Here is a 57,671-nt window from a genome sequence, read left to right as displayed (position 1 = left end):
CCAGAAACGTTGAAGACATCACCCAAGGGCGGCAGACGAACCGCCCCGCCTGAGAGGAAACCCACCCCGTGACCACCGAACCCGGCGCCTTCGAATTCCGCGACTATCAGTGCTTCACCTTCGAACGCCGCAACCGCGTGCTGACCGCAACCATCAATCGCCCCGAGGCGATGAATGCGGTCAACGCCCGGCTGCACGAGGAATTCTCGCGTCTGTTCACCGACCTCGCCATGGATCCCGACAGCGATGTGGTGGTGCTGACCGGCGCCGGCCGCGCCTTCTGCGCCGGTGGCGACATCAACTGGATGCAGGAACATATCGATGTGCCCGGCGAGTTCGAGCGCACCGGGCTTGAGGCCAAACGCATCGTGTTCAGCCAGCTGGACCTTGAAAAGCCGCTGATCTGCCGGCTGAACGGCCATGCCACCGGGCTGGGTGCGACCATCGCACTGATGTGCGACATCATCATCGCCTCGGACAAGGCGAAGATCGGCGACCCGCATGTGTCGGTGGGGCTGGTCGCGGGCGATGGCGGCGCGGTGATCTGGCCGCAGCTGATCGGCTTTGCCCGCGCCAAGGAATTCCTGCTGACCGGCGACCTGCTGACCGCCCCCGAAGCGGCACGGATCGGGCTGATCAACCGCGCGGTCGCCCCCGAGCGGCTCGACGACGAGGTCTATGCCCTGGCCGACCGGCTGGCCGGGGGCGCCACCAAGGCGATCCGCTGGACCAAGACCGCGACCAATATCGCGCTGAAGCAGCTGGCCCATTCGATGATGGATGCCTGCATCGGGTACGAGAGCATGTCGAACCTGACCGAGGACCATCGCGAGGCGGTCGCGGCCTTCCGCGAGAAGCGCAAGCCGGCCTTCACCGGGCGATAAGCTCACGGGTCGATAAGCTCACCAGAGGGAACCGCCATGGCCGCCCCCACGCCCCAGGGACCGCTTGAAGCCGATCTCGCCCGCAGGATTGCGGAGACGGGCACGCTCGGCCGTCTTCTGCGGGCGCGGGCGGCGGAACATGGCGCGGCGCCCATGCTGATCGCCCCCTCGCGACTGTACCCGGCAGAGGCGGACGGGCTGGCCGTCACCAGCTTCGCCGCCATGGCGGCGGGGGCGGAGCGGCTGGCCCGGGCGCTGGTGGCGGCGGGGGTCGGGCCGGGTGACGGCGTCGGCGTGCTGGCCGGCAACACCGCCGTCACCGAGGCCCATCTGGTGCAGTATGCCGCGGCCCTGGCCGGCGCGGTTCTGGTGCCGATCAACCCGCGCTATGGCGACGAGGATCTGGACCACGCCATCGCCCTTGGCCGGCTGAAGATCGCCTTTGCCGAACCGGGGCTGATGGCGCGGCTTGCCGCCGCGATCACACGGGCGGGCGGTGCTGCCCGCTGCATCGACCTGGGCGCGGGGCTCGCCGCGCTGACGGCCACGGGCGCTGCCGGCACGCCGCTGCCCGAAGTGGCGCCCGAGGCGGTCGCCGATCTGATCTTCACCTCGGGCACCACCGGCCGGCCCAAGGCGGTGGAGCACAGCCACCGCTCTGCCGTGGCCACGGGGGCGATCTTCGGCACGGCGCTGGGGCTGACGCCGGATGACCGGCATCATCATGCGGTGCCGTTCTTCACCAGTTCGGGCGTGCATTTCAACCCGCTCGCCGCGCTCTGGGCGGGCGCTGCGATGATCGTGGAGCCCGCCTTCGACGCGGCGCGCATCCTGGAGCGGATCGCGACCCGGCGCAGCACGGTGCTGCTCTCGGTGCCATCGGGCTTTCTCTATCTGCTGGATGCGCTGGCGCGGGCGGGCGGCGACGCCCCCGATCTGTCGAGCATCCGCCTCTGGAATTACGGCGGGGCCGCCATGCCGCAGGAGGCGGTGGCGGCACTGGCCCGGCGGTTCCCGGCGGTCGAGCAGCGCCAGAATTATGGCATGACCGAGACGGGCCCAACCGGCACCATGCTGCTGCCCGACGAGGTGATGGCCAGGCCCGGCTCGGTCGGTCGGCCCATGCCGCTCTGCCGGGTGCGGATCACCGATGCCGACGGCCGCGCGCTGCCGGCTGGGGAAGCCGGCGAGATCGAAATCCTGAGCCCGGCCAACATGACCGGCTATCGCGACGCGCCCGAGGCGACGGCGGAGACGATCAGGGATGGCTGGGTCCGCACCGGCGATTGGGGGCGGATCGATGCCGACGGCCATCTCCATCACCTGGACCGGCTGAAGGATGTGATCGTCCGCGGCGGGCTGAAGATCGCCGCCCGGCGGGTGGAAGACGTGCTGCACCGCATCCCCGGCGTGTTCGAGGCGGCGGTGATCGCCCTGCCCCATCCACGGCTTGGCGAGGATGTCGCGGCGGTGGTGGTGCGCACGGCGCCTGACACAACCGAAGACCCTGGCACAACCGAAGACATCGAAACTGATGAAGACTTCATCGCTCGGCTGCAAGCGGCCGCCGCGGCGGTGCTGGCCGATTACGAGATCCCGAGACGGGTCTTCCTCACCGATGCGCTGCCCCGCAACCCGCTGGGCAAGGTGCTGAAGACCGACCTGCGCCGGCAGCTTGCCGGGGCACCCGAACACGACCGACACGATCTGCACCCATCGCATGGATGAGGCATGAAGGCGCGGCCCGTGCCCCACGGGACACCAACCAGAACCGCGCCATGCCCAGGGAGGAGACAGAGATGACCCAGAGCTTCAAGGGCCCGAAATTCAGCCGGCGCCCCCTGCTGAAGACGACAGCCGCCGCGGCCGCGATCGCGCCGATGAGCCGGCTGTGGATCCCCGGCGCCCGTGCCGCCGACAACCCCATCACGCTGGGCCTGGTGACGCCGCTGTCGGGCGCACAGGAAATGATCGGCAGCTTCGTGCGCCATGGCGCCGAAATCGCGGTCGAGAAGATCAATGCCGATGGCGGCGTGAACGGCCGGCCGCTGGCACTGGAAATCCGCGACAGCAAGGCCAACCCGGCCGCCGCGACGGTGGCGGCGCGCGAACTGCTGGGCCAGGGCGTCAACCTGCAGCTCGGCACCATCTCCTCGGCGGTGGCGCTGGCCATGGGCCCGCTGATGCAGGCGGCCGGCGGCACGGTGCTGACCTGCGGCGCCGGCACCGAAAAGCTGAACCACGAGAATTACAGCCCCAATGTCTTCCGGGTGGGCGACAGCCCCTATTCGCGCCAGTACGGCCTGATCCGGCTGATCGCCGAGCGCTACCCCAACGTCACCAGCTGGGGCGGCATCATCCCCGACCATGAATATGGCCGCACCACCTGGGCGATCTTCGTGGATGCGATGCTGAACGTCTTCCCCCAGGTCACCGGCAAACAGCCCGACATCCAGCGGCCGATCCTGGTGCCCTATGGCGCGGGCGATTATAAGAACTTCATCGCCGCCGCGGTGCGCCAGCCCTTCGAGGGGCTGTATACCTCGGCCTATGGCGGCGATGCGGTGACCCTGTTCCAGCAGGCGAAGCCCTTCGGCCTGTTCGAAAAGACCAAGGTGCTGGTCGATTCGGCCAATGAATTCCTGGTGCCGCTGGCGATGAAGGACCAGACCCCGGATACCTGGACCGGCACCCACTGGTACTTCAACGGCAACACCGACAACCCGATGTCGAAGCATCTCTACGATGCCTATGTTCAGCGCACCGGCAACAAGTATCCGATGGGCTGGGCGGCGGAAGCCCATGCGGCGGTCTATGCCTACAAGGCGGCACTTGAGAAGACCGGCGGCGAGACCAAGGCCGATGCGATCATCGCCGCGCTGAAGGGCCTGACCTTCGACAGCGCCACCGGCAAGCGCACGCTGCGCGCCGAGGACAACCAGGCGATCAAGAGCGTCGAGATCATCCGCATCAGCCCCAAGGCCGACAACCCCGACGGCTTCGCGGTCACCGACTTCGTCTCGGTGCCGGGTGACAGCGTGGTGGAACCGGCACGGCCGGGACAGAAGCTTGAACTGAAGTCTCTCTGACCGTCTCTCGACTTGCAGCCACCGGGGCGCGGCCACGACGATCGCGCCTCCCCGGTGACCGGCCGCACCCCCTCCCCGGTGGCTGCACTTTTTTTTCGAGAGACCAGGGCGGCGGTTTTCGCGGCAGAGAAGAAGGTGGATCCCCGCCTGCGCGGGGATGACGGCATTTTCTTTCTGATCAGCGATCCGCCGTCGGATCCGCGGCAGGCCGGCCGACGAGCGGCGGCAACGAAAACCGATCCCGTCATCCCCGCGCAGGCGGGGATCCACCTTTCCACCCGCCACCCCGACCACCCCGACCTTCCGCACCCCGATGCGGTCTTACGGAGGCGATGATGACGTTCGCCGATCTGGCGCTGATCCTGTTCAACGGCATGGCCTGGGCGGCCGCGACCTTTCTGGTGGCGGCGGGGCTGACGCTGATCTTCGGCATCCTGCACATCCTGAACTTCGCCCATGGCGGGTTCTTCATGATCGGCGCCTATATCGCCTTCACCCTGCTGCAGCTGGCAGGCGTTGGCGGCGTGCCGCTCTGGCTGTATCTCGTGGTGGCGCTGGCATCGGGCATGGCGGTGGCCGTGCTGGGGGTGCTGGCCGATCTCGCCATTTTCCGGCGGCTGCGCGGGGTTGAGGACGCCTATGTGCTGATCGCCACCTACGCCCTGCTGCTGGTCTGCGACGGCGCGGTCAAGCTGATCTGGGGGCTGAACTTCATGTCGGTGCCGACGCCCGACGAGCTGGGCGGTGCCGTGTTCCTGGGCGATGCGATCATGCCCGAATTCGCGCTGTTCGTGGTGGCCTGCGGCCTGCTCGCCTTCATCGGGCTCGACCTGCTGATGGAGCGGACGACCTTCGGCAAGCTGATCTGGGCGGTCGCCATGGACAGCTGGATGGCGAAGCTGCTGGGCATCCGCGTCGGCCGGGTGCTGATGATCACGGTGGTGATCGCCTTCGGCCTGGCGGGCCTTGCCGGCGGGCTGCTCGCCGCCAATCAGAGCCTGTCGCCCAGCCTGGCCGGCGTGTTCCTGCTCCAGGCCTTCGGGGTGATCATCGTCGGCGGCATGGGCAGCATTCGGGGTGCTGCGATCGCCGCCGTGATGCTGGGGCTGATCGAAAGCTTCGGCACCGTCTTCCTGCCGGATTATCCCGGCATCCTCTTCTTCGTCGCCCTGGCCGCCGTGCTGCTGATCCGGCCGCAGGGGCTGATGGGACGCGCACAGGTGGCATGATGACGCTTGCGACCCGGACCTCTCCCCTTCTGGCGCTCTGGCCGCTGGCGGTGGGCCTGATCCTCTTCGCCCTGGCGCCCGCGCTGCTCAATCAGGGGCTGGTGTTCCTGGCGGGGCTGACGCTGGTCAACATCGTGTTCGCCCAGGCCTGGAACCTGCTGTTCAGCACCATCGGCCTGCTGTCCTTCGGCCAGGCGATGTTCTTCGCCATCGGCGCCTATGCCATGGCGGCAGGGCCGCAGCAGGCCGGGGGCGGGCCGTTCCTGATGTGGCTCGGCCTGTCCACCGGGCTGGGGGCGCTGGCGGCGATCGTCTTCGGCATCGTGGCGCTGCGCCGCTCGGGCGGGATCTACTTCGCCGTCCTGACGCTCGCCTTCGCCGAACTGGTCCATGTGCTGATCACCAAGACCGACTGGCTGGGCCGCAATGACGGGCTGACCGGCATCTATCGCCCCAAGATCGAGCTTGGCATCGCCACCATCGATCTGACGCAGGGCGATGCCTATTACTGGTTCATGCTGGTCGCCTGCGGCCTGGCCTCGGCCCTGCTCTGGTGGGCGGGGCATGGCGTGCTGGGCCGCAGCTTCCGGGCGATCCGGCAGGACCCCGTGCGGGCGGCCTTCCTCGGCCTTGATGTCGACCGCCACCGCCTGGCCGCCTTTGCCATTTCGGGCGCCGCCAGCGCCTTCGCCGGCGCGGTGAGTGCGCCCTGGATGCAGATCGTCACCCCCGAACTCGCCCATTGGAGCATGTCCACCAAACCGGTGCTCTATGCCCTGCTGGGCGGTGCCGCCAGCTTCTGGGGGCCCGCCATCGGCGCGATCCTGTTCGGCGCGGTCGAATACGCCACCCGCACCATGCATGGCATCGCCGACATCACCACCGGGCTGATGCTGCTGGCGGTGGTGCTGGCCATCCCCGGCGGCGTGATGGGGCTGGTGATGAAGCTGCGCGCGCGGCCTGCCGCAGCCACACCCGCCAGACCCGTCGCATCGACCACCCGCCCGCAGGAGCAGACGCCATGAGCCTGTCCGCCCCCTCACCCTCGGCATCGTCCGCGCCGCTGCTTGCGGCCCGCGGCCTGGTGAAGTTCTACGGCAAGACCCAGGTGCTGTACGATGTCTCGATCGATGTGGCGCCGGGCGAGGCCCATGTGGTGATCGGCCCCAACGGCGCCGGCAAGACCACGCTGTTCAAGGCGGTCTCGGGCGAGTTTCCGGTCGATGGCGGCGAGATCCGCTTCGACGACGGCAACGTCACCAGGCTTGCCGGCTGGCAGCGGGGGCGCCGCGGCGTCGGCCGGTCCTTCCAGGTGGCGCGGATCTTCGGCGAGATGACCACGGCCGAGAACCTGATCGTGGCGGTGGAGGCGCGCGAGCGCCGCGCCCGGGGCGGCATCGCGCTCACCTTCCGGATCAGCCCCCGCCAGGGCACGCTGGCCGAGGTCCGCCGGCTGCTCGACGGGCTGGGGCTGGGGCCGCGCGCCGACGATCCGGCGAAGCTGCTCTCCCATGGCGACAAGAAGCGGCTGGAACTGGCGATGAGCCTGGCGCTGCGGCCCAAGCTGATCATGCTCGACGAGCCGACCGCCGGCATGTCGCCGGGCGACCGCACGGCGGCGGCCGAGCTGATCGACGAAACCCGGCGTGCCCACGGCCTCGCCTTCCTGCTCACCGAACATGACATGGGCGTGGTCTTCGGCCTTGCCCAAAGGCTGACCGTGCTGCATCACGGCCGGGTCATCGCCAGCGGCGAACCGGCCGCGGTGCGCGACGACCCGACCGTCAAGGAGGTCTATCTGGGCCATGGCTGACCCGCTTCTGCGCATCGAGGCGCTTCATTCCGGCTATGGCGATGCCGCGGTGCTGCACGGCATCGACCTCGCCATCACCGAGGGCTCGGCCGTCGCCCTGCTCGGCCGCAACGGCGCCGGCAAATCCACCCTGCTCAAGACCATCCTGAATGCCGGGCCGCGGGTCACCGCCGGGCGGATCCTGCTCGGCGGCCGGGATATCGCCCCCCTCGCGCCCGATGCCCGCGCCCGGGCCGGGCTGATGCTGGTGCCCGAAGACCGCCGGATCTTCCCGCATATCACGGTGGCCGAGAACATCGCGCTGGGGGCGCATGCCGCCCGCCCGGGCGTGAAGCCGATGACCATGGACGAGATCTGGGCGCTGTTCCCGGCGCTGGTGCCCTTCGCGGCCCGCGCCGGCTATGCGCTCTCAGGGGGGCAGCAGCAGATGGTGGCGGTGGCCCGCGGCGTGATCGCCCGGCCGCGCCTGCTGCTGCTGGACGAGCCGGTGGAGGGGCTGGCCCCGGTGATCGTGGACCAGATGGCGGCCGAAATCCGCCGCCTGCACCGCGATCACGGGCTGACGGTGCTGGTGACCGAACAGAACCTCTCCTTCGCCCGCGCGGTGACCGACCAGGTGCATCTGATCGACAGCGGCCAGCTGGTGTATTCGGGCAGCTGGGCGGAATTCGATGCCGATCCCAGCCTTAAAACCCGCTACCTCGCCGTTTGAGTTTGCCCCCGCTTCCGCCTTCGAGGACCCCGCACCCCATGTCCAGCATCCTTGTCGACGACCCGAGCGGCTTTCGCCTGCGCTACACCCCGGACGAGACCCGGCTGCGCCGGGCGGCGGGGGAATGGAGCGGGCGCACCCTGGCCGATGATGCCCGCGACCGCGCCCGCCAGACGCCCGACCGGATCGCGGTGCGCACCGAAACCGGCAGCCTGACCTGTGGCCAGGCCCTGACCCGGGCGGTGAAGCTGGCGCGGCGGATGCGCCAGGCGGGGCTGAAGCCCGGCGATGTGGTCAGTTTCCAGCTGCCCAACTGGGAAGAGGCGGTGGTGCTGAACCTCGCCTGCACGCTGGGTGCCTGGGTGATCAACCCGATCGTGCCGATCTATCGCGATCGCGAGGTGGGCTTCATCCTGGGTGATGCCCGGTCGCGGCTGCTGTTTCTGCCGGCGGAGTGGCGACGCTTCGATTATGCCGCCATGGCGCAGGGGCTGAAGCCCGGCCTGGCGCATCTGCGCACCGTCATCACCGTGCGCGGCCGGGCGGCCGGCTGCGATAGCTGGGAGGATTGGGGCGGAGCCGAAGACGACGGCGCCGTGGATTTCGGCGACGATTTCACCCCGCCCGATGCCTCGGCGCTGAAGATGGTGATGTACACCTCGGGCACCACCGGCCGGCCCAAGGGCGTGCTCTATGCCCACGAGACCTCGCAGCGGGCGCTGCTGAATTCCATGGCCGCCTGGGATGTCCGGGCGGGCCAGGTGATCCTGATGCCCTCGCCCGTGACCCACGTCACCGGCTATTCCTACGGGATGGAGCTGCCCTTCTATCACGGCACCACCACGGTGTTCATGGAGCGCTGGGACGGCAGTAGGGCGCTGGATCTGATTGAAGACCATGGCGTGTCGGTGATGATCGGCGCGACCCCCTTCCTGCAGGAGCTGACCCAGGCCGCGGAAAGCGCCCGCGCCGCCGGGCGGCCGCCGGTGGCCGCCAGCCTGAAGATCTTCGCCTGCGGCGGTGCGGCGGTGCCGCCCGAAGTGGTGCGCCGCGCCCGCGCCGCCCTGCCCGGGCTTGCCGCCTTCCGGGTCTATGGGTCGAGCGAATGCCCGATGATCACCCAGGGCTATCCCGGCACCGACCCGGCCTCGGCCGAAGCCGCCGCGGTCACCGATGGCGCGGTGACGGGCTGGGAGGTGAAGGTGGTCGACGATGCCGGCCGCACCCTGCCGCCGGGGGCGGAGGGCGAGATCCTGGCCCGCGGCCCGGCGCTGTTCCGCGGCTATACCGACCCGGACGCCACGGCCGAGGCCTTCGATGCCGAGGGCTATTTCAAAACCGGCGACCTCGGCACGGTCTCGGCCGCGGGCCAGGTGGTGATCACCGGCCGCAAGAAGGATCTGATCATCCGCGGCGGCGAGAACCTGTCTGCCAAGGAGATCGAGGACGCGCTGCACGAACACCCGCTGGTGCGCGAAGCTGCGGTGGTCGCCATGCCCCATGCCCGGCTGGGCGAGGGTGTCTGCGCCTGGCTGATCCCGACCGATGCGGCCCGCAATGCGGAACATGACGGCACCGCCCTGCCGGATCGCGAGGCGATCGCCGATTTTGTTGCATCGCGGGGGCTGGCGCGGCAAAAACTTCCTGAACGGATCGAATGGGTCGAGGATTTCCCGCGCACCGCGTCGGGCAAGATCCAGAAACATCTGATCCGCAGGATGGTGGCGGACGCAGTCCAGGACAAGACCTGACCGGCCGTCCACGACCGCACAGTCAACCGAAGGACGGAATTCATGGCGGGGCGCAGACGCAACGAGCGCGCGGAACAGGTGCGCGAGGCGATCATCCAGGCGGCCGCCCGGACCATCGGCGAGAAAGGTTACGACAAGACCTCGATCGCCCGGGTGGCCGAAGAGGCCGGCATCGCCCATGGCTCGGTCTATCTGCATTTCGAAAACCGTCAGGCCCTGTTCGACAGCCTGCTGCCGACGCTGGGCCGGCGGATGCTGGACTTCATCCGCCGGCGCACCCGCCACACCCGCACGGTGCTGGAACGCGAACGCGTGGGCCTGGAGGCCAATTTCGCCTATCTCTCCACCCACCCGCATCTGCACCGCCTGACCAACGAGGCCGAATTCTTCGCCCCCGAAGCCCACCGCGAATTCTATGACCACCTGGCCGAAGGCTATGTCCGCGCCCTGCGCCGCGCCCATGCCGCGGGCGAACTGCCCGGCTATACCGACGCCGATCTGGAACCCATGGCCTATATGCTGATGGGCGCCCGCGAATTCCTGCTCTCCCGCTACTGCGTCACCGGCACGGAAGTCCGCCCGCTGCCGCAGGAGGTGGAACGCATCTACATGACCGTCGTCGCCCGCGCCCTTTCCGCTACCACCCCCTTGCCCGACGAGGCGGCACCGTCACCGGAGCATGCGGCGGATGCGCTGCGGGAGGCGGCGGAGACGGATTTTGGGAAGGGGGTGGGAGAGAATTAACCCGCCTACGGTCCTTATTCACGTTTCTATGTGGCGATGGCATTCCGGGGTCACGGTCATACGGTCACGGGCATGATCTCTCACGCCCGACTGAACGGATTACAAATATTCAAGCCTGGGGCTACTTCAAATCCGTCCTGCATGTCTTCCGACCACACGACAGTACATTGAGATATCACAGCAGTCGCAAGAATCATGGAATCATAGATGGAGAACCCATACCGTCGGCTGATCATCAGCCCTTTGGCGTGGACCTCCACTGTCAGGGGCACCACATCAAGCGTCTCACGCAGATTGGCCAGAAACATATCAACCGCCGGCCACTTCATTTTCAGCTTACGTCGCATCACGTTCGTAAGCTCATTCAGAACCTGGACGCTTATGGTGCCGCCGCCTTTCAGAAGTTCCTCGACACGACTGACTTTCGCGACATCACTGGAAAGCAGGTAAATCAGCGTGTTCGTATCGAAGAAGCTACCGGGCATTCGCCTCCTCCCGATCAAAGACGAATCCGTCAGGCAACAGCCCGCGAAATGCCCGCAACCGCTCGATTGCCTTCTCCCGGTTTGCCCGCCGCGTGAGTTCGACGGCACCAGAGGCAGTTACACGTGCTTCGAGAGTATCGCCCTCCTTGAGACCGAGCTGCGCCACCACGTCGTCAGACAGAGTGACGGCCAGACCATCGGGTTGTTTTCGGATCTGCATGTCAGCCTCCACACGTGTCAATCTCCATCTCAGGATATAAGTCGATCGACAGACTGCGCAATGAGCCGCGGTGGGTGTGCGGCGCCATGAAGTTTTGTCGTCGACCAGCTGCTATCCCCACAGTCCTATTATCTTTTTAAGTCATCCTTCCCAATGCGGAAGTGAATAAAAGCAGAAGATCGCCCTGAGGCCGGATATCGCTCTTCAATCCTAAGCAATCCCTTGTCACTCAGCCATTGACGTGCCTTGCTCCAATCTCGATGCTCAATAATGTTTCTGCCGACGGGCTCGACCGTTTCGAGATCCTCCCTGAGCCAAAAGGGACGATATCTCAAAATTCGGTCCAGAAGATCCCGGTCGAATGGGAAATCGACCTTGTCAGATTCCTCTGAATTTTCTGTACCGAATAAGAAAGACTGGATTTCAGGCTTGCTTTTAAAGGTCTTTCCTTCAAATTCAAGCCATGACGGAAGCAGAAATTTCGGCGGCAACCGGGTCAACGGGTCCATCCTTAGCGTAACGATGCTATTCTCTCCGGAAAAATTCACCGCACCCAGATCTGCCTTATATGCATTTAATATACTGATGCTAACATTCTCGAAATCAACTGGAGGTACGGTTCCAAATAAATAAATTTCATCCATCGATATGTATTTTATGGAAATTTTTTCATTCGGTGGATAGTAGCACCCACATATTAGAACTAGGGAGGATATATTTCCGGCACTCCGATCCAAAGCGTTCATCTGAGGCAATTTTCCCAAAGCATTATCCCGGAAGTTTCGCACAACACTTCCAGGCAAGCTCAGTATCGCCTTTGGGAAAGTCTCCAGAAATTCAGAGCCCAGAATATTTCTCCGCAAATATTTAGGAAACTCATCGCCGGCAATACACTTTATGGCATTTAGGCCTAAGAAGAAGACAAGGAACTGACGATGAGCGAACTTAACGGTATTTCGGTCTCTATCTGGGCTAAGGAACGGCAAATTTTGCGCTCGATGAATCAAGACCCGAGCTACCTCTGTATCAGTCCCTTCCGGAATGCAGACCCCTGCAGCCCACTCCAAGGTTTGGCCCGGAAGCGATTCCGATTGATTATCGGCCATATCACGAGCAATTTCTTCGCAGAGAGCCTGTATGTACTTAACCAGTTCATCAGAAGATATACTCCTTCGGATATCTTCACCAAATTTATCCTTTTCCCTATCGATAAGGGCATTTACAAGAAATGAGAGAATATCTGCGGACGGATCGGATTGTAGATCCTCTATAACATTCCCTTTTACCATACTGCTTAGAAAAAAAGGACGAAGAGCATAAGATCCGGATGAGAAAATCCCATTCATCTCTTCTTTATCAAAGGCTGGATATTCCAGTCCTTGTTCTAGCAGCCAATTGCGTGCATGGCGAGGCTCCACTTCATGCAATCGATACTGGCAAATATTTATATTAATATTATCTAATATAGGAAGAGCATTCTTCATTCTTCCTATGGATACGAATGTCTCTCTCCCCGCTAGAATTACTTGGCCTGCCCCCTCTACATCTTTAAGCAAGTCACGAAGTTGCCCCCACGCCAGTTCATAGCCATTAGGATCAGCAAGCTCATCAAATCCATCTATTGCGAGGGTAACAAGCCCGTGCCGGACAAGAACACGCAACTGGTCAAAGGTCGGCTTTGCACGGATTTTCTGTAAACTACCTGCGATTAAGTCATCAAGATTCTGAAGAACACGCCCTGTGCTTTCAACATGAAGCAACAAACGATTCTGTTGAGTTCGGAAATTTCTCGCTCTTTTCAGCGAAATTTGATGTATTTGAGTTGTCTTTCCTATCCCGGCCGGACCATCCAGTATGATTACATCAAGCTGCGCATTCCTATCTGTTAACAAATAGGTGTCGAACTCCTCGATACCCATCCGACTAACATTTCCTTTAAGCTCATCCATTTCCCCCATAATTGGTATGGGGTGGGCCGGTACAACATCGCGAAGGATTGCCGACTGATTAGACGCCCACAAATTTAAATGACCAAAATATTTCGATGCCAATAACGCACGGATATTCGGATATGTAATCTCTTCGCCAGCTATCGAAAGGCGCACTACGTCGCTATTCTCATGTAGAGATACTACAGTATTCTGTGCAGACATTAAAAAATGATAGTGAACATTTTCAGAATCTTTATGAACTTCATGAAAATCGGTACCGAGATCCGCAAAAACTCTGAGATCCGCTTCGCTAATTTTCATAATTGGATATCCTCCTTAGTTGAATTTATAAATGTCAGCGCAATTGAGATAATTATCTTTCCGACTGCGTAAATATGCAATTTTCCTCCGCGAACTCCTTAAAAAACCTTCAGCTGTATAAACACCTGGCATTAAATCTATATCTTCACCAACAACAGTTAACCAAGAATCGTCCTCGCCATTTACGGAACAATATATGAGATCGCTAACCAATGCTGTATCGACCATTTTCTCGCCCAATTTACCCTGCCCATAGTCGCGACAAGTTGCAGGAAAATGCGAATTAGTACTCATGACTTTTCTTCTCTCCAAAGCACCTAAGGCCGTATCCCCGTACTCAAGTCCACGAATGACGATATTCGGATGTACATAGATTCCATATAAAAAATCATCTGTCACTCTTGCCAATTCTCTTCGTTGAGGCATCGGTTCGAATCCTTTGTGCCAACCACCATAGAGACGCAAATGAACCTCAAACCGAAAATCTGAAATAAAATTGGCAAGACTATTTTTTATTGACCTCAGTACGTGCTCCAATATCCTTTGGACAGTTGGCTCTTCAGATCTTGATCTCTTCGCCGCAAAGACCTGAGAATTCCAATCGACAAACGCAACTATTTTAATAGGTCGCCGCCGTAATCGCTCCTGAGATTGCATTCTGCACAGACCTTCCCCGCTGACATCCTATTTTAACCGCCTTATACTTTTCCGTCACTTTGAAGGAGGAACACGGCACCAATGGGCGGTTCCTGGACTACCAAGCCACAATAGATCATCGATTGAACGGCATCGGCTAATCAATAGCCTTTTCGCGATCAGACCCTCCGGTTGTCTTCTGATCTGCATACCGGCCTCCCCATGGCTCGCGCTCTGGTTTCAGTGTAGCCCGCCCCCCGCCCCAGGCAAAGCCACCGGAAAAAGCCCCACCCCCACAAACTATCCGGGAACCCGCAGCGCCTTCGCCGATTGACTGGCTGAGAACAGTCAGATCCATCGGAGAGCGACCATGCCATCTGCCCCGCCCGTGACCACACCTCCCGCCCCGCCTGCCGCCGGTCTTGAGCCGGGGCGGTTAATGGCCCCCAGAGCACAGGTGAGCGCCGTACAGGTGAGCGCCGGCCGGCGCGGCCGGGAGGTCGACGGGGAGCGGCGGATCGATCGGCCGTCGCTGAAGGTTCTGGTGCTGGAGGATGATTTTTATCTGGCCGAGACGCTGTCGGACGATATCCGCAGCTGCGGCGATACGGTCGTGGGGCCGTTTGCGGATATGGACGAGGCGATCCGGCATGTCGCGGCCGCGCAGGTCGCGATTCTGGATGTGAGGATCCGGGATCTGGCCTCGTTCCCGGTGGCGGATTCGCTGGTCCTGGGGCGCGTGCCCTTCGTGTTCCTGACCGGCTATGACAACGACGTCTTCCCCGACCGCTTTGCCGGCCAGCCGGTCTATCAGAAGCCGCATCACGCCCGCACGCTGCTGGACGATCTGCACCGGCAGTATGAGGACGGGCGGGACGCGCCGGAGCCCGACCGCGACGGCGGCACAAACGACGCTTCGCACGGCCGCATGGATGATGCGCAGAGCCTGGAAGCGGTGGTATCCGGCCTGCTGCAACGGGCGCGCACCCTGCTGCCCGACCCGGGCGCGGCCGAACGGCTGGTGGAGGCGACGCTGCGCCGGGCGATCACCGAAGCCCGGAGCGGCCGGGCCGGAAGCCCGGAGCCGGCCGCCTGGCTGCACGCGGCGCTGGACGACGAATTCCGCCGGCGCGGACGGCTTTATCTGCACTGAAGCGAGGCCCCCGGAGGGATCTGGGTACGGGGTGGCGGGTATCAGGATGGCCACCGCCAGGTGGTCCAGGAGGGTTTATGGTCGATCAGAAAAATGGCGGTCCGGCACGGGGCGACGAGGACCGGGCGCGATGGCCGCGCAATGGCGGGCTCGACGGCAATGCCGGTCCCCTGCGGGGATCGCGGCCGCCCGGCCGGACCGAGGTGATTCCGCCGCGGCTGCGGCAGCTGGCTCATGAGCTGGCGGATGCGCTGGAAGAGGCAAGGCGGCGGCGCGGCACTGCCGATCAGCCGCAGGGCGCGAAGACGCCCGATGGCGATGAAAGCGAGGAGCGGTGACCCATGCGATGCATATGCCGCTGAGGCATCAGACGCCGACGAACGACGGCAACATGCGGGCGCAGATCGATGCGGGCGACTGGTCGGCAACCGCGATCGGTCCCCAGGCCGGGTGGCCGCAGGGCCTGATTTCTGCGATCGGGATCATGCTCGCCGCCCCCCAGCCGATGCTGATCTGGTGGGGGAAGGAGCTGATCCGCTTCCACAACGACGCCTGCATCCCGCTGCTGGGCCTGTACCACCCTGCCCTGTTCGGCCGCCCTGTAGACGAGGACGGGGGGGACGAGGATGGGGGGGACGAGGACGGGTCGGATGAGCGGCCCACGACCGACAGCGCCGCCTGGCCCGATCTCGGCGCCACCCTGGCGGCAGTCATGACGGGCGGAACCGCGATCCGGCGCGACCGGCTGGAGATGGTCGTCACCCGCGACGGGGTGGCGGAAGAGGTCTGCATGGCCCTGTCGTGCAGCCCGATCCCCGACGGCCGGGGCGGCACCGCCGGGGTGTTCGGCATCTGCAGCGACGAGACCGGCCGGATGCTGAGCGACCGGCGGCTGGCGGCGCTCGCCGCCCTGGGCGACGGCACCCGGGCCGCCCGGGGGGCGACCCAGACCGCCGCCGCGATCATCGGCGTGCTGAACGACCAGCCGCGCGACCTGGCCGTTGCCCTGCTCTACAGCCTGGACGGCGACACGCGCACCGCCAGGCTGACCGGCTGCGCGGGGCTTGCCGCCGGAACCGCCGTCACCCCCTGGGAGATGGATGCCCACGGCGCGGCGCAGCCCTGGCCGCTTGCCGCGCCCCTGGCGGGGCGCCGGGGCGCGGTGATCGACCTGGCCGGGCCGGAGCTTGCCGCCGGCCCCTGGCCGGCCGCCTCCGCCACGGCAGGGGTGCCGCAATCCGCCGTCATCCTGCCGCTGACCGCGGCGACCGACCACCACGGACACAAGGTCACCGGCTTTCTGGTGGTCGGGCTGAGCCCGCGGCTTTCCTATGACGACGGCTATCGCCGCTTCCTGGACCTGCTGGCCCGCCAGGTGGGGCTGACGCTGGCGATGGCGCGGCTGGCCGAGTTGCAGGGCGAGGCCCATAAATACCGCACCCTGTTCAATTCCATCGATGAAGGCTTCTGCACCATCGAAATGTTGTTCGATGCGGACGGAAAGCCGGTCGATTATGTGTTTCTGGAAACCAATGCCGCCTTCGCCCGCCAGACCGGCCTGTCGGATGCGGTGGGCCGGCGGATGCGCGATCTGGCGTCGGATCACGAACAGCACTGGTTCGACATCTATGGCCGCATCGCCCTGACCGGCACGCCCGAGCGTTTCGAGCATCGGGCCGATGCGCTGGGCTTCTGGTACAATGTCTATGCCTTCCGGATCGGCGACAACCAGGTCGCGGTGCTGTTCCACGACATTTCGGAGCGCAAGCGCCACGAGGCCGAGATCGACCAGAGCCGCCGGCGCTTTCAGGCCCTGGTGATGGCGACGGCCCGGTCGGTCTATCGGATCAGCCCGGACTGGCAGCAAATGTCGGTGATGGAGACCGGCCTGCCACCGCATGTCGCCGAACCCGGCGGAACCTCGCTGGACCATAGCTGGCCCGACCGCAACTGGTTGGACCGCTTCGTCCTGCCCGAGGACCGGCAGATGGTGCAGAGCGCCGTTCAGGCCGCCATCGACGGCCGCACGGTGTTCGAGCTGGAACACCGCATCCGCCTGCCCGATGGCAACATCGGCCATATGGTGTCGCGCGCGGCGCCGCTGCTTGCCCCCGACGGCACCGTCAGCGAATGGTTCGGGTCGGGCACCGACGTCACCGCCCCGCGCCAGGCGGCGGAGAAGCTGCGCGCGACCGAAGAGCGGCTGCTACGCTTCGGCGAGGCCTCGCGCGATGTTCTGTGGATCCGCGATGCCGACAGCCTGCAATGGGTCTATCTGTCCCCGGCCTTCGAGACGATCTACGGCCTTGGCCGCGAACAGGCGCTGACGGGGGATAATTACCGGCGCTGGCTGGATCTGGTGATGGCGGAAGACCGGCCGCGGACCGAGGCGATGATCGCCCGGGTGCGCGGCGGCGACCATGTCACCTTCGACCACCGGGTGATCCGCCCCGGCGATGGCGGCATCCGCTGGCTGCGCAACACCGATTTCCCCATCCCCGACGCCACCGGCCGGATCGCCTTCATCGGCGGGATCAGCCACGACACGACCGAGGCGCGGCGGGTTCAGGACGCGCTGCAAAGCAGCAGCGACCGGCTGGGCATCGCCGTCAAGGTGGCGCGGCTGGGGCTGTGGGACTGGGATCTTGAGACCGGGCAGATCCACTGGTCGGACGAGCATTACCTGATGGAAGGCTATGCGGTGGGCGAGGTGACGCCCAGCTACGAGGCATGGCTGCGCCGCATCCACCCCGAAGATCGCGGCGAGACCGAGGCCGCCCTTCACGAGGCAATGGCCGACGGGAGCGATTTCGTCAGCGAATTCCGCACCCTGCACCCCGATGGCTCGGTGCACTGGATCGCCGGGCGCGGGCGGTTCTTCTATGACGCCGAGGGCCGGCCGGTGCGCATGGTCGGCGCCATGATGGACGTGACCGGCCAGCGGGAATGGCAGGAGCGCCAGAAGGTGCTGCTGGCCGAGCTGCAGCACCGCACCCGCAATCTGATGGGCGTCATCCGCTCGATCGCCGACAAGACCGCGCGGGCGAGCACCGATCTGGGCGATTTCCAGCACCGGTTCCGCGACCGGCTGGACGCGCTGGCCCGGGTGCAGGGCCTGCTGTCGCGGCTGAGCGATCACGATCGCGTCGCCTTCGACGAGCTGGTCCGCGCCGAAATCGCGGTGATGGGCGGCCCCGCCAGCCAGGTGACCCTGACCGGGCCGTCGGAGGTGCGCCTCAGATCCTCCACCGTGCAGGTGCTGGCGATGGCGCTGCACGAACTGGCGACCAATGCGGTCAAATACGGCGCCCTGGCCCAGCCCGCAGGGCGGTTGCAGATCTCGTGGTGGCTGGAGCCGATGCCCGGGAATGGTGACCCCTGGCTGCATGTCGACTGGCGGGAGCGGGGCATCACCATGCCGGGCGCCGCCCCACCCGGGAGTGGCCAGGGGAGCGGTGGCCAGGGGAGCGGTGGCCAGGGGCGGGAGCTGATCGAACGCGGCCTGCCCTATCAGCTGAAGGCGAAGACCAGCTTCACGCTGGGCCCCGACGGGGTTCACTGCACCATTGCGGTGCCGGTGCCGGTGCCGGTGCCAGTATCGCCGCCGGTGTCGGCGGGGCCGGCCATCTGATAAAACAGGCCGATCCGGCTGGTCGTCCTGCCCCGACGAGCGCAGCCTGCGAAGCCCGGAGGAACGATCATGACGACGCACAAGACGGCCGGCACGTTCAGGCTCGGCGACCGCATGGTCGACCGCATGGGTTATGGCGCCATGCAGCTGGCGGGGCCCGGCGTCTTCGGCCCGCCCAAAGATCCGGCGGCAGCGATCGCGGTGCTGCGGGCGGCCGTGAAGGCCGGGGTCAACCATATCGACACCAGCGATTTCTACGGGCCCCACATCACCAACCAGCTGATCCGCGAGGCGCTGCATCCCTATCCGGACGACCTGGTGATCGTCACCAAAGTGGGTGCCGTCCGGGGCAGTGACGGCGCCTGGCTGCCGGCGCAGGCCCCGGCGGAGCTGGAGCGCGCGGTGCACGACAATCTGCGCAACCTGAAGCTCGACGTGCTGGATGTGGTCAATCTCAGAATCGTCGAGGGCCACACCCCCGGGCCGGAAGAGGGCTCGATCGAAGAGCGGTTCACGGCACTGGCCCGGCTGCGCGACCAGGGACTGATCCGCCATCTGGGGCTCAGCAACGTCACCGCCGCCCAGGTCGCCGAGGCACAGCGGATCGCGCCGGTGGTCTGCGTGCAGAACCACTATAACCTCGTCCACCGCGCCGATGATGCGCTGGTCGACCGTCTGGCGGATCAGGGCATCGCCTGGGTCCCCTTCTTCCCGCTCGGCGGCTTCACCCCCCTGCAATCGGCGGCGCTGGCCGAAGAGGCGGCGGCGCAGGGCGTATCGCCGATGCAACTGGCCCTCGCCTGGCTGCTGGCCCGCGCGCCCAACATCCTGCTGATCCCGGGCACCTCCAGCCTGGACCATCTGAAGGAAAACCTGGCGGTCGCGTCGCTCGACCTGCCGCGGGACAGGCTGATGGCGCTGGGTGACCGGGTCGCCGGCGAGGCCGGCTGACCCGGTCCGTCAACGGTTGCCCTTGTGCACCGCGTTCATCATCGGGCGAAGTAACCCGCCGTCCGGATGTCGTGAAGCAGCCCCGGCCCCGTCGGCACCCAGCCCAGGCTGTCGCGGGTGATCGTGGCCGAGGCCGGCACGTCCATCGCGGCGAAATGGGTGAACCAGGCGAAATGGGCCGGTGCCTCGTCGGGTGTGACCGAGCGCAGGGGCAGGCCCAGCCCCTCGCCGATCGCGGTCGCGATGTCGCGGAAGGCGATGCCCGGTTCGGCGACGGCGTGATAGCGGGCGCCGGCCTCTCCCCCCTCCAGCGCCTGGCGATAGAGCCGGGCGGCATCGGCGCGCGCCACCGCCGGCCAGAGATTGGCGCCGTCACCGATCCAGGCCGAGGCGCCGCGCTGGCGGGCGATGTCGATCAGCATCGGCACGAAACCATGGTCGCCGGCCCCATGGACCGAGGGCGGCAGGCGCAGCACCATGACCCTGGCGCCGGCGGCCAGCGCCTCGGCGGCGGCCTCTTCCGAGGCGACGCGCGGCAGGGCGCCCGATCCGGCACGCGGGGCGTCGTCTTCGGTGCAGAGCCGCCCCTGGGGCAGCACGCCGATGCCCGAGGTGACGATCAGCGGCCGGTCGCTGCCGGCCAGCGCCGCCCCGAGCGCCCGCACCGCGGCACGATCGATTTCGCAGTTCGCGACGTAGTCGGTGAAGTCGTGGATGAAACCGGCATGGATCACCCCATCCGCCGCCCCCGCCGCCGCGGCAAGCCCGGCGGTGTCGCGGAGATCCCCACGGACCGGCGTGACGCCAGCCCCGGCGAGTACGGCGGCGGCGGTATCAGAGCGGGCAAGGCCCGAGACCCGATGACCGGCCTCAAGGAGTTCGCGGACGACCGCGGTGCCGACGAAGCCCGTGGCACCGGTGACGAAGACATGCATGGCAACCTCGCAAAGCTGCAGGATCGGTAAAACACCGAGGCCGCAGGATAGGCCCGACCCCATGGACGATCCATGCTGCAGCCTCCATAATATCTTCGCGATCGTCCCGAAGCGGCGATCCCAGCCCCCAAGAGGCCGCGTGATGGACCCGCTCTCCGACATCCTCTCCCTGCTCCGCCCGAAGAGCTATGTCTCGGCCGGTTTCGATACCGGCGGCGACTGGGCCGTGCGCTTCGACGACCAGCAGGGCTATATAAAATGCTATGCCATCACCCGGGGCGGTTGCTGGCTGGTCGTCGACGGTCTGCCCGGGCCGCTATGGCTCGACACCGGCGAGAGCTTCGTGATGCCGAGCGGCCGGTCGTTCATCCTGGCGAGCGATCCGGCCCTGCCGCCGGTTTCATCCAGAGAGATTTTCCCCGTGCAGCGGGATCAGGGCGTGGTGCGGCTGGGCGGCGGCGGCGGCATGTTCCTGGTCGGCAGCCGGTTTGCGGTCGATGCCGGCCGCGCCCGGCTGCTGCTGGCGAGCCTGCCGCCGGTGTTGCATGTTCATGCCCCGGCGGATCGCGAGGCGCTGCGCTGGGCGGTGGAGCGGATGATCGACGAGCTGCACGCCCCCCGCCCCGGCAGCCAGCTGATCGCCCGCCATCTGGCCCATATGATGCTGGTCCAGGCGCTGCGCCTGTGCATGACCGAGGCGGGTCCCACCCGCACAGGCTGGTTCTTTGCATTGGCGGATCCGCAGATGGCGGCGGCGATCGGCGCCATGCATGCCGATCCCGCCCGGCGCTGGACGGTGCAGGACCTGGCCGCCGCGGCCGGCATGTCGCGATCGGCCTTCGCCGCCCGCTTCCGCGAAACCGCGGGCGAGACGCCGATGGAATATCTGACCCGCTGGCGCATGCTGCTGGCGGCCGACCGGCTGGAGACGACCGGCGACCCGGTCTCGGTGATCGCGCCCGATCTGGGCTACTGGTCGGACAGCGCCTTCAGCACCGCCTTCAAGCGGGTGATGGGCCGCCCGCCCCGGGCGTGGAGCGGATGGGCGCAGGGGGCCGACAGGGGCGGCAGACCGTTTGGATAGCTATTTGGCTAAATTACCTGCCATCGATAGGAGAGATATCGCACCGTCAATATTGATTTCATGCTATGATAAACGCAAGGTTGGTTGACAGTTCCTTGAATGCCAGTCCCCTTGGCTTCAGCAGGCCGAACTCGAAAGTCGGATCGGAAGGCCAGATGAGGCCGTGATCCTGAGCGAGCCGCTGGAACTGCGCACGGTCGTTAACCAGGGACGCGTCCAGACGTTCGGTTGCCCGTATGACCGCGTCCGCCGCCATGGACGCACGGACTGATGTCCCAGCCGCAGTGATGCCGCCAGCCGGCTTGTAGACCTTGCCATCGATCTCCACCAATGTATTAATCCCTGCGTTACGCAAGACGGTACGTTCATTCTCATTGTGTCTTCTCACCAAACCTCGCATCTCCTCACCGGGGCCTACCTTCAACTCATGGATCAGGCCAGCGTCAGGAAACTCCCGGACCATGATTTCCAAGATGTGGTCACGATTGAAATCGTCATGAGTCATCACGTCGATCAGGTAAGCATCAAATACATGAAATACGGCAAAGAGTAGCGGATTACCTCGCTCAACAAAACCATCTGATCGCATTTTCTGGGAGATATGGAGATGGTGAACCTCCCATTCAATCAACATTAGATCCAAATGTTTTCGTCTATTTATTTTTTTGCTTAAGGAGTCCAGAGATATATTGACACGCGTACTCAAATGGGGGGTTAAATCGTTACCCTTCTCGATTTTCTCTATTAATGCATCGAGATCGGTCTTTCGCTGAGTGGTGGTGGGGTTGGCTTCATAGGCTGCCGATATGTGCACTTTCCTGGGCATTGCAAAGATGTGCCGCGACATCCAATTATGGTAGATGATCAGCAACTCGGTGGCGCCTTTGCGTTTGAACTCGGCAGCAATATCGGCATCGCTATGATCGTAGGGAAGCGTGTCGATCGCCCACTTCCTGATCGCAGCCTTTAAGTCGATCGTCATGTTCGCCTCACCTTTATACTCAGAGGCAGGCTCGAAGCCGAAAAAGGAGGTAGAGGGCCGCGCCCGTTCATGTCGCCCCACCCAGGACAGGCCGTCCGCATCGGTGACCGATGCAGGATATCATGAACGCAATCTTCTACGTCCTATGCTATGAGGCCCGCCTGTCCGCTGTAATTGTCAACAACCAGAGCATCGAGACCACAGAGTCCTGCGGCCCGCGCGGCTATGATGCCGCAGATAAAAGCCAGGCCCGGAAACGTCATGCCATGATAGATGCCAATGGGCACATCCTCGTCATACAGAGGAGGTTCAGGATTGCGACGCCGCCCTTCCTGTACAGAGAGGGTAATCACCTGACAGTTCCGCCTCGCCCAGCCGGCCTCCGCCGAGGGCGCCTCTGCCCCGCGAACGGGCCGGCGGCGCGATCTGCATCACCATCAAGGTCTTCAGAAAGCAAGGTCGGACAGGCTTCCAGATTCTGCTCCGCCAATGGCACGTCGGGCGGACTGTCGCCTGGACAAATCGCAACAGAAGGCTGACAAAGGATGTCGGGGCCACCATCGGCTCGCCGGAAAATCCCCCTCAACGCTGCTGCTGTAATGCTCGTCGTCGGGCGGACCACCGGGGCAGGATGAGGTTCGCCTCGACACCTCAGATGAAGGTGGCGAGGCCGTTGCCGGTGGACCAGTTCTCCTTCTGCACCTCGACCAGGTTGATGAACACATCCTGGGGCCTGAGCCCCGGATTTTCGGCCAGAAGCCCGGCCATGCGGCGGTAGAGCGCCTTTTTCTGGTCGGTGGTGCGGGTGTTGTTCACCGTCAGCTGGATATAGACCAGGTCGTCGCTGCGCTCGATGCCGAAGCACCGGGCGCCGTAGCGGAAATTGGCGGGCTCGTGCTCGTGGATCGCCATGAACTGATCGTCCTCGGGCACGTCGAAGGTGTCGCGCAGGGCCTGATAGACGCCGTCGAAAATGGCCTGGCGCCAGGCCTCGGGCTTGCCTGAGCGCAGCGAGATGTGAACCAGCGGCATGGGGTGGCCTCCTGATCATGTGGGGTGATGGCCCCAAGGCTAGCCCTGCCCCGATCATTTCGATATCCTATGAATTGCGATATCAGAAATGACAATTTGAAATGACAGGACCGCATGGCCGACCGCCCGCTCGACCTCGACGCCGTTCAGGCCTTCGTGCGCATCGCCGATTACGGCAGCTTCACCCGCGCCGCGGAAGCCGGGCGCACCACGCAGTCGGCGATCAGCCTGAAGCTGAAACGGCTGGAGGAGCGGCTTGGCTGCCGGCTGGTCGAGCGCACGCCACGGCATGTGGAACTGTCGGCCCGCGGCCTGGCCTTTCTGGAGCAGGCCCGCGCCCTGCTGGCCGCCCATGACCGGGCCTGTGCGGCGGTGGCGCCCGCGCGGCGGCATCTGGCCATCGGCATCAGCGACCATGTTGCGGGGCCGGAACTGCCGCTGCTGATCGCGCGGATGAATGCCGAGGATCCGCAGCTGTCGATCGGCATCCGCATCGGATCTTCGGGCGAGCTGCTGCGCGGCTTCGACCGGCGCGAGATCGACACGGTGATCGTGCGTTTCCAGGACGGCCGCGACGATGGCGAGATCATCGCCCGGGAACGCTTCGGCTGGTTCGCCGCCGGCCGCTGGCAGCACCGGCCGGGCGAGCCGCTGCCGATCGCGACCATGCCCGAACCCTGCGGCGTGCGGGTGCTGGCGGGTGCGCTGCTGGATCAGGCGGGCATCGCCTGGACCGAGGTTTTCACCGGCGGCGGCGTGACGGCGGTCGCGGCCGCCGTCACCGCCGGGCTCGGCATCGCCGCCCTGTCGCCGCGCATGGTGCCGATGGGGGCGGTGGATGTGGGGAAACGGCTGGGCCTGCCCCGCCTGCCGCGGCTGCCGGTGGTGCTGCACAGCCGCGACCGGGAGGGCCAGAGCGGCCGGGCGGTGGCAGCGCTGGTCGCCGCCTACCGCACCGCCATCAGATGATGGGCCGCAGATCCTCGGCCAGCGCCAGCGGCGCGCCGGTGAGCGCGCGGATGGTGTCGACGGAGACGTCCGGCGCATGTTCGCGCAGCAGGAAGCCCGCGGGTGTCACGTCGATGACCGCCAGATTGGTGAAGATGCGGTGGACGACCCCGGCGCCGGTCAACGGATAGGTGCAGGCATCGAGCAGCTTGGGCGCACCATCGCGGGTGACATGCTCGGTGATGACGAAGACCTTGCGGACCCCGGCCACCAGATCCATCGCCCCGCCCACCGCCGGCACCGCATCGGCGGCCCCGGTCGACCAGTTGGCGAGGTCGCCATTGGCCGCAACCTGCATGGCGCCCAGGATGCAGATGTCGATATGGCCGCCGCGGATCATCGCGAAACTGTCGGCATGATGGAAGAAGGCGGCACCCGGCAGCAGGGTGACCGGCTTCTTGCCGGCATTGATCAGCTCGGGATCTTCAGCCCCGGACGGGGGCGGCGGGCCGAAGCCCAGAATGCCGTTTTCGGTGTGATAGATCACCTCGCGCCCGGCCGGCACATGGCCCGCAACCAGTTCCGGAATGCCGATGCCCAGATTGACCACGGCGCCGTCGGGGATGTCCAGCGCCGCGCGGCGGGCCATGGCATCGCGGGAGATGCCGCGGGGGAAGGTGCTGGTGGCGATGGTCATGGATACTGCTCCCCCCGGGCGACCAGCACGGATTCCTGCGCCGGATCGGCGATGGCGACCACCCGGTCGACGAAGATGCCGGGGGTGATGACGTGTTCCGGATCGATGGCGCCGGCGGCGACGATCTCGCGGACCTGGACGATGGCGACCCGGGCCGCCTGGCACATGATCGGGCCGAAATTGCGCGCCGCCTTGTTGTAGACCAGATTGCCCAGCCGGTCGGCGCGCTCGGCCCGCACCAGGGCGTAATCGGCGGTGATCGCCTCTTCCAGCACATAGCGGCGGCCGCGGATCTCGCGCACCTCCTTGCCCTCGGCCAGCACGGTGCCGACGCCGGTGGCAGTGAAGAAGGCGGGAATGCCGGCGCCGCCCGCGCGGATCCGCTCGGCCAGCGTGCCCTGGGGGACGAGTTCCAGCTCGATCTTTCCCGCCCGGTACAGATCGGGGAAGGTTTCGGAATTCGACGAGCGCGGGTAGGAGCAGATCATCCTGCGCACCCGGCCGGCGCCGATCAGCGCCGCCAGACCGACCCGGCCATTGCCGGTGTTGTTGTTGACCACCACCAGATCGCGAGCGCCCTGGTCGATCAGCGCATGGATCAGCTCGATCGGGCTGCCGGCCTCGCCGAAGCCGCCGATCAGGACGGTGGCGCCGTCGGGGATGTCGGCCACCGCGGCGGCGGGGTCGGGGACCTGTTTGTCGATCATGGTGCGGGGTTCCGTATGGGCCAGGGATGCGCCCATCTCACGGTCGAACCCACCTGTGGTCAAGATGATGTGCATGATCTGCGGTCGATGTTCGCAGACCGCACGAATCCGGATCGCAGCCGCCCTGCTCAGGCGACGATCGGGCCTTTGAGCCGGTCGATTTCCTCCCGCAGCAGATCGGCCACGGCATCGGTGCCCATGTCGAGCAGTTCGTCGTCGATATCGAGCCCGACCCGGCCCTCGCGGGCGGCGGTGAACAGGCTGCCGCGATTGTCGACCACCATGTCGACATGCACGCCATGATCCCGGGGGCGGAAGGCGAGGTCGATGCATTCCACCCGCAGATCGCGCAGCGACATCGGCCGGAAGACGAAGGTCTGGAAAAAGGGGCAGGGATCGCCCGGCACATGCTCCACCTCGGCCTCGGCCAGGCGGAAATCCAGATGTTCCATGGCATCGAGCACCGCACCCGTCCAGCGGTCGGGCAGGATGCGGATGGCATCACCATCGGCCCCGTCCTGGGCACCATCCACCTCCACCCGCGTGCGCAGCCCGGCGGTGGACACACCCAGCGACAGCGGCGCATGGGCCGGGATCTCGATCGCGAACGGCAGGGCCAGCAGCTGGCCGGGATCGAGCCTCAGATCGGTGGCGATGGTCTCGGCAGCGATCATGATCAGCCCGTGATGGGGCTCGGGTGCGTGCTCCCCCTCACCCGCCTCCCCCTCAGCTTTCGGCTGCCGGCGCGGATCGGGATGGATCAGGGCCCTGACCACCAGATCCAGCGTCACCCGCGCGATATGCAGGGCGGCAACGCCGCCTTCGATCTCCACCACCCCATCCAGCACCTCCCCCACCCGCACCTCTCTCAGGGCCGGGACGGTCTCCACCGCCAGCGCGGGTGTGCCGGCCGCTCCCAACATCGTCTTGATCATGGCGCTCGATGCTCCGTTGTTCATTCAGGGCGGATGTGTCCCCGCCTTGTTCAACATCAGTGTGGGGCGGGAAGATCCCGCATGCGAGGGCCGTCCACGATTTGTTACGACCCGCCCTCGGAATGCCCCGCCGCCCCCACAATCCACCGCCGGAACGCCTCCACCGCCGGCTGGCCGGCCTTGGCGTCGGGGATGACGATCCAATAGGCCTCGTCGGGGACGATGGCGCGGTCGAACAGCACCTCCAGGCGGCCGGTGGCGAGGTCGTCTTCGATCAGCAGGCGGGGCAGCAGGGCGGCGCCGAGGCCCGAGGCGGCCGCCTGGGCGATCATCGCGAATTGTTCGAAGACCATGCCGCGCACGGTTTCCGGGGCCTCCAGCCCCTGGGCCGCGAACCAGGCCGGCCAGGCGGCCGGGCGGGTGGATTGCTGGAGCAGCGGCAGGCGGGCCAGATCTTCCAGGCGGTCGGGGGCATGGGCGGCGCGCCAGACGGGGCTTGCGACCGGCACGATCACCTCGCGCATCAGATGGTGGGCGGTGGCGCCGGCCCAGTCGGCGCGGCCGTAATGGATCGCGGCATCGAAAGGGTCGGCCGCGAAATCGAAGGGCGACAGCCGGGTCGAGAAGTTGATCGAGATGTCGGGATGGCGGGCGAAAAAATCCGGCAGCCGCGGCACCAGCCAGCGGGTGGCGAAGGTGGGCAGCGTGGCGAGGTTCAGGATCCGGCCACGGCCGGCCAGCGCCATCACCCGGTGGGTCGCCTCGCCCAGATCGACCAGGGCGCGGCGGACATCGCCCAGATAGAGCCGGCCGGCATCGGTGAGCGTGACCCGCTGGCGCACGCGCACGAACAGCGCCAGGCCGAGCTGATCCTCGATCTGGCGGATCTGGCGGCTGACGGCGCCCTGGGTGAGGTTCAGCTCGGTGGCCGCCCGGGTGAAGCTTTCATGCCGGGCGGCGGCCTCGAAAGCCAGAAGCGCGCCGAGCGAGGGGATGAGCCCGCGCTTCGACGGCAGATCATTCCCAAAACTCATGACCTCCCCATTATTCATCGTTTCCCAAACCAGCCGCCAATATCGCACGATCCCTGACGTCGGGCACCCCCCGCGGCCCGATTTCCGAAACCTCCCCCGCCTGGGCTTTCCGGCCCGTCAGGAATGAGTGTGCAGATGACCGCCCGTGACACGACCGTGCTCCACCGCCTCGTCGCCTCCGTCGCCGGCCCCGCGCGGACCGACGGCCTGATGACCACCATGGTCGTGCATCCGGCACTGGCCGGCGCCACCGGCGACCGCGCCTCGCGCGCCGTGATCGCCCAGGCGCTGAACATGCTGCTCTTCGCCGATCTGATCGACCGGGTGCCGGCGGCAGCGGCCTATGTGGCCGAACGGGTGGCGGCCGGCGGCACGCTCTGCCACGATCACGGCGCGGTGCGCACGGTGGCGATGGCCGGCCAGGGCGCCCTGCCGGCCGGGGAAGCCGCGATCACCCGCATTCTGGAGCCGCTGGGCTATGCGCAGGTCGGGCATTATCCGCTCGACCGGCTGAAGATGACCGGCCGGTCCTATGCCCAGAAGGATCTGCCCGAAGACATCGCCCAGTTCTTCGTGAGCGAACTGCACCCCGAACGCTTCGGCCCCGACTTCGAGGCCGCGGTGCTGCGGGTGACCGGCAGTTCGCGCGATCCGCTGACGCCCGCCGCCGCGGCGGCCCTCGACCGGCTGGCTGCGGAAGGCACGCTGGACATCGTGACCGCCACCGCCCTGCTGCCGGTGCTGGTCGCCTGTTTCGACCGCCAGCACGACGTGCCGGCGCTGGCCGATTACGAGGCGCTGAAGGCGCAGTCGGCGGAAATGGCCTGGATCGCGACCGAGGGCAACGCCTTCAACCATGCCACCGACCGCGTCGCCGATGTCGATGCCCTGGCCGAGGCCGAACGCGCCGCCGGCCGGCCAATCAAGGACAAGGTCGAGGTCTCGGCCTCGGGCCGGGTGCGCCAGACCGCCTATCGCGCCGCCGAGGTGGAACGCCCGTTCCGCGATGCGTCGGGCAATATCGTCACCCGGATCGTGCCCGGCAGCTTCTATGAGTTCATCACCCGCGACCCCCTGCCCGAGACACTGGCGGTCGAGGCCGGCCGGCGGCTGGATCTGGGCTTCGACAGCAGCAATGCCCAGGGGATCTTCAAGATGACCGCGGCGGCGTAAGGAGTCTGTTAGTCCCTCGCCGGGCGGCCACTACCGTGGCCTTGGCCGCCGCCGGAGTCTGTTTGCCCCTCGCCGGGCGGGCGCTGCCGCGCCCTTGGCCGCCGGAGTCTGTTAGTCCCTCGCCGGGCGGCCACTACCGTGGCCTTGGCCGCCGCCTCAATGGCGGCTGGGCCGATGGGTGGCCATCGGCCCGATGCGGCGGGTTCTGACGTCGGAACGTGAGTTCCCGCCCGCAATTTATTGTTTTAACGGCATCATTTCCTTTGGGAATGATCGGGTGCGCCCCCCGGCAGGCACGAATGCCACGTGCCTGCCGCCCCGCCCCGCCCTATGATGCCGCCAGCCCATTGCGCCGGTCGACCTGCCCTGAAGAGGCGGCCCGGCGCGTCCGGACAAGATCACGACCCAGGAGTTCAGAGCGCCATGACCCGCGAGACCGAGACCCGGCTCAGCCCTGCCGACGATGCCCGTGCCGTCCTCGCCCGCCTGGGGGTGGACCCGGCGCGGCTTTCCGGTGGCGACCGCATCGCCCGCTCGCCGCTGGACGGTGCCGAGATCGCCCGGCTGACCGACACCACCCCGGCCGAGGCCGAGGCGGCGATCGCCGGCGCGGCAGAGGCCTTCAAGGCCTGGCGCCTGGTGCCGGCGCCCGAGCGCGGCCGGCTGGTCGCCCTGCTGGGCGAAGAGCTGCGCGCCGCCAAGGAAGATCTGGGCCGGCTGGTGACCCTGGAAGCCGGCAAGGTGCCTGCCGAGGGGCTGGGCGAGGTTCAGGAGATGATCGACATCTGCGACTTCGCGGTCGGCCTGTCGCGCCAGCTCCACGGCCTGACCATCGCCACCGAGCGCCCGGACCACCGGATGATGGAAACCTGGCACCCGATCGGCCCGGTGGGCGTGATCACCGCCTTCAACTTCCCGGTCGCGGTCTGGTCGTGGAATGCCGCACTCGCCTTCGTCTGCGGCGACCCGGTGATCTGGAAGCCGTCGGAAAAGACCCTGCTGACCGCGCTGGCGGTGACCGCCCTGTTCGAAAAGGCGGCGAAGCGCCATGGCAAGGTGCCGGCGGGGCTGGCCTCGCTGCTGATCGGCGGCCGCGGGATCGGCGAAAAGCTGGTCGACGATCGCCGGGTGCCGGTGATTTCGGCCACCGGCTCCACCGCCATGGGCCGCAAGGTCGGCCCCAGGGTCGCGGAACGCTTCGGCCGCGCCATCCTGGAACTGGGCGGCAACAATGCCGCGATCCTGCAGCCCTCGGCCGATCTGGAACTGTCGCTGCGCGGCATCGCCTTTGCCGCCATGGGCACCGCCGGCCAGCGCTGCACCACGCTGCGCCGCCTGTTCCTGCATGGCTCGATCTATGACGGCTTCATCACCCGGCTGAAGGCCGCCTATGCCTCGGTGAAGGTGGGCGACCCGCGCGAGGCCGGCGTGCTGGTCGGGCCGCTGATCGATGCCGATGCCGCCCGCGCGATGGATGCCGCACTGGAAGCGGCCCGCGCCGCCGGCGGCACCGTCCATGGCGGCGAGGTCGTCGAGGTGATGGGCCAGGGCCAGTATCGCCGCCCGGCCCTGGTCGAAATGCCGGCCCAGGCCGATATCGTCCGTCACGAGACCTTCGCGCCGATCCTGTATGTGATGCGCCATGACGATCTGGCCGAGGCGATCGCCGCCCAGAACGACGTGCCCCAGGGCCTCGCCTCGTCGATCTTCACCAACGACCTGCGCGATGCCGAACGCTTCCTGTCGGCCGCCGGATCCGATTGCGGCATCGCCAACGTCAATATCGGCCCCTCGGGTGCCGAAATCGGCGGCGCCTTCGGCGGCGAAAAGGAAACCGGCGGCGGCCGCGAGGCGGGTTCCGACGCCTGGAAGGCCTATATGCGCCGGGCGACCAACACCATCAACTATGGCAGCACGCTGCCGCTCGCCCAGGGCGTGACCTTCGATATCTGAGGAGGGGGGGATCTGCCCCCCATGACGCACAGGCAAGGCGGGTCGCCACACCACACGGCACCCGCCTTTTTCTTACCCACCGCTCTTCTCGTCCGGAGACCCGACATGTCCATCACCGACACCACCGGCGCCACCAGGGCGGCCGGACAGGCTTCTTACGGCTTTCGCGCCGCCCGGCGGCTGGGCGGGATCGGCGTGTCGGAGATTCTGGCGATCGGCGCCCGGGCGCAGGCGATGGGCGGGGATGTGATCGTGCTGGCGGCGGGTGAGCCGGACCTGCCGACCCCGGCCCATATCCGGGCCGCGGCCGCGGCGGCGGTGGAAGCGGGGGCCACGCGCTATGCGCCGCTGACCGGTACCGCCGCGCTGAAGGCGGCGATCATCGCCAAACATGCCCGCGACAACCGGCTGGATCTGACGCCCGCCAACATCATCGTCGGCTCGGGCGCCAAGCAGGTGATCCACAATGCGCTGATGGCGACGCTGGACGAGGGCCAGGAGGTCATCGTGCCGGCGCCGTTCTGGACATCCTATCTGGACCAGGTGGCGCTGGCCGGCGGGCGGGTCGTTTCCCCCCGCATGTGGGCCGAAGACGGCTTCCGGCTGACCCCTGAGGCCCTCGCGGCCGCAATCACCCCGAACACCCGCTGGCTGATCCTGAACGCGCCGTCCAATCCCTGCGGCGCGGTCTATTCGATGAGCGATCTCAAGGCCCTGGCGGCGGTTCTTCGCGACCATCCGCAGGTCTGGGTGCTGTCGGACGACATCTATGAACACATCATCTATGACGGCCGCCGCTTCGTGACCATGGCCGAAGCGGCGCCCGATCTGGCGGATCGGGTGCTGACGGTCAACGGCGTCTCCAAGGCCTATGCCATGACCGGCTGGCGGATCGGCTGGGGGGCGGGCCCCGCGCCGCTGATCCAGGCCATGGCTGCCGTGCAGAGCCAGAGCACATCCGGCGCCGCCACGCCGTCGCAGGCGGCGGCGACCGCGGCGCTCGACGGCCCGCAGACCGTGCTGGCCGATCATCTGGCGGTGTTCGACCGCCGCCGCCGGCTGGTTACCGCTGGGCTGGACGCGATCGACGGCATAAGCTGCCCGGCCCCCGACGGCGCCTTTTATGCCTTCGCCGACATCCACGGGCTGATCGGGCGGCGCACACGCAGCGGCACCAGGCTCGACGATGATCGCGCCGTGGCGCGGTGGCTGCTTGACGAGGCCCATGTCGCCCTGGTCCCGGGGGCCGCCTTCGGCAGCCCGGGCCATCTGCGCCTGTCTTTCGCAGCCGCCGACGAGGTGCTGCACCAGGCGATCCAGAGGATCGGCGCGGCGGTGGCGGATCTGCCCGGCTGAGGTCAGCGCCGCCGGAGGTCGGCCAGCGTCAGGACAAGGCCGAGGCCGAGCCCCGCGGCCAGCACGACCATCGCCCCGGCCGGCCCCGTCTCTGCCAGCCGGACGGTGGCGAGCGGCACGGCGGCCAGGATCGCGACATTGTTCAGGGTTTCGGCCACCGCCAGCACCATGCCCTTGTCGGGCCCGGCACGCGTGGCCAGCACCACCGTCGCCGCCGGCGCGCCGGTGCCGAGCGCCGCCCCCCAGGCCGCCAGGCACAGCAGCGCCGCCCAGAGCGGCAGCGACCAGGCCATGAACAGGGTCACCGCCAGGGCAAGGACCAGGGTCACCAGAACCAGAACCAGCTCTTCGCGGCCGAAAAGCCGCCGCAGCCGGCCGGCCGAGAGGTTGCCGAGCCCCAGCCCCACCCCGAAAGCAGCGACAGTGACACCCACTGCGGCGGGCCCGAACCCATAGCGCAGCCGCAGCACCTCGCCCGAGAGCAGGAAGGCCGCGACCCCGGTGCCGTTCCAGGCGCCCTTGGCGACCAGCGGACGCAGGATCGACGGGTTGCGCAGCCAGAGCCAGCCGGCACCGCCCGCCCGGCGCGGCATCGCCGAGGCACGCCCGGGCAGCCATCTCTGGCCGATGACGAAGGCGGCGGCACAGCCGGCGGCGGTGATCACGAAGGGGGCGGCCCAGCCGATCAGATCGGTGGCGATCCCGGCCATGGCCGGCCCGAAGGCGATACCGGCGGTCATGCCCAGCATCACCAGCCCCATCGCGCCGGCCTGGCGGTGATGGGGGATCACCTCGGCGATCAGCGCAAAGGAAGTGGGGATCAGGATCGCCGAGGCGATGCCGCCGAAGATGCGGAGCGCCACCGCCACCCCCAGCGTGGGCGCAAGGACGATGGCCAGCCCGTCGAGCGCGAACAGCAGCAGCCCGGTCAGCAGCAGCCGCCCCCGATCCACCCGATCCGACAGCCAGCCGAACACGGGGGCCGCGATCGCATAGGCGACCGCATAGCCCGAAATCAGCCAGGCCGCCCCGGCCGGCGTGGTGTCGAAAGCATCGGCGAGCGGCGCCAGCATCGACGACAGCATGAATTCGGTGGCGCCGACGAAGAAGACGGTGACGGCAAGAAGCGGCAGGATCAGCCCGCCACCCCGGCGGCCCGCATCGGGCGCGGCCGCCGGGCCGTTGCAGACCTCGCGGCTCATGACTCGCCCACCGCCCCGACGGTCGGGAAAAGACGGAGGGGCGGATCACATCTCGTAGAGGCCATGGGTGTCTTCCTCGTAAGTGTCGTGGAGGATGCGATCGAGGAAATCCTCGAACCGCGCGGCCAGCACCAGCCCCGCCGCCGGGTCGTAGCGATAGAGACCGTCGCTGACGGCGGCATCCAGGCTGCTGTCCACGAACAGCGCATAGGAGAAGCGGTCGGGCCCGCCATCCGCCCGCGGCCGCTGTTCCACCACGCGATGGGCCACGGCGGCCACCGGGGTGGCGGTGTCGCGGGTGAGGATTTCGATGGCGCAGCCGAAATTGACGATGAACCAGCCCGGCCGCGGGGTGATCGGCAGCCAGACGCCGTCGCGCAGCACCTCCAGCCCCGGTTCTATCGACCGCAGCACCGTCACCCAACCCGAATCCTTGTGGATGTTGAGCCCGCGGGCGCGGATCCGTGGCCGGAAATGGTTGAAGGTCAGATGATAGACGCCCCGGCCGGACAGGCAGCCGCCGGTGGCCCGTTCCCAAAGATCCGGCGGCAGGTCGATCCCGGCCAGCACCGCGCGCAGGATGTCGAGCGCAAAGCCCCGCATCGCCGCCGCCTGCCCGGTCAATGCCGGGGGAAACACCTGCTCCCAGAAGCGGCTTTCCAGAAAGAACTGTTCGACCTGATCGGCCTTGCGCAGGAAATACCCCTCCCGCGGGGCCAGGCGGTCTTCGGTCCAGCCGGCATAGCCACAATAGGGATCGGCCGTGGCGCCCTTCGCCCGGGGCCGGTAGAAGCCCCGGGCGAAGGCGTCGCCGGCATCGAGCGACAGCCCGGCCGGCGCCTGCACGAAGAAGAACCCGTCGGCCAGCGCGCGGGCGAAACCGTCGGGGCGGTCGAAGGCAAGCCGGCCGCCCTGCAGCCGGGCGGCCGCCCAGCGATAGGGATCCGCCGCCGGCGCCGGATCGGGGCGGTCAGAGATTGGCATCGTCGGCATCATAGGTGCGCCCCACTTCCTGAACGGCGAAATCGGCCACCGATTGCAGACGCTCGGGCCCGCCCGGCCGCCAGCGCCAGATGTCCTGATCCAGATCGCTGTCCAGGAACACGACATAGGATACCCGCGCCGCCGCTTGCGGCCGCTCGGTCCGCACCACGCCATGAATATTGGCGCGGATCGGGGTTGCGGTCGCCTCGGTCAGCACCTCCATGGCGCTGCCGAAATTGACGATCAGATGGCCGGGTTCGGGATCGACGGCGCAGAGCGCCCCATCGATCCAGGCGAGCAGCCCCGGCTCGGTGCTGCGCAGCACCGTCACCCAGCCGGAATCGCGGTGAAACTTGGACCCGCGCACCGGCTTGTCGGGGCGGAAATGGTTGAAGGCGAGCATGCGGTGCCCGCCGCCATCGGTCAGCCGGCCGGTGAGCCGGCCGAATTCCCCGACCGGGATGCCGACCCGGTCCAGCACCGCGCGCAGGATGGCGATGCCGGCCTCTGCCATCGCGGCACCCATCCGCGCGACATCGGGCGGGATCATCCGCCAGTGCCGCCGCTCGATGTAGAAATTCTCCCACTGATCGTGCGGCCGGTCGAAATAGCCTTCATAGGGCCCCGGGGCCGGCGCGTCGCGATAGCCGGTATAGCCGGCGAGCGGCCCGGTTTCGGCCGGCCGGTGGAAATGGCGCACGAAGCGGTCGCCGGGCGCGAGATCCAGCCCGTCGGGGATTTCCAGCAGGAAGAAGCCATGACGTGCCGCGCGGGCGAAGCCATCGGGGTCAAGGAAGGCGAGGCGCCCGCCGGCCAGCCGGGCGCGCGCCATGGCGATGGGCGGGCAGGTTTCCGCCGCCGCCGCCTCGCCGGGCATGGGCGGCAGGCGGACGGGCGCGCGCAGGGTTGCAGACAATGCAGACATGATCGCGGTATCCCGTGCGGAGGGGAACGAAAGCGGCCGTCAGCCAAGGGCTTCCGCGACGCGGGGATGGAAGTCGTAGGCCATCTCGGCGGCCTTGCGCTTCTGGAAGTCGAGGAAGGACATCGACGAGGTCAGCCGGCCGTCTTCGGTGTATTCGTAAAGCGGCTGATCCCAGCGCGGGCCGATATAGGTGCCGAAGGTGAACCGGTCGGGCATGCCCGCGGGCCGGGGCCGGGTGGTGCGGACCCGGTGATAGCTGGCCGTGATCGGCCGCGCGAGCCGGGCGGTCAGCACCTCCAGCGAATGGCCCAGCACCAGGGTGAAATAGCCCGGCAGCGGATCGAAGGGCACCCAGCCGGCCCCGTCCTGCGATTCCAGCCCCTTCTCCACCGTGTAGAGCAGGGTGACGAAGCCGCTGTCCTTGTGCGCCGTCAGCCCGACCGGCTGGTCGATCTCGGCGCGGAAATGGTTGAAGATGCAGTATTGCAGCGCGCCGTCGGCCGAGCTGCCCGCGGGATCGAGACCGCCGGTCACCCGCTCGACATCCGTGGCCGGCACCCCCGCCATGGCGAAGAGCCCCCGCAGCACCGACCGGCTGATGCCCGACATGCGCCAGAGCAGCGCCGCCGCCGCCGCGGGCAGATGGCGGTGCCAGAGATGGCTTTCGATCTGCAGCAGTTCATCCTGATCGGCGCCGGTGCAGGAATAGCCGAGCAGCGTGGGGCTGAGATCGCGGTCGCGGAAGCCGCGCCAGGCATCCCCCGAGCCGCCATCGGGATCGAGATAATAGCTGCGGGCCAGGCGGATGCCGGCCGTGAAATCCATGTCCCGCGGATGGGCGAGATGAAAGGCCCCGCGCCGACGGGCAAGATCGAAGCCGTCGGGCGCATCGAAGCAGAGCCCCTCGGCGGTGAGCGACGCGGTCGGCAGGATATCGGTGGGGTGAGGCGCGGTCATCTGGTCCTCCGGAGGTCTTCGGAAGCGGGGGTCGCGGCCGGCTGCACGCGGATCATGCCCGCAGAGCGCGGGCGCGGCATGGCCGTGAACGGGGCAAGGGCAAGGTCGACATCGGTGAGCGTGACCCGGTAGCGGCCATACAGCTCCACCAGAAGCAGGGCCTGCTGGCGGACCGAGAACAGCCGGCCCGGACATTTGCGCGGGCTGCGCACGGCATTGACCATGTTGAAGGAGTTGATCTCGAAGCGGTTGCGCGCGAGCGTCGCGATCGCCGGCTCGTCGGCGACCCGCATGATGTGGCGGATGTTTTCCGGGTCGAACCGGTCCGGATGGGGGAAGACCGCCGGGTCGCGATTGGCCCGCCGGCGATCGAGCCAGAGCATGCTGCCTTCGGGCAGCGTGATCGTGGCGCTGCCGGTACCGGCCGCGGCGGGAAGATCGATCGTGACCGGACGGATCGTCCGCCGCCAGAGGGCCGTCGGGTTGGCGCCGCCCAGACGGACGGCCTCCATCGCCAGCAGAGAGGCGAAGGCGAGCGCCTGGTCGCCGCCGGCGGCGGCGAGCGCGATCAGGCGTTCGCGCGGCCCGGGCGTGGTCTCGATCAGCGCGATGGCCCAGAGCAGGCTCAACATCGTGGTGTCGTAGGTGGCGACGATGATGGTGCCCAGCTCTTTCAGCGCCGCCGGTTCCAGCCCCAGGATCGTGGGCCGGTCGAAGGGCAGCCCGGCCTCTGCGAAGAAGGCGCGGACCATGTTGGTGGACGGGGCCGCCGCGATCGCCTCGTGATTGGCCAGGATCATGTCGCGGGTCATGTCGACCACCAGATCGGCATCGCGGATCGAGCCCGGGCTGACCTTGCTGATCACTTCCGAAGCGATCTCGAAAAAGCTGCGCGCGACCGTGCCGTAGCGCGGCGAGGCAAGCCAGTCGGTCAACGGTTTCTGCCGGAAATCGAGCACGCCCGGCAGGGCGCTGTCGACATGGGCGACCAGGTCGAGCACGCATTCGTCGAGCGGCCGGGCCCTGCCGTCGGCCATCATGGCGAGACGGTCCCGGGCGGCGGCCCTGACATGATCGTCGAGGCCCGCCACCACCCGGGCGCTGCCAAGCACGCGCTCCACCACCGCACGCTTGCGCGGCCGCGCCGGATGGCCGATCGGCAGCGAGCCCACGAACGAGCCGAAGAGATCGGCATTGCTGTCGATCGACGGCGCCAGATCCTCGTCGGCGACCAGCGGCCGGTTGGTGGTCTGCAGCAGGGCGAGCGTGTCGCCCAGATGGAAGCTGCACAGCCCGCCATGGGCATCGGCCAGATCGGCAAGGCCGCTGGCGGCGAAATAGGACGAGGCGTCCTGCCCCTCGTCGAGGGTCGCCCGCCGGAAGGCCTCGCCATGGCCGGTCAGCGGATCGGGGCCGGGATGATGGGCGACGAGGCCCGGAAAGGGGGCACAGCCGGTAACGCTGTCCATCGGGTCAACCCTCCGCCGGATCGCGTTTCAGGATGCCGAAACCGGCATGGCGGTCGCGCCAGGTCTGGGCATTGAAGGCCTTCAGGAAGTCCTCGACCGGGATCACCGCCCGCGCCCCGCCGCCATCGGGCGCCAGGCGGTAGAGATCGGTATCGGCACCGGGGTTGAGGAAGGCCGCGAAGGAGAAGCGGTCCTCGCCATCGGCCCCGCGGCCGGACCGGCGCACCCGGTGCAGCACCGCATGGGCGGGCCGCGGCAGATCGGCGGTCAGCAGCTCCAGCGCGCCGCCGAAATTGATCAGGAAATGCCCGGGCACCGGCAGAACGTCGTGCCAGACGCCGTCAAGCTCCGCCTCCAGCCCCGGCTGTTCGCAATAGAGCACGGTGACGAAGCCGGTATCCTTGTGCGCGGGCGCCCCGTCGAGGGCGCGGTCGCTGCGATAATGGCTGACCGCGAACCAGCGCACGCCGCCCCCGGCAACCGTGCCGTCGGTGACCTGATGCCAGAGCGCGGGTGCCACGCCCAGATCGGTGAGGATTGCGCGCAGCACCCGCCCGGCGATGTCGTGCATCCGATCGGCCATCGCGGTCACCGGCGCCGGGAACCGGGCGGCGCGCTGGGCGGCATCGGCCAGCAGATGTTCGGTCTGGAAATGCTCGCGATCGAAATAGATCGCGGTCTCGGCCCGGAAACCGCGCCAGCCGCCGCCCGGGGGCGGGATCGAAATCCGCCGGCATGGCCAGCGCGAAACAGCCATCGCCCAGGGCGCGGTGCAGCCCGTCTGGCGCATCGAAGACCAGACGATCGTCGACGAGCCGCGCCCGGCCAGGATCGAGGAGCGGCAGGCGGCCGATCGGAATGACGGCGGTCATGGCGTATCCTCCGCATATGGGCGGGTGCCCTGGTAGATCTCTTCGTCATTGGCATCGATCAGCTCCCGCGAGCCGCAGACCCGCCGCAGACCGTGGATCGACGAAAAGGCGTGAATGCCGGCCTGGTCTTCGCCCGGTGCGCAATGGCTGGACGAGAAATGGCCGAAGCTCGACCGGTCGGCGGTCTGATGACGCACCCGGTGCATGATGGCGCGCACCGGGCGGGCCGAATGGCGGGTCAACACCTCCATCGACAGGCCGAAATTGATGACGAACACATCGGGATCGGGGGCCACGCTCTCCCACCGGTCATCGCGGTTGACCTCCAGCCCGGCTGCGGTCGTGCGCAGAATGGTCAGGAAGCCGTCGTCCTTGTGCGAGGCGAGGCCGATCCCGGCCATGGCCGGGCGATAATGGTTGAAGGTGAGGTGATAGGAGCCGCGGCCCTCGGAACAGCCGCCGGTTGCAACGTTCCACAACTTTGGCGGGATATCGGTGAGGGCCAGCACCGCCCGCAGCACCTGCCCGGCGATGCGGGTGAGCGCCTCGCCCGCAGCAGCGATTTCCGGCGGATAGGTGCCGGCCCAGAAGCGGCGTTCCAGCAGGAACTGTTCGATCTGGTTGATCCGCTCGTGAAAGCCCAGCAGCGGATCGCCGAACCGCTCGGCGGTCAGCCCGCGGAAGCGGCCATAGGGCTCCACCTCCGGCCCCAGATGGAAGCTCTGGGCGAACAGATCGGCGGCGGCGGGGGGGAAATCCGCCGGCATGACCAGGCGAAAGACGCCGTCATGCAGGGCCTGTTCGCAGGCCGCAGGATCTTCGAAGGCCAGCGCATCGCCGTCGAGATGCGCCGTGCGCAGATCGGCCGCTCTGTCCGCAGGACGGTCATCGATCCGCTTGCCATAAACATCGCCGTAGATCGCGCCGCGTTCCAGGCGCCAGGGCGCCTGATCATTGGGGGTCATGGCTCACCGCCTCTTCAACTGTATCGAAACGACCGTCAGCTGCTCCAGCTCGGGCAGGATGCCCGGAAAGGCGCCATCGGCGATTTCGGCCAGCGTGCTGAACGATCCGGGATAGACCATCACCCGCGTGCCCTGGCCGACCAGGGTCGCGAAGACGGCGAATTCTTCCAGGAAGTAGCGGGAGGAACATTCCAGCCGCCAGGCCCGCTCGTCCGCGGTCAGCTGTTCCCAGTCGTGCCGGTGATAATTGCGGCCGAAGGTTTCCACCGAGGCCCGGAAGGCCGGTACCCGGTCGAAATAGTCGCGGATCGCCCCGAAATGCCGCCGGAAAACCTCACTGTCCTGGATCTCGCCGCAGGTGACGTAGTCGAAGACGGTCCGGTCGGCATAGGAGTCGAGCAGGGCGCGATGCTCGTCCATGAAATCCTGACCCAGGCGCGTGGCCTCGGTCAGCGCCACCGCCGGCGGCATGCCGAGGGTGGTTTCCAGCGTGATGCGGTGGATCCTGTCGCCGATCAGCACCCGGCAGCGCGGAAAGCGCCGCGCCGCCCATTCGGTCAGGGCGTGAAAGCGGTTGGGCATGAAGTTGCGGTTCTGCAGGCTGACGCCCAGAAAGCACTCGGTTTCGTCCTCGAAGCTGTTGCGTCGCGCCACGGGGGACACGAAGGCGACCTTTGCGCGATACCTGTCGCCCCGGAAGGAGCTGACGGGCTTCGCCGTCTCTGGCGTCTGATACACGAACGACCTCGCATGACTTGGGGACATCGCGACCGCCGACGGGGGAGGACGGCCGCGACCGATCGCCGGAGAGGAATCCGGTTTCGACGGGTGATTGAGGGGGATGGAGCGGAGCGGGGATGGAGTCCGACAACCACCCGGCGCGCAGCCGTGATCGGCGGCGCACGGCATCGGGGGCGGGCTCATCGCTGAGCCCGTTGAGGGGGGAAGCCGATGGATGGGATGAGACGGGACGGGTTGCGTGGGCTGGTCAGGGTGAGACGGATGGAGGAAAAACCGGCGTCACGTCCGGCGCGAGGCCGGCGGCCGGGTGGGAAACCGATGCGCCGCAGCCCTGAAGGCCGCCGGGGAACCGGTGGGGTCGTCGGCACGACCCGCTGTCGTCTCCATCCACGACAGACGTTAATCGACCTGCAGAAAAAACGCCAGGGTTGATAGACGGTGCCCTATCGCCCCTGCCGTGACCTGTTTGTATCCCCCGGTTTCCCCCCTGGTGAAACCGGGGGGCACCGCATGCCCCCATAGGCCGGGCCCATTGAATCCCGGCACTTGCCACCCCGCAGGTGCGGACCGCCACGCCGCAACGATGCAACCGGCGTTACGGTTGGCGATCCGCACTTTCCCGCCGGCGGACCGCCGACGCCGCCCCATGCCCCAAAAATGTCACAGGCCGGTGGTTCAGTCGGGCTGGCCGCGGAAGCCGATGGTGAAGGTCACGATGTTGTCGCGATAGGCGCTGACCACGCAGTCCGCCGTCATGCCATAGACCGGCCTGACCAGGTGCCCGGTGGATTTGCAGCCATCCCAGGCCGCGAACAGGGCGCCCGCATCGGTCCCCCCCTCATTGATCCAGATCTGTGCGCGGGCGTTGGTCAGGCCTCCAGCACCCGGGACGCCGAAGGCCACATCGAGCGGGCGGCTGTCGTCGTCGCCGATCTGGAACCGCAGCCAGCCGACGGCATCGCCGTCGGACACCGTGTTCCAGACATAATCGGCGAAGACCCAGCGCGCAGGCGCCGTCTGGTGGGCGGGGATCTGGTCGACGGGCCAGGCGGCAAAGCCGCCGCGCAGGCCCTTGCGATCGGTCAGCCGGATCGTCACCGCGCTTTCGTTGTAGATGATCACCCGGCAGGCATAGCGGCCGCCGAAGGCCAGACTGTAAAGCCAGGTACGGTCATTGGCGCTGGCCCAGTCGGGCAGCAGCTGCGGCCAGTGGTCGGGCTGGCCGGGATCGATCAGCTGGAAGCGGGCGAAACTGCTCTCGGCCGGGCTCTGCACCCGAAGCGGCTGGGTTGCATGCGGGTCGGTGTCGCAGCCGGGGGTGAACAGGCCGGCAATGCGCCCGGTGGCCGCAAGCACCAGCCGTTCGCCCCGGGCATCATACCGCCAGAGCTGATCGCTGTTGCGGGCCTCGTCTTGCGGGGCCAGAACCAGCGTGCCGTTTCGGTGGGTCAGGCACACCCGCCCGGGGGCATCTTCCGACTGCGCCGGGAACAGGCGGCCGGCACCATCGGTCGTCCAGACCTGGTGCCGCCCGATGACGAGGCGGGCGAGCACCGCCCGGTGCCCGTCGAGATGGCCGTCGCCGGTACCTTCGATCGACAGCGCCATACCGGCATTCACGGCCAGCGCCGCCGCCGGGTCTGCGGCCCGCCGGGCGATGATGCAGAATGGGGTTTTGATGGTCAACCCCGTCCCGGGACGGGCATCCTCTGCCTTGCGGCGATCGCGCGCCAGATAGGGATCGCGCGTCGCATCGGGCCCGTCCGACGTCTTCAGCAGGGCCGTCAACTCTTCGGGCGACAGCGGATCGACCATCCAGAGATCCGACAGACGGAAGGACCCGGTGACGGCCGGATCGAAACGCCCCACGGCGGTCAGCCCGGCGTCCAGGCCGGTATTGATCAGATGGCCGGCGGCGGTGAGTGTCCAGCTCTGATAGGGCGCGGTGTCGAGGACGGTGATCGCCAGTTTGAACCGGTCCGTCGGCGGCCGGCCGGCCGGGCCGGTTACGACATCGTCGGTCAGTGCGGTCAGGGCGAATTCGGCCGTGGCGGAACAGGGATAGGCGATGATCTGACCCAGGCCGTTTTCATACCAGAGCTGCGACGCCGGATCGGCCTTCACGCCGGCATCGCGCAGCCCGACCTCGACGCCATTGCCCGGCTGATCCATCAGCAGCGACAGCAGCTTGTCGGGCTCCATGCGGTTGCGGATGCGGAAATAGACCGGGCGCGCGCTTTCGCCGGCAATCCGGCGATAGTCGTTGTAGAACAGGAAATGGGCGCCCTTCGCCTGCAGCTCCTGCACCGTATGGCGGCTGGCATAGTCGCGCAGCACCGCCCGGCAGCGCCGCGCCAGATCACGCGGCAGCAGATCGATGCTGGGCATCGGATCATCCTGCATCACCGCCGACCAGCGCCGGTAATTGCCGAGAGATTTCGCCCATTCGCCGGCATCGGACAGAAACTGCCCCTCGCCGCCCACAGCACTCAGGGTCAGGCCCTGACGCTCGGCGGCGGCGAGCGCCCGCGACTGCTCGCGGGTGGCATCCTTCATCTCGGCCGCCGCCTGCGCCGTGCCGACCCCCAGATGCGACACCTCTGCCTTCACGCCCACCGACAGGCTGCGGGTGACATCGGCCGTGCCCTCGGTCGCCGACAGGGTCTGCACCCGGGTGCCGAACAGCCGGCCGCCGACCAGGGTGCGGCGGGCGACGAAATGGCCATAGATCGCCAGCACCGCCATCAGCCGCTCGGCCGGGTCGATCACCTCCGGCCAGGGATCGATGTCGGCCGGGCCGGCAGGATCGAGCGCCGCCGTCACCGCCGCCAGGAAATCCGGCGCCGCCGCGGGGGTCCGGTCGTCGAAGGACAGTTCCACCCTGGGCAGGAAATAGCTGGTGACGACGAACACCGTCTTGCCGGCCTCGGCCGTTGTGGTCTCTGACCGCCGGCCGATGCCGACACCCACCCCGACGCCACCCTGGAAGGACGGCTTGCCGACCGCGGCGGGCATCGACATCGACAGGCCGAACACGCCGTTGCGCTGCGCCTGATGGACCTGTTCGGAATAGGTGTAGCTGGTCTCGTAATAGCCCGAGAGCTGCGGCTTCAGATAGAACAGCCGGGTCGGCCCGGTGGGGGCGGCCGGTCGGGAGGCCACAGGCGGTGCGCCGGCCGCAGGTTTGGCAGCGGCCGCAGCTTCGCCCGCCGGCTCGGATCTGGTGGGCGACTCGGGCCTGATGGGCATCTCGGGCCTGGCGGCCTGCTGGCCGGTGGACGTGATCAACGCCGCCGCGGCGGCCGCCATCAGTGCGGTTTCGGTCGCCCCCCTGCCCTTGTCCGGATCGGCCGGTTTCGCATCCGACAGCCCGGCCAGCCGGCGGCGCATGGTGGCATCGCCCCGCAGATCCAGCCGGTAGAGCACGTCGCGGAAGCTGCGGGCGGCCACTTCACTGCGGCTGTGGTCGATCACGATGCCCCGATAGAAGCCGATCCGGTCCAGCAGATCATCGCGCTGGGCAAGGTTGAGCGTGAAGAAATCCGAATGGTCGGCCGCAAGCGTGCCGCCGCCGGCGGTGAAGACGCGGGTTGCGGCCTCGGCAGTGAAGTCGCGCCTGGCAAGCGGCGTCTCGGCCATGGCGGTTGCGATCTGCGCGGTCGGATCGGGCACCGTTACCCGCAGCCGGTCCAGCAGCTTCTGCCGGTCGTCCAGCGCCTCGCGGCCGCGCTCCTCGCGCCGGCGCATCGCCGCCTCGGCATGGTCTTCCACCGCGCGATCGGCATCCAGTTTCGCCTTGCGGGCGGTGAGCACCGCGGTGTCGCTGGTCAGCATCTCGATCTCGGCCTTGTCGGCCGCCAGCTTGCGGATGCGCGGTTCTGCCGCGGGAATGTCGGAAATGCAGGTCACGGTCAGGCTGGACCGGCCGTCATCGGGGTAGTCGGCGGTGAAGACCTCCTGATAGGGCCGGTCTTCCGCCGCTTGCGACAGCGGCTCTCCGTTGGCCGCACGGAACCGGCAGTTTTCGGGGATCCCGGCCAGAACCAGCCGCTGCCGGACCGCCGCCACCGTATCCCCCAGCTTGAGGTCGATATCGACCTCGCGGCTGGACACCGGATCGCCGTTCAGGTCGACCCATTTGACGATGCACAGCATGGCGTGCTCCTTCGGCCCCATAGCCAATCGTGTTGTCATATATGAACATGATAGGATGTGGCCGGGTGCTGTCCATCGCTATATGCAGCAGTCTCCGTGAATTTTTTACCTGTGACGGTCCGGCCTTGTCAGGCGGGGTACGGCGATCGTCCTGTGGCACCGCTCCGGCCCCGGTTATGTTCGGGCTTGGGAACATGACTACCCGCGCCGGGGGTACGGATCCCCCCGACTGCGTGCCTCCGCACCCGCGCGATCGGCGCTGGCGACAGAGCCCGCAACGAACATCCTCAGCCTGGATGCGCTCGACGAGATCCGGGATCATATCCTTCGCCGCAATCTGCCGGGCCTTCCATCTGGCGTCAGGACTCGACCGCGACGAAAACGACGTCTCAGCTTTTCCGATTGTCGGACGAACAGTGGGTGCAGCTTGGGCCGCATCTGCCCGAGAACCAGCCGGATACCCGGCGTGTGGATGACCGGCGGGTGCTTCCGGTGATCATTCACCTGCTGCGGATCGGGTGTCGATGGTGTAACTACCCAGCGGAATACGGGCCATCGATAACTATCCATGCCACGTTCGCACCGGACAAAATAAGCCGACGTTTTGGGCAAAATTTCGTTTTGCTGCAGATGACAAGAACGCAGGTCGTCATATGCGGAAAACATACGAGGGGGATGCCCCTGCCCCGGTCAAAACAGCCTGTCAATTCCGAGGGACGCTAGGTACCGCGAGACAGCTTAGCATTTATAATTGTCGGTAATGATATACAAATTGAATCCCATTTTTCCAGAATACAAAATATATCTAAGTTCATAATAGGCACTCCAGTAAATTCGAAAAAAATTTAGCCTCTGTTTCATCGAAATATTATCGTGACACAAAGGTAACGACGTCAACCGGGACGCCACACCGATGCGTCTCTTCCGTGCCCTGTGTTGCGACAAAAAAACTGGCACCCACGGCAGGTGCCGCAGATGCCAGCGTATTTGGTCGCGGGGGAGAATTCCCCATCATAACTGCTCAGAGACGTACATCGGCGACACCACCTGTTGCTGCACTCTCAGGTCTATGTGCACACAGGGGCAGACGCACACAGCACACAACATGTGTAGACCCGCCGCTCCGTTCAACAAGAACATGAGTACGTCGCGCCACGTGCTTTTCGTATTTCCACTGTCGATGGTCATCGCTAGTCCTTTCGTGGATGATCGGTTTCCCGAGGGAGGGTTCTTGCTCGGCACCCCAAGATGAGATGCATCATCCACAAGTCATCCCGTCACGTCAAGCACATCTTGAAGGGTTTTTCAATATTAATTATTCAAAAAATTAGAATTCATGAGAAATCGAATTCACTACATTATTTTTTATTATTCTATTTTCTGATATTCCAATATTATGTTGTGCTGATTTATTTATTATAAATTGCAATTAATTTAGAATTATTGAATATCACGCCTATTAAGACCGGCACATAGATATTTTTATTAAACGAATATTTTTAAGTTTAATTCACCCCCCACCCATCAAATAATAAAAATTTTCTCGCCAATTATTTTTAATGTTAGCCATGCAGCACAAATCGGCAAAACCGCCAGTATTTCTCCCATCCACCGCCCCCCGCATGGCAGCCCGCCGGCGACAGGCGGTGTTCCGCGACGCGCGGGCATGTTTAACTTCCGGGGATGTGGCCGCAGCGGGAGAGCCCAGCCGATGACCAAAGCCTCGGATCTCGTCGTCCAATGTCTGGAGAATGAAGGCGTCGAATACGTCTTCGGTGTTCCGGGCGAAGAGAATCTCGACTTCCTCGACAGCCTGTCGCGGTCGGAGACCATCCGCCTGATCCTGACCCGGCACGAGCAGGCCGCCGGCTTCATGGCCGCCACCTATGGCCGCCACACCGGCAAGGCCGGGGTCTGCCTGTCGACGCTGGGCCCCGGCGCCACCAATCTGGTCACCGCCGCCGCCTATGCCCAGCTGGGCGGCATGCCGATGGTGATGCTGACCGGCCAGAAGCCGATCAAGAAGTCCAAGCAGGGCCGGTTCCAGATCCTGGACGTGGTCGACATGATGGGGCCGATCACCAAATTCACCCATCAGTTCGCCTCGGCCGACAACATCCCCTGGCGGATGCGCGAGGCCTTCCGGCTGGCGGAAGAGGAAAAGCCCGGCGCGGTGCATCTGGAACTGCCGGAAGACGTGGCGCGCGAGACCACCGACAGCCGGCCGGTGCCGGCCAGCCTGAAGCGCCGGCCGATCGCCGAGGCCAAGGCGATCAGCGCGGCGGTGCGCCGGCTGGAACAGGCGCGGTCGCCCATTCTGGTGATCGGCGGCGGCGCCAACCGCACCCAGACCAGCCGCATGCTGTCGCGTTTCGTGCAGAAGACCGGCATCCCCTTCGTCACCACCCAGCTGGGCAAGGGCGTGATCGACGAACGCAGCCCGCATTTCGTGGGCTGTGCGGCGCTGTCGGCCGGGGATTTCGTCCACCGGGCGCTGGATTCAGCCGATGTCATCGTCAATATCGGCCATGACGTGATCGAAAAGCCGCCCTTCTTCATGAAGCCGGGTGGCGCCGAGGTCATCCATGTCAACTTCCGCTCGGCGGAGGTCGACCCGGTCTATTTCCCACAGCTGGAAGTTGTGGGTGATATCGCGAATGCCCTCTGGCAGATCACCGAAGAGATCACCCCCAGCACCGCCTGGGATTTCGGGATGATGCACCGGGCCCGCGATGCCGGGGCGGAGAACGTGGCTCATGACGCGGTCGACATGCGCTATCCGGTCTATCCGCAGCATCTGGTGGGCATCGTGCGCGAGGTGATGCCGTCGGATGGCATCATCGCCCTCGACAACGGCGTCTATAAGTTGTGGTTTGCCCGTAATTATCGCGCGCATGAGCCGAATACGGTGCTGCTCGACAATGCGCTCGCCTCGATGGGGGCGGGGCTGCCCTCGGCCATGGCCTCGCGGCTGGTCTATCCCGAGCGCAAGATCATGGCGATCTGCGGCGATGGCGGGTTCATGATGAACAGCCAGGAGCTGGAAACCGCGGTGCGGCTGGGCATGCAGCTGGTGGTGCTGATCCTGAACGACAACGCCTATGGCATGATCCGCTGGAAGCAGGCGGATATGGGCTTCAAGGATTTCGGGCTGAGCTATGGCAACCCGGATTTCGTGGCCTATGCCCGCGCCTATGGCGCCCATGGCCACCGGGTGAGCGATACCGGCGAACTGCCGGCGCTGCTCCGCCACTGCCTGGAGGCGCCGGGGGTGCATGTCATAGACTGCCCGGTCGACTATTCCGAAAACGACCGGATCCTGAACCGCGAGCTGAAGCAGAAGGCGGCGGCGCTCTGACGTTGCAGCCGGTGACTGCGTCGCGCCCCGTGACGGGCCGGAAGGCGGGCGGCTGCGGAACCGCCCGCCTTCACCGTCGCCGGTTCAACGCCAGAGCCGGATCGCCTCGTGGAACACGAATGCCACGCAGAGCAGCATGCCCAGCTGCGTGATATCGTTGCCGCCAAGCGGCAGCATGGGAAGCCGATCCGGCACCATGCCCCGTCCCACCATCAGAACCAGATCCAGCAGCGTCGCGACCTGAAGCATCCTCATCTCCCCGCTCCTTCTTCCGGATAGTTGTCGTATGCTCACGTGAACGAGGATGACCCCGGTCACCTTCAGTTCAAACACACCCGGTTTCAGGAGTTTCAGTACGATGGTCGAAGATGCGCCGACCGGTGTTCCGCAGGCGCTGGATGCACTCGCGGCCGGCGGCGCCGGCCGAGGCCGGCGCTGGTCCGGCAGAGAGCTTGCGGCAGCGCTGGACGTCTCTGAAGGATCGCTCTCCGCCTATCGACGCGGCAAGGCCCCCATCCCCCAGGATCGGCTTCGGGCCCTGAAGGCCCTGTTCTTCCGCACGGAACAGGACAGAAACGCCTTCGCGGCGGAATACAGAGTGTTTCAGCTGGCGCTGGGCGAAATCTCGGCCCGCAACGATATTCTTCTGCCGGTATATTCGGCGCTGGACGTGTGGAAGCTGATGCTTCGCCCCCTTGAAGCCAATGTCGAGCGGCTGGTGGTTGAACCCGGCGATGTGGACGGCCGGCCCTATCTGACGGAAGAGCATCTGTCTTCGGCCCCCGTCACCCGCGAATTTTTTCTGCCCGTGCCCGAATGGTTCGCCGAATGGGCATCCCGGCCCGAGGCGGACGGGCTGCCGCGCTACGAGATCAACACGCCGGTCGATCTGGCCGGCGATCCGGCGCTTGGCGATTTCATCGCCCGCTGCGGCGTCCCGGATGTGATGACCATCATCCGGAACGAGGGCGACGCCTATGCCCGCAGCGTTCGTGCCGCCTATGAGAACCGGTTCGAAACCCATCCCCCCTACAACAAACGCAAGATCGGCCTGCAATCCTGGCGACAGCCGGTGCCACGACTGGCGGATGAGAGGGCCCATCTGTCGATCGGCGGTTTTGTGACCGACTATTTTACCCACAGGGTGATGCGACGGGTGATGGCCACGGCACGTGCGCGACATCCGCGGGCCTTTGCGCTGACGGATGGTTCCGCCGCGATGGCCGCAGGGCTGGATCTGGCCTATTACACGACATCGATCGGGATCAATGTGGTGGTCATCACCACACGCGGCGAACGTCGGCTGCACATGGTCCGCACCTCGGCCCGCCACGGCAATGCCAACCAACGCGGCCGGCTGCACATCACCGCCAACGAGGGGCTGAACGATCAGGATCTGGACAGCATCACCCGGCAGATCGACTTTTCCGGCTTTCTGAAGCGTGCACTGACGGAAGAGCTGGGTGTCCGACCCTCTGATCCGGCAGCGGCGGCGATGCAGGTGTCCTTTCTGGAATTCTCGATCGAGATGACCAATTTCGAGCCGTTCATCAGCTGTGTCGTGGAACTGCCGCTGACGGCGGCAGGCCTGCGGGAGGCGTTGCGCAGCCATGCCCGCGACGGGCGGCGGGAAATCGCCGAACTGGTCGACATTCCCGCCACGGCATCGGCCGTCATCGGCCTGCTGGTCGATCACCCTGAAGGAACCGGCGGCTTTACGAGCTTTTCGCTCAACATTCTGGACCTGGTGATCGAAAAGGGGCTCGTCACCTGACCCCGCCGGTCGGTTTCCGCCGATCAGCTGCCGGCTTTCGCCGCAGGGGGACGCAGTACGGGGGGGGGGACGCAGCAGGACGCCGGAGGCGACGGCAGGCGCCCCTGCCTTTATGGCAGGGCCATCCGCGCGGTACAGCCGGCACCGTCATACCGCCGCAGGTCGAAGCCTGACCGAGACCGCCAGTCCGGCCCCGCCGCTGCGATTGCCGATCTCGATCCGGCCGCCCTGCCCTTCGACCAGGCGGCGGGCGATATCGAGCCCCATGCCGGAACTGCCGCCGCCCACCGCCGGTGCGGCCCCACGGCCCAGAATGGCATCGCCGCCATCGCCCAGCCGGTCCGGGGCGACACCGGGGCCGGTGTCCAGAACCGCAAAGCCCGGCCGGTCCGGGCCGCGGGCGATGTCGAGCCGCACCGTGCCGCCGGCCGTGGTGTATTTGATCGCATTGGCCAGCAGATTGACCGCCACCTGCTGCACGGTGGCGGCATCCGCCTCGGCCGTTACCGGCTCTGCCGTCAGCCCGTCTTCCAGCCGGATGCCGGCTTCGAGCGACAGCCCGTGAACCAGGCGCAGCGCCGCCGCCAGCGGCTGGCGAAGATCGATGACCTGGGGCCGCGGCCCCTCGGCGCCGCGCGGCCGCGCCAGCAGCCGGTTGACCAGGCCCAGCATCCAGCGCCCGGCCTCTTCGATCGATCCGGCCCAGGCGCGGGGTTCCTGCGGCAGGCGCTGGTCGGCCGCGATCAGCGCGGCATAGCCCATGGTGGAACAGAGGGGGGTGCGCAGCTCGTGCGCCAGTTCCTGCACCGCCTGGCCGGGTGTTGCGGCCATGTCGACCAGCCGGGTCTGGACGCGCACCGCCAGATCCATCTGTTCGCGCAGATGATTATTGGCGGCCAGCAGTTGCAGGCGTTCGGCAACCAGGGCGGCATGGGCTTCCAGCATGCGCGTCTGCCGGTCGTCGAGCCCGTCGGGGCGGGGGTCCGGGTCGATCACGCATAGCGTGCCGAGCGCGATGCCGTCGCCCAGCCGGATGGGTGCCCCGGCATAGAAGCGGATGAAGGGCGGCCCCACCACCAGCGGATTGCCGGCGAAGCGCGGATCCTGCGCGGCATCGGGCACTTCCAGCACCGTGGGGGCGGCAAGCGCATGATCGCAGAAGGCCCAGTCGCGCGGGGTTTCGGTGGCATCCAGCCCGTGCCGGGCCTTGAACCACTGCCGGTCGGTGTCGATCAGCGAAACCAGCGCGATCGGCGCCCGGCAAAGGTCGGAGACGATGTCGACGATCCGGTCGAAGCCGGGTTCGGGCGGGGTGTCGAGCACGCCAAGCCGGTCGAGATGTGCCATGCGCCTGCGTTCACGCGCCGGATCGCGCCCGGCCGGCGTGAAGGTCTTGCCGATGGTCCCCGATTTACCCGTGTCAGCCTTTGTCACGATCCGCATCCTCGATGCATCGACCCGTTTTGACAGATGCATCTTGCCACGGTTGATTGAAGGAAGTCTTAAATGCGATGCATCTTTCAGAGCCCCCGACGGATCCTGCGCAGCGCCGCCAGGCTGCCGTCCAGCGCGGTGAGCAGGGCGGCACGGGCCGCCGGCTCGTCACCCCCGGCACCCGGCGCCGCCGCCTCCAGCCTGCGGGCGGCGGCACGCAGCGCCGTCAGATCTACGACATCGGGCAGGCCGCGGATGGCATGAAGGCTGCGGCGCAGCTCTTCGGCCGACCCGCCGGCCAGGCGGGGCGCCAGATCCAGCAGGAAGGTCTGCAGGCTGTCGCGCGCCGCCAGGGCCGCATCGGGGCCGAGGTTTGCGACCAGCGCCGCGAAGACCGGATCGGGCGTCGGCGCCGGTGGTGGCAGGGATGACGGCACGGGAGACGGCACGGGACTGGCCGCCACCTGCTGCACCGCCGCGGCCAGGGCCACCGGGTCGATCGGCTTGGCCAGATGGCGCTGCATGCCGGCAGCCAGACAGGCATCGACATCCTCGGGAAAGGCATTGGCGGTGAGCGCGATCACCGGGACGGTGTCGGCGCCGGGCACCGCGCCGCGGCGGATCTCTCGTGTGGCGGCAAGACCGTCCATCCGCGGCATCTGCATGTCCATCAACCCCAGATCGATATCCGGCACAGCGGCCAGCCGCGCCAGCGCCTCGATGCCGTCCGCGGCCTGAACCACCCGGTGGCCCAGCGCTTCCAGCATCGCCCGGATCAGGATCTGGTTGGCGGGGGTGTCTTCGACCAGCAGGATTTTCAGCAGGCGACCAGAGGGAGGGGGGCCGGAGGGGGTGGGCGCGTCGGCGGCCTGGCCGACCGCGGGTGCCACGGGGGCGGCTGCCGGTACGAGCGGCAGATCGACATCGAAACAGGTGCCGGCGGTGGCACCGTCGCCGACCGTGATCCGGCCACCCATCGCCTCGGCCAGCAGCTTGCAGATATAAAGCCCCAGCCCGGCCCCGCCCTGCGCCCGGGCGGGCTGCCCGGCCAGACCCGCGCCGGTGACGAAGGGCCGGAACAGCCGGTCGCGCAGCAGGGCCGGAATGCCGGGGCCGGTATCGCAGACATGGATCTGAAGGCGCGGCGGCCGGCCGCCCCCCACCTCCCGCGGGGCGATGTGCAGCCGCACCGTCCCTTGCGCGGTGTATTTGACCGCATTGCCGACCAGATTGGCCATCAGCTGACGCAGGCGATCGGGGTCGCCGGTCACCCGGGCCGGCAGATCGGGCGCCAGATCCGCGATGACGGCGATCGCCGGGCGCGCCGGCCCCGCGGCAGGGCCGGTCACGAGACCGGAGCGGGCGGCCTCGACGACGCTTGTCGCAAGCGCCACGAGATCGACCGGCTCGGAGCGGAGCGTCATCCCGCCCGCCTCGATCCGGGCGGCATCCAGAACGTCGTCGACGATCCGGCGCAGCGCCGCCCCGGCCTCGGCCTGACGGTCCAGCAGCCGGCGCTGATCGGCGCTCAACGCGGTGCGGGCAAGCAGCTCGCCGAACCCCAGAACCCCGGCGAGCGGGGTGCGCAGTTCATGGCTCATCACCGCCAGCCGCATGGCGCGTTCATCGCGCTCGGCCGCCGCCTCTTCCGCCGCCCGGCGCAGCAGCTCCGCCTCGGCCGCCGCCGCCCGGGCGCGTTTGCGGCGGTCGCGGCCGATGCCGCGCGCGGCCAGCAGGATGGCCGCGACCAGCGCCACGCCGCCCAGCAGATAGAGCATGATCATGACGCGGGCATAGGGGGCGGCGGCGATCCTGGCAGGCACGACCACGGCCAGGTTCCAGCCGGTCCCGACGATCGGCGTGATCTGGGCCATCACCGGGCCGTCGCGGCCCTGCCCCGCCGTCACCTGACCCGGGTCCGCCCCGCCCCGCACCTCGGTCACCGCCTGACGGAAGCCTTCGGGCGCGCGGCTGCCGATGGTCTCCTGTGCCCGCACCGAGCGGCCGATGGTGATGTCGTCGGCATCGGCCAGCGCCAGAAACCAGCCCTCGGGCAGGCTTTGCAGCACCAGAAGGTCGCTGAACAGGCCGGGCCGGACCAGGGCGGTCAGCAGGAAGACCACCTCTCCGCCCCGCAGCGCCGGCACGCGGATCGGAATATGGCCGTCGATGAAATTGCCGACCACCGGGCGACCGCCGGTCACCGCGGCGACGGCGTCGGCGGGATCGGGATCGGGCGGCAGCGCCTCTCCGTCGACCCGTCTGAGATCGATGGTGGGGCGCAGGTCCATGGTCGTCGGTCCGGCCGGGTATGTCACCTCGGTCAGGATCAGGCTGGCCCATTCGGGGTGGCGGTCGTAGAGGCGCTGCATCTCCAGCCGGATGGCCGGCAGGTCGCGGCGGTCCAGCGCCTCGCTGACCGCAAGGGCGGTCAAGCCGTCGATCTGATGCTGAACCTCGTGGCGGATCGAGGCGGCGGCATTGGCGGCGGCGGCGGTGATGTCGGCGGCAAGCCGGTCGGCCCGCTCGGCACGAAGCATCAGCACCACGGCGATCGCAAACGCCGCCAGCGGCAGCAGCGACACGATCGCCGCCAGCGGCACCGATGGCCGCCAGCGGCCGGCCCCCGCCATCCCGATACCCGCGTCTGCCATGAACGCCCCCTCCGGACCCGTCTTGCGGCCCGTGACCGGGCCCTTCAGAGCCGAAGGATACGCTGTGATTGCCAATAAAATATTGACGGTATTGCGGGCGTGGGCGTGCGGCCCTCGTCAGACGCGGTCGGAATAGCGGTCGAAGGCGGTGACCCGGCGCACCGGCAGGTCCAGCTCGGCGCGGCGATAGATTTCGGTGCGCAGGAAGGTCATCTCGGCCTCCAGCTCCGCCTCGGGCACGTCGCGCCACCAGGCCTTGGGCTGGCCGTCGGAGCCGTCGTTCCAGCGATAGCCGCGGGCCTTCAGGGCATCCTTCATGTCGAAGGGGCTGCCTTCGGCGCGGATGCGCATCGTCGCCTGGCGGGCCCCCGCCAGCAGCGCACCGAGCGCGGTCACCCCCGCCACCGCCAGCGGCCGGGCCAGAACCTCCAGCAGGGCGCGGCAGTCTTCCGCCGCCCGGTGGCCGTCGTGGAACAGCCCGGCCTTGCCCAGAAGATAGCCGAGTTTGGTGCCCTCCACGCCCTCGGCCGCCCAGTCGATGCCGGTCTGGGAACAGGCCCAGGCCTTCACCCGGAAGATCTCCCAGACATGTTCGACGAATTTGCGGTCGAAGGCGGCGTTATGGGCGATGACCACCGAGGCGGCATCGGCAAAACCCGCCACCTCCACCGGGTCGATCGCCTGGCCCGCCACCATCTCGTCGGTGATGCCGGTCAGTTTCGTGATCTCGGGCGGGATGGGCATGCCCGGATCCTGGAACCCCGAATAGGCGCCGGTCACCCGGAACACCGTGCCGCCGGGTTCGAATTCGAAGGCGATCATGCCGAGTTCGATGATCCGGTCCTTCGCATGGTCCAGGCCGGTGGTCTCGACATCCAGGATCAGGCCGTTGCGCACCTCGCCGCGGCGCTGGAACTCCCCCTTCTCGCCGGCGGTGGAGAACCACTCCCGCGGCTCGATCCGCCGCAGGATGCGATAATCGCCCGAGGCTTCCAGCTTCCGCGCCATGGCCTCCAGCTCGGCACGGGCGCGGGGGCTGCGGGGGCGGACGGGGGCGGTCATGGCAGTCTCCGGATCACTTGTACCAGGCCAGCTGTTCCGAGGTGGCGACCAGCGTGCCGCCGGGCGCCCAGAGCGTCACCTGCTGGTCGAAGAAACCGTCATGGACCCGGCGGGCGATGGCTTCCAGCAGCAGGAACTGCCCCGCCAGCCCGTCCAGCACCTCGGGCCGGGCATGGATATAGGTCGACAGCGTGACGGTCGAAATCGGCCGCGGGCCGCGGTCGAGCACGAAAACCCGGGGATAGATCGCATCGGCGAGGCCGGCCACCACCGCGGCATCCACCGCGCCCGCGGGTTCCCCTTCGACCAGGGCATGGCGCAGCCAGACCAGGCTGCGGCTGGTATCGGCGCCGGTGAAGGGCGGGCCCTGAACGATCCGCATTTCATAGGCCGAAAACCAGGGCGGCAGGCTCCGATGGGCGTGGCGGGGCGCGTCTTCCGGCGCCACGGCCGCGGGCATCGCGAAGCGGGGCTCGGTGAAATCGCCGGTGTCGCGGCGGGCGGCGGCGGTGAAATTGCCGCGTGCGGCGATGGCGCCGTCCTGGATCAGATCCACCTGCCAGAACGACACCGACCGGCCGACGCGTGCCGGCGAGGTGACGATGGTGAACGGCCCTTCGGCGATGGCGCCCATGAACTGGGTCTGGGTGGCGACGATGCCGGCGCCGGGGCCCGCCTCGGCCAGCCAGCCGGCGGCGGCACGCTCGGCGGCGCGGGTCAGCACCGCGGCGATCCAGCCGCCGAAGGGGCCGATCATGTTCCGCCAGACCGGGTCGGTGCGGCCCGACCAGACGCGGACGCCGTCCGCCCTCTCCTCCACCGGCTCGATCGCGAGGGATCCACAGAAGGCATCGGGGCGGCTGGTGGTCATGAGGCGTGTCTCCGGTCAGCGGCGCGTCGATGCGGGCCGTCGTTTTCTTGGGGTCGGGGTCTCTTTATCACGTCCGGCCGTCCTGCGGCAGTGCGGCGTTGATGCGGCCGCAGCGCAAACCGCGGCTTGCATCTGAGAGTGATTATCAATATCACTTAACAATCGCGCCTCGTCGCAGGGAATCCGTCCGATGTTCGCAGATCTCGCCCCCGCCTTCAGCGGCCCGTTCGACCGGTTCAGTAAATCGGTGGTCGGCCCCGAAGACCCGCGGCCGGCGCTCAGCATCCGGGCCCTGACCTCCGACCCCGAGGCGCTGGTCGAAAAGATGCTGCGCCGGCTGGCACCCGAGGCATCGACCCCGCAATCCCGGCGCGGCGCCGCCTCGCTCTGGACCCAGTTCTATTTCGCCCTGGTCGGCGTGCCGGTGGTGCTGGCGGCGATGCGCGGCCGACGCCGGCTGCCGGTCGGGCTGGACGAGATGGCGGTGGTGATCGGCGAGAACGGCCTGCCGGCGGCGCTGAAACTGCCGGCCGCGGGCACCCCCCAGCCCGACCGCGACCCGCGCGCGGCGATGGAGGCGCTGATCACCGATCATTACGTGCCGGCGGTGACCGCGATGAGCCGGGCCGGCCGGCTGGCGCCACGGCTGCTGTGGTGCAATGCCGCCGTCCGCCTGGTCTGGGCGATGGAGGCCGCAGCCGAGGCCGAGCCCGAGGACACCGACCTGGCCGATATCGCAGCCGCCGCCCGACAGGCGGTGATCGCCTCCCCCGACCTCAGCTGCGGCGCCGCCAACCCGATGTTCGACATGCTGCTTTCGCCCAAACCGGAGTCCGGCTCCAGCTATACCCGCAAGGTCTGCTGCCTGCGCTATATGATGCCGGGGGTGGCCGATTGCGGCGAAACCTGCCCGCTGCCGCCCTGTCGGGGGAGTTGAGTGGCCGCGCCGGCATCGGCAGAGACGGTACCGCAGCATGAAGTTTCGATGACACCCGGGACCAGGCTGCTGCGGGCTCTTGGATCGGGCCCCGCGCGGGCGTATGAGGGCGGCGGTCCTGCCCTGCCCGCCTTTCCGGAGCCCCGCCCATGGCCCGCCGACCCCTGCCTGCCGACCGCCCGAAACTTGCCGAAACCGTGATCGACGACACCGCCAGCCTGCGCGAGGTGGTGCTGGGCCAGTGCTGCGAAGTCCTGGCGCGATCGGCGCTCGAATACTGCACGATCGGCGATTACAGCTATCTGGGGCCCGATTGCATGGTGGCGGATGCCGAAATCGGCCGGTTCTGCGCCATTGCGGCCCGGGTCCGGATCGGCGCGCCCAACCATCCGATGGACCGGCCCAGCCTGCACCGCTTCACCTATTGCCCGGAATATTACGACGCAGGCGCCAGCCGCGATGCCGGCTTCTTCGCCGATCGCCGGGCCGACCAGGTCCGCATCGGCCATGATGTCTGGATCGGCCATGGCGTGACCGTGTTGCCGGGGGTGACGGTGGGCGACGGTGCGGTGCTGGCGGCGGGCGCCGTGGTCACGAAGGACGTCGCCCCCTATACCATCGTCGGCGGCGTGCCGGCGAAGCCGCTCCGCGAACGCTTTTCCCGCGAGATCGCGGCCCGGCTCGCCCGGATCGCCTGGTGGAACTGGCCCTTCGCGGTGATCCTGGAGCGGCTGGAGGATTTCCGCTCGGGGGATATCGAGGGGTTCTGTGCGCGGTGGGATCCGGTGGTGGCGCCGGACCAGCCCCTCAACCCGTCGGCATCGTAACCCGCACCCGCAGCCCCTGCGGGGTGTTGTCGGCCAGGTCCAGGCTGCCGCGATGGGCCTGGACGATTTCGGCGACGATGGCGAGGCCCAGGCCGAAG

The 57,671-nt window shown here is 67.0% G+C and carries 49 protein-coding genes; 24 read left to right on the top strand and 25 right to left on the bottom strand.

Translation table 11 applies throughout. The annotated features are described in order from the left end of the window. Positions 1-68: 68 nt before the first annotated feature. From CMO28_RS06690 to CMO28_RS06645, 10 genes are all read left to right on the top strand, one after another. The gene (locus CMO28_RS06690; RefSeq protein ID WP_296711456.1) at positions 69-884 is read left to right on the top strand and encodes an enoyl-CoA hydratase/isomerase family protein; all 816 of its coding nucleotides are present in this window, start codon (positions 69-71) and stop codon (positions 882-884) included. A 36-nt stretch (positions 885-920) separates the two neighbouring features. Beyond that, the gene (locus tag CMO28_RS06685) at positions 921-2,612 is read left to right on the top strand and encodes a class I adenylate-forming enzyme family protein (RefSeq protein ID WP_296711453.1); all 1,692 of its coding nucleotides are present in this window, start codon (positions 921-923) and stop codon (positions 2,610-2,612) included. Between the two features lie 71 nt (positions 2,613-2,683). Next, positions 2,684-3,973, top strand: a complete 1,290-nt coding sequence (locus CMO28_RS06680; protein ID WP_296711450.1) for an ABC transporter substrate-binding protein — start codon at positions 2,684-2,686, stop codon at positions 3,971-3,973. A 54-nt stretch (positions 3,974-4,027) separates the two neighbouring features. Next, a complete protein-coding gene (locus CMO28_RS06675) occupies positions 4,028-4,309 on the top strand; it encodes a hypothetical protein (protein ID WP_296711447.1) in 282 nt (93 codons plus the stop codon). Continuing rightward, positions 4,306-5,202 (top strand): branched-chain amino acid ABC transporter permease, encoded by an 897-nt coding sequence (locus CMO28_RS06670; protein ID WP_296711444.1) that lies wholly within the window; start codon positions 4,306-4,308, stop codon positions 5,200-5,202. The genes CMO28_RS06675 and CMO28_RS06670 overlap by 4 nt, the downstream gene beginning before the upstream one ends. Continuing rightward, on the top strand, positions 5,199-6,227 hold the full coding sequence (locus tag CMO28_RS06665) for a branched-chain amino acid ABC transporter permease (protein WP_296711442.1): 1,029 nt from the start codon (positions 5,199-5,201) through the stop codon (positions 6,225-6,227). Before CMO28_RS06670 ends, CMO28_RS06665 begins: the two co-directional genes overlap by 4 nt. Beyond that, entirely contained in the window at positions 6,224-7,015 is a 792-nt protein-coding gene (locus CMO28_RS06660) for an ABC transporter ATP-binding protein (RefSeq protein WP_296711440.1), read from the top strand. Before CMO28_RS06665 ends, CMO28_RS06660 begins: the two co-directional genes overlap by 4 nt. Further along, positions 7,008-7,727: an ABC transporter ATP-binding protein gene (locus CMO28_RS06655; RefSeq protein WP_296711439.1), complete on the top strand. Its 720-nt coding sequence runs from the start codon at positions 7,008-7,010 to the stop codon at positions 7,725-7,727. The genes CMO28_RS06660 and CMO28_RS06655 overlap by 8 nt, the downstream gene beginning before the upstream one ends. A 38-nt stretch (positions 7,728-7,765) precedes the next feature. Next, entirely contained in the window at positions 7,766-9,478 is a 1,713-nt protein-coding gene (locus CMO28_RS06650; protein WP_296711437.1) for an AMP-binding protein, read from the top strand. A gap of 42 nt (positions 9,479-9,520) precedes the next feature. After that, on the top strand, positions 9,521-10,222 hold the full coding sequence (locus CMO28_RS06645) for a TetR/AcrR family transcriptional regulator (RefSeq protein ID WP_296711435.1): 702 nt from the start codon (positions 9,521-9,523) through the stop codon (positions 10,220-10,222). 80 nt (positions 10,223-10,302) lie between these two features. Here CMO28_RS06645 and CMO28_RS06640 read toward each other — a convergent pair whose 3' ends face one another. From CMO28_RS06640 to CMO28_RS06625, 4 genes are all read right to left on the bottom strand, one after another. Further along, positions 10,303-10,707: a PIN domain-containing protein gene (locus CMO28_RS06640; RefSeq protein ID WP_296711432.1), complete on the bottom strand. Its 405-nt coding sequence runs from the start codon at positions 10,705-10,707 to the stop codon at positions 10,303-10,305. Then, complete coding sequence (locus CMO28_RS06635; RefSeq protein WP_296711429.1) at positions 10,697-10,927, bottom strand: transcriptional regulator/antitoxin MazE; 231 nt, start codon at positions 10,925-10,927, stop codon at positions 10,697-10,699. The genes CMO28_RS06640 and CMO28_RS06635 overlap by 11 nt, the downstream gene beginning before the upstream one ends. A 128-nt stretch (positions 10,928-11,055) precedes the next feature. Next, on the bottom strand, positions 11,056-13,179 hold the full coding sequence (locus CMO28_RS06630; protein WP_296711427.1) for an NACHT domain-containing protein: 2,124 nt from the start codon (positions 13,177-13,179) through the stop codon (positions 11,056-11,058). A gap of 15 nt (positions 13,180-13,194) precedes the next feature. Then, positions 13,195-13,836 (bottom strand): hypothetical protein, encoded by a 642-nt coding sequence (locus tag CMO28_RS06625; protein ID WP_296711424.1) that lies wholly within the window; start codon positions 13,834-13,836, stop codon positions 13,195-13,197. A 436-nt stretch (positions 13,837-14,272) separates the two neighbouring features. On the opposite strand from CMO28_RS06625, the gene CMO28_RS06620 reads away from it, so the two are divergent. The 4 genes from CMO28_RS06620 to CMO28_RS06605 all read left to right on the top strand — a co-directional run bounded on the left by CMO28_RS06620 (position 14,273) and on the right by CMO28_RS06605 (position 19,550). Further along, the gene (locus CMO28_RS06620; RefSeq protein WP_296711422.1) at positions 14,273-14,968 is read left to right on the top strand and encodes a response regulator receiver protein; all 696 of its coding nucleotides are present in this window, start codon (positions 14,273-14,275) and stop codon (positions 14,966-14,968) included. Positions 14,969-15,045: 77 nt separating this feature from the next. After that, positions 15,046-15,306, top strand: a complete 261-nt coding sequence (locus tag CMO28_RS06615; protein ID WP_296711419.1) for a hypothetical protein — start codon at positions 15,046-15,048, stop codon at positions 15,304-15,306. A 53-nt stretch (positions 15,307-15,359) separates the two neighbouring features. Then, positions 15,360-18,599, top strand: a complete 3,240-nt coding sequence (locus CMO28_RS06610; RefSeq protein ID WP_296711416.1) for a PAS domain-containing protein — start codon at positions 15,360-15,362, stop codon at positions 18,597-18,599. A 69-nt stretch (positions 18,600-18,668) separates the two neighbouring features. Beyond that, complete coding sequence (locus CMO28_RS06605) at positions 18,669-19,550, top strand: oxidoreductase (protein ID WP_296711414.1); 882 nt, start codon at positions 18,669-18,671, stop codon at positions 19,548-19,550. A 38-nt stretch (positions 19,551-19,588) separates the two neighbouring features. On the opposite strand, the gene CMO28_RS06600 is transcribed toward CMO28_RS06605, so the two are convergent. After that, the gene (locus tag CMO28_RS06600) at positions 19,589-20,485 is read right to left on the bottom strand and encodes an SDR family oxidoreductase (protein WP_296711412.1); all 897 of its coding nucleotides are present in this window, start codon (positions 20,483-20,485) and stop codon (positions 19,589-19,591) included. Between the two features lie 142 nt (positions 20,486-20,627). Between CMO28_RS06600 and CMO28_RS06595 the strand changes: the two genes are divergently transcribed. Next, a complete protein-coding gene (locus CMO28_RS06595; RefSeq protein WP_296711409.1) occupies positions 20,628-21,569 on the top strand; it encodes an AraC family transcriptional regulator in 942 nt (313 codons plus the stop codon). A gap of 58 nt (positions 21,570-21,627) precedes the next feature. Here CMO28_RS06595 and CMO28_RS06590 read toward each other — a convergent pair whose 3' ends face one another. Continuing rightward, positions 21,628-22,551, bottom strand: a complete 924-nt coding sequence (locus CMO28_RS06590; protein WP_296711406.1) for a hypothetical protein — start codon at positions 22,549-22,551, stop codon at positions 21,628-21,630. 651 nt (positions 22,552-23,202) lie between these two features. Next, positions 23,203-23,583, bottom strand: a complete 381-nt coding sequence (locus CMO28_RS06580; RefSeq protein WP_062766567.1) for a tautomerase family protein — start codon at positions 23,581-23,583, stop codon at positions 23,203-23,205. A 114-nt stretch (positions 23,584-23,697) separates the two neighbouring features. Between CMO28_RS06580 and CMO28_RS06575 the strand changes: the two genes are divergently transcribed. Beyond that, on the top strand, positions 23,698-24,552 hold the full coding sequence (locus CMO28_RS06575; RefSeq protein WP_296711399.1) for a LysR family transcriptional regulator: 855 nt from the start codon (positions 23,698-23,700) through the stop codon (positions 24,550-24,552). Here CMO28_RS06575 and CMO28_RS06570 read toward each other — a convergent pair. The 4 genes from CMO28_RS06570 to gcvA form a co-directional block, all read right to left on the bottom strand. Next, positions 24,545-25,228 (bottom strand): 3-oxoacid CoA-transferase subunit B, encoded by a 684-nt coding sequence (locus CMO28_RS06570; RefSeq protein ID WP_296711392.1) that lies wholly within the window; start codon positions 25,226-25,228, stop codon positions 24,545-24,547. The two genes, CMO28_RS06575 and CMO28_RS06570, sit on opposite strands and share 8 nt — an antisense overlap. Then, positions 25,225-25,935, bottom strand: a complete 711-nt coding sequence (locus CMO28_RS06565) for a 3-oxoacid CoA-transferase subunit A (protein WP_296711390.1) — start codon at positions 25,933-25,935, stop codon at positions 25,225-25,227. The genes CMO28_RS06570 and CMO28_RS06565 overlap by 4 nt, the downstream gene beginning before the upstream one ends. Before the next feature lie 128 nt (positions 25,936-26,063). Then, entirely contained in the window at positions 26,064-26,870 is an 807-nt protein-coding gene (locus CMO28_RS06560) for a sporulation protein (protein WP_296711387.1), read from the bottom strand. Positions 26,871-26,974: 104 nt separating this feature from the next. Further along, positions 26,975-27,904, bottom strand: coding sequence for a transcriptional regulator GcvA (gene gcvA / locus CMO28_RS06555; protein ID WP_296711385.1), 930 nt, complete (start codon positions 27,902-27,904; stop codon positions 26,975-26,977). 135 nt (positions 27,905-28,039) lie between these two features. On the opposite strand from gcvA, the gene CMO28_RS06550 reads away from it, so the two are divergent. From CMO28_RS06550 to CMO28_RS06540, 3 genes are all read left to right on the top strand, one after another. Then, the gene (locus CMO28_RS06550; RefSeq protein ID WP_296711383.1) at positions 28,040-29,077 is read left to right on the top strand and encodes a DUF1338 domain-containing protein; all 1,038 of its coding nucleotides are present in this window, start codon (positions 28,040-28,042) and stop codon (positions 29,075-29,077) included. 423 nt (positions 29,078-29,500) lie between these two features. Then, complete coding sequence (locus CMO28_RS06545; RefSeq protein ID WP_296711380.1) at positions 29,501-31,030, top strand: aldehyde dehydrogenase family protein; 1,530 nt, start codon at positions 29,501-29,503, stop codon at positions 31,028-31,030. A 105-nt stretch (positions 31,031-31,135) separates the two neighbouring features. After that, the gene (locus tag CMO28_RS06540) at positions 31,136-32,386 is read left to right on the top strand and encodes a pyridoxal phosphate-dependent aminotransferase (protein WP_296711378.1); all 1,251 of its coding nucleotides are present in this window, start codon (positions 31,136-31,138) and stop codon (positions 32,384-32,386) included. A 2-nt stretch (positions 32,387-32,388) separates the two neighbouring features. Here CMO28_RS06540 and CMO28_RS06535 read toward each other — a convergent pair whose 3' ends face one another. The 9 genes from CMO28_RS06535 to CMO28_RS06495 all read right to left on the bottom strand — a co-directional run bounded on the left by CMO28_RS06535 (position 32,389) and on the right by CMO28_RS06495 (position 44,656). After that, a complete protein-coding gene (locus tag CMO28_RS06535) occupies positions 32,389-33,588 on the bottom strand; it encodes an MFS transporter (protein ID WP_296711375.1) in 1,200 nt (399 codons plus the stop codon). Positions 33,589-33,633: 45 nt separating this feature from the next. Beyond that, entirely contained in the window at positions 33,634-34,572 is a 939-nt protein-coding gene (locus tag CMO28_RS06530; RefSeq protein ID WP_296711370.1) for a 2OG-Fe(II) oxygenase family protein, read from the bottom strand. Continuing rightward, positions 34,559-35,497 (bottom strand): 2OG-Fe(II) oxygenase family protein, encoded by a 939-nt coding sequence (locus CMO28_RS06525; protein WP_296711367.1) that lies wholly within the window; start codon positions 35,495-35,497, stop codon positions 34,559-34,561. Before CMO28_RS06525 ends, CMO28_RS06530 begins: the two co-directional genes overlap by 14 nt. Positions 35,498-35,536: 39 nt before the next feature. Next, the gene (locus CMO28_RS06520) at positions 35,537-36,454 is read right to left on the bottom strand and encodes a 2OG-Fe(II) oxygenase family protein (RefSeq protein WP_296711362.1); all 918 of its coding nucleotides are present in this window, start codon (positions 36,452-36,454) and stop codon (positions 35,537-35,539) included. Next, complete coding sequence (locus tag CMO28_RS06515) at positions 36,451-37,923, bottom strand: hypothetical protein (RefSeq protein WP_296711358.1); 1,473 nt, start codon at positions 37,921-37,923, stop codon at positions 36,451-36,453. The genes CMO28_RS06520 and CMO28_RS06515 overlap by 4 nt, the downstream gene beginning before the upstream one ends. Before the next feature lie 4 nt (positions 37,924-37,927). Then, positions 37,928-38,713 (bottom strand): 2OG-Fe(II) oxygenase family protein, encoded by a 786-nt coding sequence (locus CMO28_RS06510; RefSeq protein WP_296711355.1) that lies wholly within the window; start codon positions 38,711-38,713, stop codon positions 37,928-37,930. A gap of 78 nt (positions 38,714-38,791) precedes the next feature. Next, positions 38,792-39,760 carry a 2OG-Fe(II) oxygenase family protein gene (locus CMO28_RS06505; protein WP_296711351.1) on the bottom strand — a complete coding sequence of 323 codons (969 nt, stop codon included), beginning with the start codon at positions 39,758-39,760 and terminating at the stop codon, positions 38,792-38,794. 3 nt (positions 39,761-39,763) lie between these two features. Then, entirely contained in the window at positions 39,764-40,498 is a 735-nt protein-coding gene (locus tag CMO28_RS06500) for a tRNA-dependent cyclodipeptide synthase (RefSeq protein ID WP_296711348.1), read from the bottom strand. A gap of 678 nt (positions 40,499-41,176) precedes the next feature. Then, positions 41,177-44,656, bottom strand: a complete 3,480-nt coding sequence (locus tag CMO28_RS06495) for a hypothetical protein (RefSeq protein WP_296711346.1) — start codon at positions 44,654-44,656, stop codon at positions 41,177-41,179. A gap of 402 nt (positions 44,657-45,058) precedes the next feature. Between CMO28_RS06495 and CMO28_RS29910 the strand changes: the two genes are divergently transcribed. Next, positions 45,059-45,379 carry a transposase gene (locus tag CMO28_RS29910; protein WP_416370961.1) on the top strand — a complete coding sequence of 107 codons (321 nt, stop codon included), beginning with the start codon at positions 45,059-45,061 and terminating at the stop codon, positions 45,377-45,379. A 988-nt stretch (positions 45,380-46,367) separates the two neighbouring features. After that, positions 46,368-48,014 carry an acetolactate synthase large subunit gene (locus CMO28_RS06490; protein WP_296711344.1) on the top strand — a complete coding sequence of 549 codons (1,647 nt, stop codon included), beginning with the start codon at positions 46,368-46,370 and terminating at the stop codon, positions 48,012-48,014. An 84-nt stretch (positions 48,015-48,098) separates the two neighbouring features. Here CMO28_RS06490 and CMO28_RS06485 read toward each other — a convergent pair whose 3' ends face one another. Continuing rightward, positions 48,099-48,269, bottom strand: coding sequence for a hypothetical protein (locus tag CMO28_RS06485; protein WP_296711341.1), 171 nt, complete (start codon positions 48,267-48,269; stop codon positions 48,099-48,101). 103 nt (positions 48,270-48,372) lie between these two features. Here CMO28_RS06485 and CMO28_RS06480 point away from each other — a divergent pair, with 103 nt between their 5' ends. Then, positions 48,373-49,788, top strand: coding sequence for a hypothetical protein (locus CMO28_RS06480; protein ID WP_296711338.1), 1,416 nt, complete (start codon positions 48,373-48,375; stop codon positions 49,786-49,788). 147 nt (positions 49,789-49,935) lie between these two features. On the opposite strand, the gene CMO28_RS06475 is transcribed toward CMO28_RS06480, so the two are convergent. The 4 genes from CMO28_RS06475 to CMO28_RS06460 all read right to left on the bottom strand — a co-directional run bounded on the left by CMO28_RS06475 (position 49,936) and on the right by CMO28_RS06460 (position 55,809). Further along, complete coding sequence (locus CMO28_RS06475) at positions 49,936-51,222, bottom strand: GAF domain-containing sensor histidine kinase (RefSeq protein WP_296711332.1); 1,287 nt, start codon at positions 51,220-51,222, stop codon at positions 49,936-49,938. An 86-nt stretch (positions 51,223-51,308) separates the two neighbouring features. Then, complete coding sequence (locus CMO28_RS06470; RefSeq protein WP_296711331.1) at positions 51,309-53,876, bottom strand: ATP-binding protein; 2,568 nt, start codon at positions 53,874-53,876, stop codon at positions 51,309-51,311. 117 nt (positions 53,877-53,993) lie between these two features. Further along, positions 53,994-54,938: a 3'-5' exonuclease gene (locus tag CMO28_RS06465; protein WP_296711328.1), complete on the bottom strand. Its 945-nt coding sequence runs from the start codon at positions 54,936-54,938 to the stop codon at positions 53,994-53,996. 13 nt (positions 54,939-54,951) lie between these two features. Beyond that, positions 54,952-55,809 carry a thioesterase family protein gene (locus tag CMO28_RS06460; RefSeq protein WP_296711326.1) on the bottom strand — a complete coding sequence of 286 codons (858 nt, stop codon included), beginning with the start codon at positions 55,807-55,809 and terminating at the stop codon, positions 54,952-54,954. A 190-nt stretch (positions 55,810-55,999) separates the two neighbouring features. Between CMO28_RS06460 and fhuF the strand changes: the two genes are divergently transcribed. Together fhuF and CMO28_RS06450 are read left to right on the top strand one after the other, a co-directional pair. Then, on the top strand, positions 56,000-56,746 hold the full coding sequence (gene fhuF / locus CMO28_RS06455; RefSeq protein ID WP_296711323.1) for a siderophore-iron reductase FhuF: 747 nt from the start codon (positions 56,000-56,002) through the stop codon (positions 56,744-56,746). A 149-nt stretch (positions 56,747-56,895) separates the two neighbouring features. Then, positions 56,896-57,573, top strand: coding sequence for a DapH/DapD/GlmU-related protein (locus tag CMO28_RS06450; RefSeq protein ID WP_296711321.1), 678 nt, complete (start codon positions 56,896-56,898; stop codon positions 57,571-57,573). Positions 57,574-57,671: the final 98 nt, after the last annotated feature.

This window comes from Tistrella sp., from assembly GCF_002684955.1.
GTDB classification, from domain to species: domain Bacteria; phylum Pseudomonadota; class Alphaproteobacteria; order Tistrellales; family Tistrellaceae; genus Tistrella; species Tistrella mobilis.
The sequence above is the reverse complement of the archived record's forward strand: the minus strand, read 5'-3'. Positions and strand labels throughout refer to the sequence as shown.

Bases quoted from the DNA above. Each gene is read 5' to 3' on its own strand.
- CMO28_RS06670 (WP_296711444.1), top strand. From the start codon at position 4,306: ATGATGACGTTCGCCGATCTGGCGCTGATCCTGTTCAACGGCATGGCC.
- CMO28_RS06465 (WP_296711328.1), bottom strand. From the start codon at position 54,938: ATGACCGCCCCCGTCCGCCCCCGCAGCCCCCGCGCCCGTGCCGAGCTG.
- CMO28_RS06505 (WP_296711351.1), bottom strand. From the start codon at position 39,760: ATGACCCCCAATGATCAGGCGCCCTGGCGCCTGGAACGCGGCGCGATC.
- CMO28_RS06495 (WP_296711346.1), bottom strand. From the start codon at position 44,656: ATGCTGTGCATCGTCAAATGGGTCGACCTGAACGGCGATCCGGTGTCC.
- CMO28_RS06450 (WP_296711321.1), top strand. From the start codon at position 56,896: ATGGCCCGCCGACCCCTGCCTGCCGACCGCCCGAAACTTGCCGAAACC.
- CMO28_RS06510 (WP_296711355.1), bottom strand. From the start codon at position 38,713: ATGCGCCAGACGGGCTGCACCGCGCCCTGGGCGATGGCTGTTTCGCGC.
- CMO28_RS06655 (WP_296711439.1), top strand. From the start codon at position 7,008: ATGGCTGACCCGCTTCTGCGCATCGAGGCGCTTCATTCCGGCTATGGC.
- CMO28_RS06600 (WP_296711412.1), bottom strand. From the start codon at position 20,485: ATGCATGTCTTCGTCACCGGTGCCACGGGCTTCGTCGGCACCGCGGTC.
- CMO28_RS06640 (WP_296711432.1), bottom strand. From the start codon at position 10,707: ATGCCCGGTAGCTTCTTCGATACGAACACGCTGATTTACCTGCTTTCC.
- CMO28_RS06635 (WP_296711429.1), bottom strand. From the start codon at position 10,927: ATGCAGATCCGAAAACAACCCGATGGTCTGGCCGTCACTCTGTCTGAC.
- fhuF (WP_296711323.1), top strand. From the start codon at position 56,000: ATGTTCGCAGATCTCGCCCCCGCCTTCAGCGGCCCGTTCGACCGGTTC.
- CMO28_RS06660 (WP_296711440.1), top strand. From the start codon at position 6,224: ATGAGCCTGTCCGCCCCCTCACCCTCGGCATCGTCCGCGCCGCTGCTT.
- CMO28_RS06535 (WP_296711375.1), bottom strand. From the start codon at position 33,588: ATGAGCCGCGAGGTCTGCAACGGCCCGGCGGCCGCGCCCGATGCGGGC.
- gcvA (WP_296711385.1), bottom strand. From the start codon at position 27,904: ATGAGTTTTGGGAATGATCTGCCGTCGAAGCGCGGGCTCATCCCCTCG.
- CMO28_RS06680 (WP_296711450.1), top strand. From the start codon at position 2,684: ATGACCCAGAGCTTCAAGGGCCCGAAATTCAGCCGGCGCCCCCTGCTG.
- CMO28_RS06610 (WP_296711416.1), top strand. From the start codon at position 15,360: ATGCGGGCGCAGATCGATGCGGGCGACTGGTCGGCAACCGCGATCGGT.
- CMO28_RS06490 (WP_296711344.1), top strand. From the start codon at position 46,368: ATGACCAAAGCCTCGGATCTCGTCGTCCAATGTCTGGAGAATGAAGGC.
- CMO28_RS06460 (WP_296711326.1), bottom strand. From the start codon at position 55,809: ATGACCACCAGCCGCCCCGATGCCTTCTGTGGATCCCTCGCGATCGAG.
- CMO28_RS06545 (WP_296711380.1), top strand. From the start codon at position 29,501: ATGACCCGCGAGACCGAGACCCGGCTCAGCCCTGCCGACGATGCCCGT.
- CMO28_RS06615 (WP_296711419.1), top strand. From the start codon at position 15,046: ATGGTCGATCAGAAAAATGGCGGTCCGGCACGGGGCGACGAGGACCGG.
- CMO28_RS06625 (WP_296711424.1), bottom strand. From the start codon at position 13,836: ATGCAATCTCAGGAGCGATTACGGCGGCGACCTATTAAAATAGTTGCG.
- CMO28_RS06485 (WP_296711341.1), bottom strand. From the start codon at position 48,269: ATGAGGATGCTTCAGGTCGCGACGCTGCTGGATCTGGTTCTGATGGTG.
- CMO28_RS06540 (WP_296711378.1), top strand. From the start codon at position 31,136: ATGTCCATCACCGACACCACCGGCGCCACCAGGGCGGCCGGACAGGCT.
- CMO28_RS06525 (WP_296711367.1), bottom strand. From the start codon at position 35,497: ATGTCTGCATTGTCTGCAACCCTGCGCGCGCCCGTCCGCCTGCCGCCC.
- CMO28_RS06570 (WP_296711392.1), bottom strand. From the start codon at position 25,228: ATGACCATCGCCACCAGCACCTTCCCCCGCGGCATCTCCCGCGATGCC.
- CMO28_RS06650 (WP_296711437.1), top strand. From the start codon at position 7,766: ATGTCCAGCATCCTTGTCGACGACCCGAGCGGCTTTCGCCTGCGCTAC.
- CMO28_RS06605 (WP_296711414.1), top strand. From the start codon at position 18,669: ATGACGACGCACAAGACGGCCGGCACGTTCAGGCTCGGCGACCGCATG.
- CMO28_RS06530 (WP_296711370.1), bottom strand. From the start codon at position 34,572: ATGCCAATCTCTGACCGCCCCGATCCGGCGCCGGCGGCGGATCCCTAT.
- CMO28_RS06470 (WP_296711331.1), bottom strand. From the start codon at position 53,876: ATGGCAGACGCGGGTATCGGGATGGCGGGGGCCGGCCGCTGGCGGCCA.
- CMO28_RS06575 (WP_296711399.1), top strand. From the start codon at position 23,698: ATGGCCGACCGCCCGCTCGACCTCGACGCCGTTCAGGCCTTCGTGCGC.
- CMO28_RS06645 (WP_296711435.1), top strand. From the start codon at position 9,521: ATGGCGGGGCGCAGACGCAACGAGCGCGCGGAACAGGTGCGCGAGGCG.
- CMO28_RS06480 (WP_296711338.1), top strand. From the start codon at position 48,373: ATGGTCGAAGATGCGCCGACCGGTGTTCCGCAGGCGCTGGATGCACTC.
- CMO28_RS06560 (WP_296711387.1), bottom strand. From the start codon at position 26,870: ATGATCAAGACGATGTTGGGAGCGGCCGGCACACCCGCGCTGGCGGTG.
- CMO28_RS06565 (WP_296711390.1), bottom strand. From the start codon at position 25,935: ATGATCGACAAACAGGTCCCCGACCCCGCCGCCGCGGTGGCCGACATC.
- CMO28_RS06630 (WP_296711427.1), bottom strand. From the start codon at position 13,179: ATGAAAATTAGCGAAGCGGATCTCAGAGTTTTTGCGGATCTCGGTACC.
- CMO28_RS06595 (WP_296711409.1), top strand. From the start codon at position 20,628: ATGGACCCGCTCTCCGACATCCTCTCCCTGCTCCGCCCGAAGAGCTAT.
- CMO28_RS06590 (WP_296711406.1), bottom strand. From the start codon at position 22,551: ATGACGATCGACTTAAAGGCTGCGATCAGGAAGTGGGCGATCGACACG.
- CMO28_RS06550 (WP_296711383.1), top strand. From the start codon at position 28,040: ATGACCGCCCGTGACACGACCGTGCTCCACCGCCTCGTCGCCTCCGTC.
- CMO28_RS06580 (WP_062766567.1), bottom strand. From the start codon at position 23,583: ATGCCGCTGGTTCACATCTCGCTGCGCTCAGGCAAGCCCGAGGCCTGG.
- CMO28_RS06520 (WP_296711362.1), bottom strand. From the start codon at position 36,454: ATGACCGCGCCTCACCCCACCGATATCCTGCCGACCGCGTCGCTCACC.
- CMO28_RS06515 (WP_296711358.1), bottom strand. From the start codon at position 37,923: ATGGACAGCGTTACCGGCTGTGCCCCCTTTCCGGGCCTCGTCGCCCAT.
- CMO28_RS06685 (WP_296711453.1), top strand. From the start codon at position 921: ATGGCCGCCCCCACGCCCCAGGGACCGCTTGAAGCCGATCTCGCCCGC.
- CMO28_RS06665 (WP_296711442.1), top strand. From the start codon at position 5,199: ATGATGACGCTTGCGACCCGGACCTCTCCCCTTCTGGCGCTCTGGCCG.